This window comes from Streptomyces sp. NBC_00122 (genome assembly GCF_045160845.1).
Taxonomy (GTDB): Bacteria; Actinomycetota; Actinomycetes; order Streptomycetales; family Streptomycetaceae; genus Streptomyces.
On the sequence record NZ_CP108191.1, the window covers coordinates 3,734,070 to 3,790,071 of the forward strand.

60 protein-coding genes and 1 tRNA gene (2 of these 61 only partly in view) are annotated in these 56,002 nt (G+C 68.6%); 50 read left to right on the forward strand and 11 right to left on the reverse strand.

Annotated elements, in window-relative coordinates:
* From OG737_RS17775 to OG737_RS17795, 5 genes are all read left to right on the forward strand, one after another.
* Positions 1-181, forward strand: partial view of a helix-turn-helix domain-containing protein gene (locus tag OG737_RS17775; protein ID WP_328927132.1) — the 3' portion only. It extends 389 nt beyond the left edge of the window; the window shows 181 of its 570 coding nt (coding positions 390-570); the start codon falls outside the window, past its left edge; it ends in the stop codon at positions 179-181.
* A gap of 78 nt (positions 182-259) precedes the next feature.
* Entirely contained in the window at positions 260-1,726 is a 1,467-nt protein-coding gene (locus OG737_RS17780) for a DHA2 family efflux MFS transporter permease subunit (protein ID WP_405921752.1), read from the forward strand.
* 77 nt (positions 1,727-1,803) lie between these two features.
* A complete protein-coding gene (locus tag OG737_RS17785) occupies positions 1,804-2,202 on the forward strand; it encodes a DUF3291 domain-containing protein (protein WP_405678969.1) in 399 nt (132 codons plus the stop codon).
* The gene (locus tag OG737_RS17790; RefSeq protein WP_405681377.1) at positions 2,199-3,314 is read left to right on the forward strand and encodes a UDP-N-acetylmuramate dehydrogenase; all 1,116 of its coding nucleotides are present in this window, start codon (positions 2,199-2,201) and stop codon (positions 3,312-3,314) included. Before OG737_RS17785 ends, OG737_RS17790 begins: the two co-directional genes overlap by 4 nt.
* 16 nt (positions 3,315-3,330) lie before the next feature.
* Complete coding sequence (locus OG737_RS17795; protein ID WP_328927134.1) at positions 3,331-3,747, forward strand: hypothetical protein; 417 nt, start codon at positions 3,331-3,333, stop codon at positions 3,745-3,747.
* Between the two features lie 3 nt (positions 3,748-3,750).
* Here the strand turns inward: OG737_RS17795 and OG737_RS17800 are convergent, their stop codons facing one another.
* Positions 3,751-4,770 (reverse strand): adenosine deaminase, encoded by a 1,020-nt coding sequence (locus tag OG737_RS17800; RefSeq protein ID WP_328927135.1) that lies wholly within the window; start codon positions 4,768-4,770, stop codon positions 3,751-3,753.
* A 166-nt stretch (positions 4,771-4,936) separates the two neighbouring features.
* Entirely contained in the window at positions 4,937-6,163 is a 1,227-nt protein-coding gene (locus tag OG737_RS17805; RefSeq protein ID WP_328927136.1) for a pyridoxal phosphate-dependent aminotransferase, read from the reverse strand.
* Positions 6,164-6,355: 192 nt separating this feature from the next.
* Here OG737_RS17805 and OG737_RS17810 point away from each other — a divergent pair.
* The 11 genes from OG737_RS17810 (at position 6,356) to OG737_RS17860 (ending at position 20,576) form a co-directional block, all read left to right on the forward strand.
* Positions 6,356-6,428: transfer RNA gene (locus OG737_RS17810), tRNA-Trp, on the forward strand.
* A 106-nt stretch (positions 6,429-6,534) separates the two neighbouring features.
* Positions 6,535-6,816, forward strand: coding sequence for a preprotein translocase subunit SecE (secE, locus tag OG737_RS17815; RefSeq protein ID WP_030388883.1), 282 nt, complete (start codon positions 6,535-6,537; stop codon positions 6,814-6,816).
* 84 nt (positions 6,817-6,900) lie between these two features.
* Positions 6,901-7,830 (forward strand): transcription termination/antitermination protein NusG, encoded by a 930-nt coding sequence (gene nusG, locus OG737_RS17820; RefSeq protein ID WP_328927137.1) that lies wholly within the window; start codon positions 6,901-6,903, stop codon positions 7,828-7,830.
* Between the two features lie 171 nt (positions 7,831-8,001).
* Positions 8,002-8,436, forward strand: coding sequence for a 50S ribosomal protein L11 (gene rplK, locus OG737_RS17825; RefSeq protein WP_008739735.1), 435 nt, complete (start codon positions 8,002-8,004; stop codon positions 8,434-8,436).
* A gap of 88 nt (positions 8,437-8,524) precedes the next feature.
* Positions 8,525-9,253, forward strand: a complete 729-nt coding sequence (rplA, locus tag OG737_RS17830) for a 50S ribosomal protein L1 (protein WP_030710300.1) — start codon at positions 8,525-8,527, stop codon at positions 9,251-9,253.
* A 179-nt stretch (positions 9,254-9,432) separates the two neighbouring features.
* A complete protein-coding gene (locus tag OG737_RS17835) occupies positions 9,433-10,377 on the forward strand; it encodes a hypothetical protein (RefSeq protein WP_405921753.1) in 945 nt (314 codons plus the stop codon).
* A gap of 50 nt (positions 10,378-10,427) precedes the next feature.
* Entirely contained in the window at positions 10,428-11,255 is an 828-nt protein-coding gene (locus OG737_RS17840; protein WP_405921754.1) for a hypothetical protein, read from the forward strand.
* Positions 11,256-11,505: 250 nt separating this feature from the next.
* Positions 11,506-12,036, forward strand: a complete 531-nt coding sequence (rplJ, locus tag OG737_RS17845) for a 50S ribosomal protein L10 (protein WP_008739730.1) — start codon at positions 11,506-11,508, stop codon at positions 12,034-12,036.
* A 110-nt stretch (positions 12,037-12,146) separates the two neighbouring features.
* Positions 12,147-12,530: a 50S ribosomal protein L7/L12 gene (rplL, locus tag OG737_RS17850; protein WP_328927140.1), complete on the forward strand. Its 384-nt coding sequence runs from the start codon at positions 12,147-12,149 to the stop codon at positions 12,528-12,530.
* Between the two features lie 566 nt (positions 12,531-13,096).
* A complete protein-coding gene (gene rpoB, locus OG737_RS17855; RefSeq protein ID WP_328927141.1) occupies positions 13,097-16,579 on the forward strand; it encodes a DNA-directed RNA polymerase subunit beta in 3,483 nt (1,160 codons plus the stop codon).
* A gap of 97 nt (positions 16,580-16,676) precedes the next feature.
* On the forward strand, positions 16,677-20,576 hold the full coding sequence (locus OG737_RS17860) for a DNA-directed RNA polymerase subunit beta' (RefSeq protein ID WP_405678961.1): 3,900 nt from the start codon (positions 16,677-16,679) through the stop codon (positions 20,574-20,576).
* Positions 20,577-20,644: 68 nt separating this feature from the next.
* Here OG737_RS17860 and OG737_RS17865 read toward each other — a convergent pair whose 3' ends face one another.
* From OG737_RS17865 to OG737_RS17895, 7 genes are all read right to left on the reverse strand, one after another.
* Complete coding sequence (locus tag OG737_RS17865) at positions 20,645-21,937, reverse strand: M48 family metalloprotease (RefSeq protein WP_328927143.1); 1,293 nt, start codon at positions 21,935-21,937, stop codon at positions 20,645-20,647.
* Between the two features lie 27 nt (positions 21,938-21,964).
* Positions 21,965-22,357 carry a Pycsar system effector family protein gene (locus OG737_RS17870; protein ID WP_405922430.1) on the reverse strand — a complete coding sequence of 131 codons (393 nt, stop codon included), beginning with the start codon at positions 22,355-22,357 and terminating at the stop codon, positions 21,965-21,967.
* A gap of 113 nt (positions 22,358-22,470) precedes the next feature.
* Positions 22,471-23,871, reverse strand: a complete 1,401-nt coding sequence (locus tag OG737_RS17875; protein WP_405921755.1) for a hypothetical protein — start codon at positions 23,869-23,871, stop codon at positions 22,471-22,473.
* 19 nt (positions 23,872-23,890) lie between these two features.
* The gene (locus OG737_RS17880) at positions 23,891-26,008 is read right to left on the reverse strand and encodes a hypothetical protein (protein ID WP_405678959.1); all 2,118 of its coding nucleotides are present in this window, start codon (positions 26,006-26,008) and stop codon (positions 23,891-23,893) included.
* Entirely contained in the window at positions 26,005-26,829 is an 825-nt protein-coding gene (locus tag OG737_RS17885; RefSeq protein ID WP_405921756.1) for a hypothetical protein, read from the reverse strand. The genes OG737_RS17880 and OG737_RS17885 overlap by 4 nt, the downstream gene beginning before the upstream one ends.
* Positions 26,830-26,967: 138 nt before the next feature.
* Positions 26,968-27,681 (reverse strand): Crp/Fnr family transcriptional regulator, encoded by a 714-nt coding sequence (locus OG737_RS17890; RefSeq protein ID WP_405678955.1) that lies wholly within the window; start codon positions 27,679-27,681, stop codon positions 26,968-26,970.
* A gap of 109 nt (positions 27,682-27,790) precedes the next feature.
* Positions 27,791-30,310, reverse strand: coding sequence for a YfhO family protein (locus OG737_RS17895; protein WP_405678953.1), 2,520 nt, complete (start codon positions 30,308-30,310; stop codon positions 27,791-27,793).
* A 491-nt stretch (positions 30,311-30,801) separates the two neighbouring features.
* Here OG737_RS17895 and rpsL point away from each other — a divergent pair, with 491 nt between their 5' ends.
* The 4 genes from rpsL (at position 30,802) to tuf (ending at position 35,161) form a co-directional block, all read left to right on the forward strand.
* Positions 30,802-31,173: a 30S ribosomal protein S12 gene (gene rpsL / locus OG737_RS17900; RefSeq protein WP_007265893.1), complete on the forward strand. Its 372-nt coding sequence runs from the start codon at positions 30,802-30,804 to the stop codon at positions 31,171-31,173.
* A gap of 2 nt (positions 31,174-31,175) precedes the next feature.
* Positions 31,176-31,646, forward strand: coding sequence for a 30S ribosomal protein S7 (gene rpsG / locus OG737_RS17905; protein WP_007265894.1), 471 nt, complete (start codon positions 31,176-31,178; stop codon positions 31,644-31,646).
* Positions 31,647-31,685: 39 nt separating this feature from the next.
* Positions 31,686-33,818, forward strand: a complete 2,133-nt coding sequence (gene fusA, locus OG737_RS17910; RefSeq protein WP_328927150.1) for an elongation factor G — start codon at positions 31,686-31,688, stop codon at positions 33,816-33,818.
* 149 nt (positions 33,819-33,967) lie between these two features.
* Positions 33,968-35,161 carry an elongation factor Tu gene (gene tuf, locus OG737_RS17915; RefSeq protein ID WP_328927151.1) on the forward strand — a complete coding sequence of 398 codons (1,194 nt, stop codon included), beginning with the start codon at positions 33,968-33,970 and terminating at the stop codon, positions 35,159-35,161.
* A gap of 172 nt (positions 35,162-35,333) precedes the next feature.
* Here tuf and rfbC read toward each other — a convergent pair whose 3' ends face one another.
* Positions 35,334-35,933 carry a dTDP-4-dehydrorhamnose 3,5-epimerase gene (gene rfbC / locus OG737_RS17920; RefSeq protein WP_328927152.1) on the reverse strand — a complete coding sequence of 200 codons (600 nt, stop codon included), beginning with the start codon at positions 35,931-35,933 and terminating at the stop codon, positions 35,334-35,336.
* A complete protein-coding gene (gene rfbA, locus OG737_RS17925) occupies positions 35,930-36,805 on the reverse strand; it encodes a glucose-1-phosphate thymidylyltransferase RfbA (RefSeq protein WP_328927153.1) in 876 nt (291 codons plus the stop codon). The genes rfbC and rfbA overlap by 4 nt, the downstream gene beginning before the upstream one ends.
* 81 nt (positions 36,806-36,886) lie before the next feature.
* On the opposite strand from rfbA, the gene rfbB reads away from it, so the two are divergent.
* The 30 genes from rfbB to secY form a co-directional block, all read left to right on the forward strand.
* Complete coding sequence (gene rfbB, locus OG737_RS17930) at positions 36,887-37,864, forward strand: dTDP-glucose 4,6-dehydratase (RefSeq protein ID WP_328927154.1); 978 nt, start codon at positions 36,887-36,889, stop codon at positions 37,862-37,864.
* Between the two features lie 47 nt (positions 37,865-37,911).
* On the forward strand, positions 37,912-38,784 hold the full coding sequence (rfbD, locus tag OG737_RS17935; protein ID WP_328930379.1) for a dTDP-4-dehydrorhamnose reductase: 873 nt from the start codon (positions 37,912-37,914) through the stop codon (positions 38,782-38,784).
* On the forward strand, positions 38,781-40,115 hold the full coding sequence (locus OG737_RS17940) for a hypothetical protein (RefSeq protein WP_328927155.1): 1,335 nt from the start codon (positions 38,781-38,783) through the stop codon (positions 40,113-40,115). The genes rfbD and OG737_RS17940 overlap by 4 nt, the downstream gene beginning before the upstream one ends.
* Before the next feature lie 68 nt (positions 40,116-40,183).
* Positions 40,184-40,873: a glycosyltransferase family 2 protein gene (locus tag OG737_RS17945; protein ID WP_328927156.1), complete on the forward strand. Its 690-nt coding sequence runs from the start codon at positions 40,184-40,186 to the stop codon at positions 40,871-40,873.
* Positions 40,870-41,283: a DUF2304 domain-containing protein gene (locus OG737_RS17950; RefSeq protein ID WP_328927157.1), complete on the forward strand. Its 414-nt coding sequence runs from the start codon at positions 40,870-40,872 to the stop codon at positions 41,281-41,283. Before OG737_RS17945 ends, OG737_RS17950 begins: the two co-directional genes overlap by 4 nt.
* 6 nt (positions 41,284-41,289) lie before the next feature.
* Positions 41,290-42,192, forward strand: coding sequence for a glycosyltransferase family 2 protein (locus OG737_RS17955; RefSeq protein WP_328927158.1), 903 nt, complete (start codon positions 41,290-41,292; stop codon positions 42,190-42,192).
* 30 nt (positions 42,193-42,222) lie between these two features.
* Positions 42,223-44,067 carry a hypothetical protein gene (locus tag OG737_RS17960; RefSeq protein ID WP_328927159.1) on the forward strand — a complete coding sequence of 615 codons (1,845 nt, stop codon included), beginning with the start codon at positions 42,223-42,225 and terminating at the stop codon, positions 44,065-44,067.
* Positions 44,068-44,150: 83 nt separating this feature from the next.
* Positions 44,151-45,251, forward strand: coding sequence for a hypothetical protein (locus tag OG737_RS17965; protein WP_328927160.1), 1,101 nt, complete (start codon positions 44,151-44,153; stop codon positions 45,249-45,251).
* A 470-nt stretch (positions 45,252-45,721) separates the two neighbouring features.
* Positions 45,722-46,030 carry a 30S ribosomal protein S10 gene (gene rpsJ, locus OG737_RS17970; RefSeq protein ID WP_003948644.1) on the forward strand — a complete coding sequence of 103 codons (309 nt, stop codon included), beginning with the start codon at positions 45,722-45,724 and terminating at the stop codon, positions 46,028-46,030.
* Positions 46,031-46,044: 14 nt separating this feature from the next.
* Positions 46,045-46,689, forward strand: a complete 645-nt coding sequence (gene rplC, locus OG737_RS17975; RefSeq protein WP_007265899.1) for a 50S ribosomal protein L3 — start codon at positions 46,045-46,047, stop codon at positions 46,687-46,689.
* Positions 46,690-46,693: 4 nt separating this feature from the next.
* Entirely contained in the window at positions 46,694-47,344 is a 651-nt protein-coding gene (rplD, locus tag OG737_RS17980; RefSeq protein WP_030008466.1) for a 50S ribosomal protein L4, read from the forward strand.
* Positions 47,344-47,667, forward strand: a complete 324-nt coding sequence (gene rplW / locus OG737_RS17985) for a 50S ribosomal protein L23 (protein ID WP_030154694.1) — start codon at positions 47,344-47,346, stop codon at positions 47,665-47,667. Before rplD ends, rplW begins: the two co-directional genes overlap by 1 nt.
* A gap of 39 nt (positions 47,668-47,706) precedes the next feature.
* The gene (gene rplB / locus OG737_RS17990; RefSeq protein WP_008739715.1) at positions 47,707-48,543 is read left to right on the forward strand and encodes a 50S ribosomal protein L2; all 837 of its coding nucleotides are present in this window, start codon (positions 47,707-47,709) and stop codon (positions 48,541-48,543) included.
* A gap of 12 nt (positions 48,544-48,555) precedes the next feature.
* Complete coding sequence (gene rpsS, locus OG737_RS17995) at positions 48,556-48,837, forward strand: 30S ribosomal protein S19 (protein ID WP_008739713.1); 282 nt, start codon at positions 48,556-48,558, stop codon at positions 48,835-48,837.
* 43 nt (positions 48,838-48,880) lie between these two features.
* Complete coding sequence (gene rplV / locus OG737_RS18000; protein WP_328930380.1) at positions 48,881-49,228, forward strand: 50S ribosomal protein L22; 348 nt, start codon at positions 48,881-48,883, stop codon at positions 49,226-49,228.
* Entirely contained in the window at positions 49,228-50,070 is an 843-nt protein-coding gene (rpsC, locus tag OG737_RS18005; RefSeq protein ID WP_266626437.1) for a 30S ribosomal protein S3, read from the forward strand. The genes rplV and rpsC overlap by 1 nt, the downstream gene beginning before the upstream one ends.
* Before the next feature lie 5 nt (positions 50,071-50,075).
* A complete protein-coding gene (gene rplP, locus OG737_RS18010) occupies positions 50,076-50,495 on the forward strand; it encodes a 50S ribosomal protein L16 (protein ID WP_008739704.1) in 420 nt (139 codons plus the stop codon).
* Positions 50,495-50,719: a 50S ribosomal protein L29 gene (rpmC, locus tag OG737_RS18015; RefSeq protein WP_008739703.1), complete on the forward strand. Its 225-nt coding sequence runs from the start codon at positions 50,495-50,497 to the stop codon at positions 50,717-50,719. Before rplP ends, rpmC begins: the two co-directional genes overlap by 1 nt.
* Entirely contained in the window at positions 50,719-51,000 is a 282-nt protein-coding gene (rpsQ, locus tag OG737_RS18020; RefSeq protein ID WP_030008467.1) for a 30S ribosomal protein S17, read from the forward strand. Before rpmC ends, rpsQ begins: the two co-directional genes overlap by 1 nt.
* A 106-nt stretch (positions 51,001-51,106) precedes the next feature.
* Complete coding sequence (gene rplN / locus OG737_RS18025) at positions 51,107-51,475, forward strand: 50S ribosomal protein L14 (protein WP_008739701.1); 369 nt, start codon at positions 51,107-51,109, stop codon at positions 51,473-51,475.
* Positions 51,476-51,477: 2 nt separating this feature from the next.
* Positions 51,478-51,801 carry a 50S ribosomal protein L24 gene (gene rplX, locus OG737_RS18030; RefSeq protein ID WP_073912889.1) on the forward strand — a complete coding sequence of 108 codons (324 nt, stop codon included), beginning with the start codon at positions 51,478-51,480 and terminating at the stop codon, positions 51,799-51,801.
* A complete protein-coding gene (gene rplE / locus OG737_RS18035) occupies positions 51,801-52,352 on the forward strand; it encodes a 50S ribosomal protein L5 (protein WP_030154702.1) in 552 nt (183 codons plus the stop codon). Before rplX ends, rplE begins: the two co-directional genes overlap by 1 nt.
* 5 nt (positions 52,353-52,357) lie before the next feature.
* Positions 52,358-52,543: a type Z 30S ribosomal protein S14 gene (locus tag OG737_RS18040; RefSeq protein ID WP_003956452.1), complete on the forward strand. Its 186-nt coding sequence runs from the start codon at positions 52,358-52,360 to the stop codon at positions 52,541-52,543.
* Positions 52,544-52,765: 222 nt separating this feature from the next.
* Entirely contained in the window at positions 52,766-53,164 is a 399-nt protein-coding gene (gene rpsH / locus OG737_RS18045; RefSeq protein ID WP_007265911.1) for a 30S ribosomal protein S8, read from the forward strand.
* Positions 53,165-53,184: 20 nt separating this feature from the next.
* The gene (rplF, locus tag OG737_RS18050) at positions 53,185-53,724 is read left to right on the forward strand and encodes a 50S ribosomal protein L6 (RefSeq protein ID WP_328927161.1); all 540 of its coding nucleotides are present in this window, start codon (positions 53,185-53,187) and stop codon (positions 53,722-53,724) included.
* Positions 53,725-53,726: 2 nt separating this feature from the next.
* Positions 53,727-54,110 (forward strand): 50S ribosomal protein L18, encoded by a 384-nt coding sequence (rplR, locus tag OG737_RS18055; protein WP_008739696.1) that lies wholly within the window; start codon positions 53,727-53,729, stop codon positions 54,108-54,110.
* A gap of 45 nt (positions 54,111-54,155) precedes the next feature.
* A complete protein-coding gene (gene rpsE / locus OG737_RS18060; protein WP_030388857.1) occupies positions 54,156-54,758 on the forward strand; it encodes a 30S ribosomal protein S5 in 603 nt (200 codons plus the stop codon).
* Positions 54,758-54,940: a 50S ribosomal protein L30 gene (gene rpmD, locus OG737_RS18065; protein ID WP_005313525.1), complete on the forward strand. Its 183-nt coding sequence runs from the start codon at positions 54,758-54,760 to the stop codon at positions 54,938-54,940. Before rpsE ends, rpmD begins: the two co-directional genes overlap by 1 nt.
* Before the next feature lies 1 nt (position 54,941).
* Complete coding sequence (rplO, locus tag OG737_RS18070; protein ID WP_008739693.1) at positions 54,942-55,397, forward strand: 50S ribosomal protein L15; 456 nt, start codon at positions 54,942-54,944, stop codon at positions 55,395-55,397.
* A 187-nt stretch (positions 55,398-55,584) separates the two neighbouring features.
* Positions 55,585-56,002 carry the start of a preprotein translocase subunit SecY gene (secY, locus tag OG737_RS18075; RefSeq protein ID WP_328927162.1) on the forward strand. 896 nt of this gene lie beyond the right edge of the window, so 418 of the gene's 1,314 nt are visible here — the first part of the coding sequence; its start codon is at positions 55,585-55,587; its stop codon lies beyond the right edge, outside the window.

Sequence of the window (56,002 nt, forward strand, 5' to 3'; positions counted from 1 at the left end):
CTGGATGGAGCTGTGGGACACGGTCCACGTGCCGTTCGGCGGCGACGTGAAGGAGACCACGACCTTCATGGCGTACGGGATGCTGATCAACACCCTCGCCGCCATGGGCTTCCCGCCCGGGCATCGGGTCTGGGAGGGGTTGTACCCCGACGCCCACAGCAAGGGCCGCCTGGAGAAGTGAGGACGCGCCGCCTGTCCGGCGGGCCACTCATGCGCACGAAAGTTAGTCAGCAATAACTAACAATCCTCAGGGGGAATCGTGAACACGCAAGACCCGCAAGACCTGCAAGGCCCGGACACCAAGCTCCGCGCCCCCGCCGTCTGGGCCCTGGTCCTCACCGGCGTCGCCAGCTTCATGGCCGCCCTGGACAACCTCGTCGTCACCACCGCCCTCCCCGCCATCCGCGAGGACCTCGGCGGCAAGCTGGAGGACCTGGAGTGGACGGTGAACGCGTACACGCTCACCTTCGCCGTCCTCCTCATGTTCGGCTCCGCACTCGGTGACCGTTTCGGCCGCCGCCGGCTCTTCACCGTGGGCCTCGCGATCTTCACCGGCGCCTCCGCCGCGGCCGCGCTCTCGCCCGGCATCGACGCGCTCATCGCCGCCCGCGCCGTCCAGGGCGTCGGAGCCGCGATCATGATGCCGCTCACCCTGACCCTGCTCACCGCCGCCGTACCGGCGGCCCGCCGCGGCATGGCCCTCGGCATCTACGGCGCCGTCACAGGCCTCGCCGTCGCCAGCGGCCCCCTCATCGGCGGCAGCCTCACCGAGCACATCTCCTGGCAGTGGATCTTCTGGCTCAACGTTCCGATAGGCCTCGCACTGATACCCCTCGCCCGTCTGCGGCTCGCCGAGTCCACCGCGCCCGGTGCCCGTCTCGACGTCCCGGGCACCCTGCTCATCAGCGGCGGCCTCTTCGGCATCGTCTACGCCCTGGTCAACGCCAACTCCGAGGGCTGGACCAGTGCCCCCGTGCTCACCGGCCTGATCGTCGGAGCCGCGCTCGTCGGCGGGTTCGTCTACCACGGCTTCAACCACGCGAACCCCATGCTCCCCATGCGGCTCTTCCAGAACCGCGGCTTCCTCGGGATCAACCTGGCCAGCCTGCTGATGTTCCTGGGCATGTTCGGCTCGATCTTCCTGCTCAGCCAGTTCCTCCAGGGCGTCGCCGGCTACTCGCCCACCCAGGCGGGCCTGCGCATGCTCCCCTGGACCGGCATGCCGATGATCGTCGCCCCCTTCGCGGGCATCCTCTCCGACCGCATCGGCGGCCGCCCCGTCGTCGCCGCCGGGCTGGCGTTCCAGGCCCTCGGCCTCGGCTGGTTCGCGGCGATCCTGACCGCGGACGTCTCGTACGCCGCCCAGCTGCCGGCGCTGATCCTCAGCGGGATCGGCATGGCCCTCTACTTCGCCCCCGCTGCCAACGTCCTGATGTCCACCGTCGCCCCGGCAGACCAGGGCAAGGCCTCCGGCACCAACAACGCCCTGCGCGAGGTCGGCGGCGCCCTGGGGGTCGCGGTCCTGGCCTCGGTCTTCTCCGCCCAGGGCGGCTACGAGTCCCCGCAGGCCTTCACCGACGGCACGATCCCCGCCCTGTGGATCGGCGCCGGCGCGGTCGCCCTGGCCGCCGCGCTCGCCCTGCTCCTGCCGGGCAGGCCGAAGCCGAGCCCGGCCGCCCCGGGCCATGTCGCGGCGGTTCCGGACAAGGTCCCCGCGGCCGGCTGATCCAGTCCGGCAGACGTGCGACCTGAAGTGCCACTTCAGGTCGCACCGATCATGCGACCCCGCAAAGGAGTGACGTCATGCCCGACATCCCGTGGTCCACCCCCACCCAGGCCGCCCCCGACGCCGACGTCTACGTCATGGCCTCCCGCTTCGAGACCTCCACGCTCACCGGCGCCCTCAGGTTCTTCCTCAAGGCGCCCGGAATCATCGGCCAGATCCGCAAGGCCCCCGGCGCCCACGGCGTCGCCCTGCGGGCGCGCGTCCTCGGCCGCACCTTCCTGACCCTCTCCGCCTGGGAGGACCGGGACGCGCTCTACCGGTTCGCCGGCAGCGAGCCGCACCGCTCCAGCTCCAGGGCGGCCGCCGCCTTCATGAAGGAGTCGGCCTTCACCTTCTGGACCGTGAAGGCGGCCGAGCTCCCCATCAGCTGGACCGAGGCGGAGCGCCGCCTGGCCGAGCAGAAGACGGCCTACTGAGTCACGGTCCGTGGCCCCGCAGGGATGCGGCGGGTACGGACCGTACTCTTGTCCACGTGCAGGAACTCCACGACGCCCCCCTCGCCCCGCTGACCACCTTCCGCCTCGGTGGCCCCGCCACACGTCTGGTCACCGCGACCACCGACGCCGAGGTGGTCGCCGCCGTCCGGGCCGCGGACCAGAACGGCACCCCGCTCCTCGTCATCGGCGGCGGCAGCAACCTGGTCATCGGTGACCACGGCTTCGAGGGCACCGCCCTGCGCATCGCGACCACCGGCTTCCACCTCGACGGCACGCGGCTGGAGCTCGCCGCGGGCGAGAACTGGAGCGACGCCGTCGCCCGCACCGTCGAAGCCGGACTCGCCGGTATCGAATGCCTCGCCGGAATCCCCGGCTCCGCCGGCGCGACGCCCATCCAGAACGTGGGGGCGTACGGCCAGGAGGTCTGCGACACCATCACCGAGGTCGTCGCCTACGACCGCACCCGAGGCGAAACGGTCACGCTGAGCGCCGCCGAATGCGCGTTCACGTACCGCAACAGCCTCTTCAAGCACGAGCCCGAGCGGTACGTCGTCCTGCGCGTGCGCTTCGCCCTGGAGGACGCCGGCGGGCTGTCCGCGCCGATCAAGTACCCCGAGACCGCCCGCGCCCTCGGCGTCGAGGCCGGCGACCGGGTCCCGGCCGCCGAAGCCCGCGCGACCGTGCTGCGCCTGCGCGCGGGCAAGGGCATGGTCCTCGACCCCGCCGACCACGACACCTGGTCGGCCGGCTCCTTCTTCCACAACCCGATCCTGACCGACGAGGCCTACGCCGCCTTCCTCGCCCGCGTCCAGGACCGCCTCGGCCCCGACACCGCCCCGCCCGCCTACCCCGCGGGCGACGGCCGTACGAAGACCAGCGCAGCCTGGCTGATCGACAAGGCCGGATTCACCAAGGGCTACGGCACGGGCCCCGCGCGCATCTCCACCAAGCACACGCTCGCCCTCACCAACCGGGGCGAGGCCACCACCGAGGACCTCCTCACCCTGGCCCGCGAGGTCGTCGCGGGCGTCCATGCGGCCTTCGGCGTCACCCTGGTCAACGAACCGGTGACGGTCGGCGTCAGCATCTGAGGAGCCCCGGCCGCCCATGCTCTGTCCCCGGCACGGGGCCGGTACGGACCCCACCCGCCTCGTGGGGCGCACGCTCAGCCGAGTCGTCGCGTCCTGGCACATCAGCGAAGGCGAGCGCTCCGAGGCTCCCCTCGACGTCTGGCTCATCGACAGCGTCGGCGACTGCATCCGCATCACCACCGGGTCCGACCAGTGCCTCATCGTCGAATCCGCCGCCCCGCACGAGCCGTACGACATGGGGGAGTGGGGCCGCATCGAGGTCGGCGAGGACCTGGGTGACCACCCCTTCCTGCGCCACCTCGGCGAGACGGTCTCCTCGGTCGCCGAATTCGCCCTGCCCGAGCAGGGGCGCACGCACCTGGAGATCGGTTTCCCGGACGGCCACCGGGTGCGCGCCGACTGCTACCAGGGCGACCTGCGGCTCACGCGCTGACGCTCACCCGGTGAGCCAGTGGTCGATCCCGGCCAGCAGCTTGGCCTGTACGTCCTCGGGCGCGGCCGAACCGCGCACCGACTGGCGGGCCAGCTCGGCGAGTTCCGCGTCGGTGAAGCCGTGGTGGCGGCGGGCGATCTCGTACTGCGCCGCGAGCCGGGACCCGAACAGCAGGGGGTCGTCCGCGCCGAGCGCCATCGGCACCCCGGCCTCGAACAGCGTGCGCAGCGGGACGTCCTCGGGCCGCTCGTAGACCCCGAGGGCCACGTTCGACGCGGGGCAGACCTCGCAGGTGATCTGCCGGTCGGCGAGTCGCTTGAGCAGCCGGGAGTCCTCGGCGGCCCGGACGCCGTGCCCGATGCGGGAGGCGTGCAGATCGTCGAGGCAGTCGCGGACGGAGGCCGGGCCGGTGAGTTCGCCGCCGTGCGGGGCGGCGAGCAGGCCGCCCTCGCGGGCGATGGCGAAGGCCCGGTCGAAGTCGCGGGCCATGCCGCGGCGCTCGTCGTTGGAGAGGCCGAAGCCGACGACGCCGCGGTCGGCGTAGCGGACGGCGAGGCGGGCGAGGGTGCGGGCGTCGAGGGGATGCTTCATGCGGTTGGCGGCGATGAGGACCCGCATCCCGAGGCCGGTCTCGCGGGACGCGCTGTCCACGGCGTCGAGGATGATCTCGACGGCCGGGATCATGCCGCCGAGGAGGGGGGCGTAGGAGGTGGGATCCACCTGGATCTCCAGCCAGCCGCTGCCGTCCCGTACGTCCTCCTCCGCGGCCTCGCGGACCAGGCGCCGGATGTCGTCGGGCTCGCGGAGGCAGGAGCGGGCGGCGTCGTAGAGCCGCTGGAAGCGGAACCAGCCGCGCTCGTCGGTGGCGCGGAGCCGTGGGGGTTCGCCGGCTGTCAGGGCGTCCGGGAGGCGGACGCCGTACTTGTCGGCGAGCTCCAGGAGGGTCGATGGTCGCATCGAGCCGGTGAAGTGCAGGTGGAGGTGGGCCTTCGGCAGAAGCGTGAGATCGCGTGCGTGCTCCATCTGGTGATCCTGCCGTACCGCTGCGCCGGGCGGGAGGGGGTTTTACCTATTGGGGGCTTGCTCGAACGTGCGAGCGGGAGTGGTGGGGGGGGTGCGGGGAACGCCGGAGCGGCGCCTCCCCGACGGGGGACGCCGCTCCGGATCCGGCTGTGGAACCGCCCGAGGCCTAGGCCTTGGCCTCCGCCAGGAGCTTCTGGATACGGGAGACGCCCTCCACCAGGTCCTCGTCGCCCAGGGCGTAGGACAGGCGCACGTAGCCCGGGGTGCCGAAGGCCTCGCCCGGAACGACCGCGACCTCGACCTCGTCCAGGATCAGGGCGGCGAGCTCGACCGAGGTCTGCGGGCGCTTGCCGCGGATCTCCTTGCCGAGGAGCCCCTTGACCGAGGGGTACGCGTAGAACGCGCCCTCGGGGACCGGGCAGAGGACGCCCTCGATGTCGTTCAGCATCTTGACCATCGTCTGGCGGCGGCGGTCGAAGGCCTTGCGCATCTCCGCGACGGCGTCCAGGTTGCCCGAGACGGCGGCCAGCGCGGCGATCTGGGCCACGTTGGAGACGTTGGAGGTGGCGTGCGACTGCAGGTTCGTCGCCGCCTTGATGACGTCCAGCGGGGCGATGACCCAGCCCACGCGCCAGCCCGTCATCGCGTACGTCTTGGCGACACCGTTGACGATGATGCACTTGTCGCGCAGGGCCGGGACCAGGACCGGCAGCGAGGTGAACTTCGCGTCGCCGTAGACCAGGTGCTCGTAGATCTCGTCCGTGAGGACCCACAGGCCGTGCTCGGCGGCCCACTCGCCGATCGCCTTCGCGTCGGCCTCGCTGTAGACCGCGCCCGTCGGGTTGGACGGGGAGACGAAGAGGACGACCTTGGTGCGCTCGGTGCGCGCGGCCTCCAACTGCTCGACGGAGACCCGGTAGCCGGTGGTCTCGTCGGCGACGACCTCGACGGGGACACCGCCGGCGAGACGGATGGACTCCGGGTAGGTGGTCCAGTACGGAGCCGGGACGATGACCTCGTCACCCGGGTCCAGGATCGCGGCGAAGGCGTTGTAGATCGCCTGCTTGCCGCCGTTGGTCACCAGGACCTGCGCCGGGTCGATCTCGTAGCCGGAGTCGCGCAGGGTCTTCGCGGCGATCGCGGCCTTGAGCTCGGGCAGGCCGCCGGCCGGCGTGTAGCGGTGGTACTTGGGGTTGCGGCAGGCCTCGACCGCGGCCTCGACGATGTAGTCCGGGGTCGGGAAGTCGGGCTCGCCCGCGCCGAAGCCGATCACCGGGCGCCCGGCGGCCTTGAGGGCCTTGGCCTTGGCGTCGACGGCGAGGGTGGCGGACTCGGAGATGGCGCCGATGCGGGCGGACACCCGGCGCTCGGAGGAAGGCGTTGCAGAGGTCATGTCGGCAATCGTCCCAGACGGCAAAGAGGCGCCGCACAACGTTTCAGTTACCGGACCGGTTGATGCCGCGTCGGGTTCTGTTCGACGTCAGGGCCCGGTTCACGTACACTCACCTGTCGTTGGACCTCGCCAGCCGCCCAGAGCGTGAGCACTCCGTGCACTCGCTCGGATGCGGTAGGTTGGGGGACGCAAAGGGTCGTAGCTCAATTGGTAGAGCACTGGTCTCCAAAACCAGCGGTTGGGGGTTCGAGTCCCTCCGGCCCTGCTCCACACTCCTTCTCGGATGTGTGTGCGCAGGTACGTACTTCGATGCAACGCCGTGCGGCGCAACCGGGCGCGGTACGGCCACGACCCGGATTCAGGTGAGAGACGTGACGGACGCCCTGGGCTCCATCGACATGCCTGATGCCGAGGACGAGACTCGCGAGAAGAAGGCCCGCAAAGGCGGCAAGCGCGGCAAGAAGGGTCCTCTGGGCCGGCTCGCGCTGTTCTACCGCCAGATCGTCGCGGAACTCCGCAAGGTTGTCTGGCCCACTCGCAACCAGCTCACGACGTACACCACCGTGGTGATTGTCTTCGTCGTCATCATGATCGGTCTGGTGACCGTGATTGACTTTGGGTTTGAGAAAGCCATCAAGTTCGTCTTCGGCTGATCCCCGCGGGGGGCGGCGCCTTGATGGGTGTCGCCCGTTTTCGCATGTTCCACCACCTTTTGTATCCAGGAAGAAGCAGCCACCGTGTCTGACCCGAACCTGAACGCGAGCCACGACTCCGTCGAGTCCGTCGAGGACGAGCTCGACATCGTCGAGGCGGCAGACGCTGTGGACCCCGACGAGGCCGAGCACGCCGACGCCAAGGCGGGTGTCGCCGCCGAAGAGGCCGCGCTGCACGTCGAGGACGAGGTCGAGGCTGAAGCCGAGATCGAGGACGACGCCGAGGTCGAGCCGGTTGCCGACGACGCCGAGGAAGAGGGCGACGTCGAGGCCGAGGTCGAGGCCGCCGCCGACGAGGAGGCCGAGGAGGCCGCCGAGGTCGAGCCCGCCGAGCCCGTCGACCCCATCCAGGCCCTGCGCGACGAACTGCGCCTCCTGCCCGGCGAGTGGTACGTGATCCACACCTACGCCGGCTACGAGAAGCGCGTGAAGGCCAACCTGGAGCAGCGCGCCGTCTCGCTGAACGTCGAGGAGTTCATCTACCAGGCCGAGGTGCCCGAGGAAGAGATCGTCCAGATCAAGAACGGCGAGCGCAAGAACGTCCGGCAGAACAAGCTGCCCGGTTACGTTCTCGTCCGCATGGATCTGACGAACGAGTCCTGGGGCGTCGTCCGCAACACGCCTGGCGTCACCGGCTTCGTCGGCAACGCGTACGACCCGTACCCGCTGACCCTGGACGAGATCGTCAAGATGCTCGCCCCGGAGGCGCAGGAGAAGGCCGCCAAGGCCGCCGCGGAAGAGGCCGGTCTGCCCGCGCCCGCCGTCAAGCGCACCATCGAGGTCCTGGACTTCGAGGTCGGCGACTCGGTCACCGTCACCGACGGCCCGTTCGCGACGCTCCAGGCGACCATCAACGAGATCAACCCGGACTCGAAGAAGGTCAAGGGTCTCGTCGAGATCTTCGGCCGCGAGACCCCGGTCGAGCTCAGCTTCGACCAGATCCAGAAGAACTGATCCAGCTCTTCTGAGACACAGCTTCCGGACAGGTCAGATCGCCCCCTGAAGGGCGGTCTGACCTGCTCGGTTTTTAGCCCCGCAGCGATACCCGTTATCGTGGTGCGGTATGCCTCCATCCGGATGACCGGATTGGCGGCGAAAAACTCTCACTAGGACCCGGAGAGAGCAATGCCTCCCAAGAAGAAGAAGGTCACGGGGCTTATCAAGCTCCAGATCAAGGCCGGTGCGGCCAACCCGGCTCCGCCGGTCGGCCCCGCGCTCGGTCAGCACGGCGTCAACATCATGGAGTTCTGCAAGGCCTACAACGCCGCGACCGAGTCGCAGCGTGGCATGGTCGTGCCGGTGGAGATCACGGTCTACGACGACCGCTCCTTCACCTTCATCACGAAGACCCCGCCGGCCGCGCGCCTCATCCTGAAGGCCGCGGGCATCGAGAAGGGCTCCGGCGAGCCGCACAAGACCAAGGTCGCCAAGCTCACCGGCGCCCAGGTCCGCGAGATCGCCGAGCTGAAGATGCCCGACCTCAACGCCAACGACGTCGACGCCGCGATGAAGATCATCGCCGGCACCGCGCGTTCGATGGGCGTCACGGTCGAAGGCTGATTCAGCCACCCCCAGCACCACCAGTGGTAGGACCAAGCGCTGGTCCGCACCACGACTCCATGCCTGAAGCCAAAACACAGGAGCAGAAGTGAAGCGCAGCAAGACTCTCCGCGCTGCGGACGCCAAGGTCGACCGGGAGAAGCTGTACGCCCCGCTCGAGGCCGTCCGTCTCGCCAAGGAGACCTCCGCGACCAAGTTCGACAGCACCGTCGAGGTCGCCTTCCGCCTGGGTGTCGACCCGCGCAAGGCCGACCAGATGGTCCGTGGCACCGTGAACCTCCCGCACGGCACCGGCAAGACCGCCCGGGTCCTGGTCTTCGCGACCGGTGACCGTGCTGCGGCCGCGGAAGCCGCCGGCGCCGACATTGTCGGCGACGACGAGCTGATCAACGAGATCGCCAAGGGCAACCGCCTGAACGAGTTCGACGCCGTTGTGGCCACCCCGGACCTCATGGGCAAGGTCGGCCGCCTCGGCCGCGTGCTCGGTCCCCGTGGCCTCATGCCGAACCCGAAGACCGGCACCGTCACCATGGACGTCGCGAAGGCTGTCACCGAGATCAAGGGTGGCAAGATCGAGTTCCGCGTCGACAAGCACTCGAACCTGCACTTCATCATCGGCAAGGTCTCCTTCTCCGATGAGCAGCTGGTCGAGAACTACGGCGCGGCCCTGGACGAGATCCTCCGTCTGAAGCCGTCCGCCGCGAAGGGCCGCTACATCAAGAAGGCCGCCCTGAGCACCACGATGGGTCCCGGCATCCAGCTGGACTCCAACCGCACCCGGAACCTCCTCGTCGAGGAAGACCCGGCTGCTGTCTGAGCCTCACGGCTCTGATCGTCTGAACGGGCCTCTCGCCCCCCTTCACGGGGTGGCGGGGGGCCCGTTTGCGTGTTGAGCGCCACATATCCCGCCATCGGGGGCTAATGGCCGCGCGTCCCGTCGGCGGGGGAACGTAATGTCAGCCTGAAGAAACGATCATTCAAGGGGTGGGGACCTCCGTGTCTGTTTACCGGAAGAAGACCGTCGGCGCCGCTCTGGCCGCCGTACTGCTCGTGGGCGGCGCCACGGCGTGCGAGAACGGCAAGAAGGACGACTCGGGCAAGGCCGCCTCCGGCGCGTCCGCGCAGCCGAGCACGCCGGTGGCGGGCGGCTCCGCCACCGAGGCGCTCTCCGCGGCCTACAAGAAGACCTCGGCCGCCAAGTCGGCCAAGGTCCGCATGACGATGTCGATGCCCGCGGCGCTGGGCGGCCAGGGCGGCACCGTGGAGATGACGGGCGTCCAGGGCTGGGACCCGAACGTCATGGACATCACCGTGAAGGGGGCGCTCGCCCCGGGCACCGGCGCCGAGTCCATGCGCATGATCATGTCGAACGACGTCATGTTCATGGAGATGCCGGCCGACTCCCCGATGTCCGCGGGGCTGGACGGCAAGCGCTGGATGAAGCTGGACATCAAGGCGGCCGCGGAGGCCTCCGGGGACGCGGACGTGCTGAAGAAGCTGGGCGGCGTCGGCGGCATGGACCAGAGCCAGGACCCGGCCAAGCAGCTCGCCCTGCTGCTGAGCTCGCCGAACGTGAAGCACCTCGGTGCCGAGAAGGTCGAGGGCACGGACACCGAGCACTACAAGGGCACTCTGACCCTCGACGAGATGCTCGCGGCCAACGAGTCCGCCAAGACGCTGTCCGAGGCCGATCGGACGAAGCTCGTCGACGCGATGAAGAAGTCCGGCATCGTCGACTACGACATGGACGTCTGGGTCAACAAGGACGGCTACCCGGTCCACATGAAGGTCGCCATCCGCATGCCCCAGGGGAGCATGAACATGGACGCCTTCTACTCGGACTACGGCTCCGCGGCCACCGTCCAGGCCCCGCCGGAGAACGAGACCCTCGACCTCTTCGCCATGCTCAAGCAGCTGGGCGAGACCGGCGCCGGCGCCTGACCAGCCCGCGCACCCGGTCGCAGAAAGATCCATTCATGGGGGAGAACCAGATGAACAAGACTGCCCGGGCCCGGGCCGGTATCGCGATGGCGGGTACCGCACTGCTCGTGGGCGGCCTCACGGCCTGCGGCGGCGACAAGGCCGCCGCGGGCAGCGGCGCGGCGGACGGGGGCAAGTCCGCGCAGGCCAAGGCTCAGACCCCGGTGGACGCGGTGAAGGCGTCGTACGTGAAGACGGCGGCGGCCAGGTACGCCAAGGCCGAAATCTCCACCGTCGGGAAGGACGGCACGACCAGCGGCCAGTCCGGCACGAAGGGCTGGTACCCGTCCGGCCATGACCTGTCGCTGAAGGACGAGAAGCACCCCGGCGCGCGGTCGGTCATGATCGGCGACACCGTCTACACCAAGATGGACAAGCCCATCGACGGCAAGTCCTGGATGCGGCTGGAGCTGTCCAAGGACGGGAAGCCGGGCGTCCGGCTGAACGAGGACCCGGCCGAGTACCTCGCGATGCTGCTGGGCCAGGAGAAGCTCACGCTGGTCGGGGCCGAGCAGACCGACGGCGTCGACGCCCAGCACTACAAGGGCAGCTTCACCAACGCCGACCTGCTCAAGGCGGACGAGTCCACCAAGGTCATGGAGGAGAAGAACCGCCAGTACCTCCACGAGTCCGTGAAGCACCTCACCGCCTTCGAGGTGGACCTGTGGATCGGCAAGGACGGCTACCCCGTCCGCGTCGACTCGGTGAGCACGGACGGTGACGGAACGTCCAGGACCACGGCGAAGTTCTCCGACTACGGCGCGGCCGCGCCGGTCGCGGCACCCCCCGCCGACCAGGTCATCTCCTTCGACGACGTGCTGAAGGGCAGCGGTTCCTGAGGCGATTTGCCTCGACTGGACCCCTTCACGTACGCTTCCCCAGAAGCCAAAGACCGCTGGTCGTTGCCGTGCCCGCAAGGGTGTGGCGGCCGAAGGATCCGCTGAGCGCGGACGTCCTGCGCAGGTGTTCGTGGAAAAGCTCCCGGAGTATTCCGGTCGAGCTTACGCCCCGTGCGCATGCGCCGGGGCGTTTCGTTTTGTTCAGCCCCTTCTGAGCGGTCCTCATCACCCGGAAGGAGGCCGACGCACTATGCCGACGCCCAACAAGGCTGCCGCGGTAGCCGAGCTCAAGGACGCGTTCCAGAGCTCGAACGCCGCCGTGCTGACCGAGTACCGGGGTCTCACCGTCGCGCAGCTCAAGACGCTGCGTCGCTCTCTCGGTGAGAACGCCCAGTACGCCGTGGTGAAGAACACGCTGACCAAGATTGCGGCCAACCAGGCCGGGATCACCGCGCTGGACGAGCACTTCGCTGGTCCGACCGCGGTCGCCTTCATCACCGGTGACCCGGTGGAGTCGGCGAAGAGCCTGCGTGACTTCGCCAAGGACAACCCGAACCTCATCATCAAGGCGGGTGTCCTTGATGGTAAGGCGCTCACCGCCGATGAGATCAAGAAGCTTGCGGACCTCGAGTCCCGCGAGGTTCTGCTCAGCAAGCTGGCCGGCGCGTTCAAGGGCAAGCAGTCTCAGGCTGCCTCGCTCTTCCAGGCGCTGCCGTCGAAGTTCGTCCGCACCGCGGAAGCGCTTCGCGTCAAGCTCGCCGAGCAGGGCGGTGCCGAGTAATTCGGCTCGCGCACTGATCCACGCCGCCTAGTGCGTGGGTCGTAGCGGGCCGTTACGCCCGCCTCTATATACATCCGGCACCTGCCGAATTAGTGGAAGGATCGCCCATCATGGCGAAGCTCTCTCAGGACGACCTCCTCGCCCAGTTCGAGGAGATGACCCTCATCGAGCTCTCCGAGTTCGTGAAGGCCTTCGAGGAGAAGTTCGACGTCACCGCCGCCGCGGCCGTCGCCGTTGCCGGCCCCGCCGCCGGTGGCCCCGCCGCCGAGGCCGAGGAGGAGAAGGACGAGTTCGACGTCATCCTCACCGGTGCCGGCGACAAGAAGATCCAGGTCATCAAGGTCGTGCGTGAGCTGACCTCCCTGGGCCTCAAGGAGGCCAAGGACCTCGTGGACGGCGCCCCGAAGCCGGTCCTCGAGAAGGTTGCCAAGGACGCCGCTGAGAAGGCCGCCGAGGCCCTCAAGGGCGCCGGTGCGGCCGTCGAGGTCAAGTAACACCTCTGGGGCCCCTCAGGGGCCCCAGCCGAGGGCGATCACCCGTAAGGGTGGTCGCCCTTTGGCGTACCCGTGGGGCCTGACTTGCCCTGCTCACGTTGGGGAGTAGGGTGATCTTCGTTGCCTCGAAGCAGGGTCCGGAGATGATCCGCTCGGAGCAGGGGGCCTTGACGAACGGGACGTGGCGCGCAATTCTCAGTCCCGTCGCAAGCTCGACCACCTCGATCCGAGATCCGAGGCATGGATCGACTACGAAGAGGGCAGTACTGATACGCGCTCTGTGTACGAGGGCCGCAGCGTTGGATGTTGGTTTCGACAACATGGGGAAGGCCTGTTGCCGGTTTCCGGAAACCTGGTCTGGACATCAGTGAGCCAAGTGGCTACACTGACCCTTTGCGCTGCCTGTTAGCTGTCCTCTGCCCGTCGCCAGGGACATGCCCACGCTTGAGCACACTTGATTGATACGCCCTGACCTGGACTTTCGACCAGATCGGGGGCGCCTGTCTTCTGTGTCGGCTGGGACCGGTACGCGCGTAGTGAGTCCGAGCCCTCGGAAGGACCCCCTCTTGGCCGCCTCGCGCAACGCCTCGACCAATACGAACACCGGTGCCAGCACTGCCCCGCTGCGCATCTCCTTTGCAAAGATCAAGGAGCCCCTCGAGGTTCCGAACCTCCTGGCGCTGCAGACCGAGAGCTTTGACTGGCTTCTCGGCAATGCTGCCTGGAAGTCTCGCGTCGAGTCGGCGCTTGAGAGTGGACAGGACGTCCCCACCAAGTCCGGTCTGGAAGAGATCTTCGAGGAGATCTCGCCGATCGAGGACTTCTCCGGGTCGATGTCGCTGACCTTCCGCGACCACCGTTTCGAGCCGGCGAAGAACTCTGTCGACGAGTGCAAGGACCGCGACTTCACGTTCGCGGCGCCGCTGTTTGTCACGGCCGAGTTCACGAACAACGAGACCGGAGAGATCAAGTCTCAGACGGTCTTCATGGGCGACTTCCCGCTCATGACCAACAAGGGCACCTTCGTCATCAACGGCACCGAGCGTGTCGTCGTGTCGCAGCTTGTCCGCTCCCCTGGTGTCTACTTCGACTCCTCCATCGACAAGACGTCCGACAAGGACATCTTCGCCGCCAAGATCATCCCGTCCCGGGGTGCCTGGCTGGAGATGGAGATCGACAAGCGCGACATGGTCGGTGTCCGCATCGACCGCAAGCGCAAGCAGTCCGTCACCGTCCTCCTGAAGGCTCTCGGCTGGACCACCGAGCAGATCCTCGAGGAGTTCGGCGAGTACGAGTCCATGCGCGCCACCCTGGAGAAGGACCACACCCAGGGCCAGGACGACGCGCTGCTCGACATCTACCGCAAGCTGCGCCCGGGCGAGCCGCCGACCCGCGAGGCCGCTCAGACGCTGCTCGAGAACCTCTACTTCAACCCGAAGCGCTACGACCTCGCGAAGGTCGGCCGCTACAAGGTGAACAAGAAGCTCGGCGCCGACGAGCCACTCGACGCCGGTGTGCTCACCACCGACGACGTCATCGCGACGATCAAGTACCTGGTCAAGCTGCACGCCGGCGAGACCGAGACGATCGGCGAGTCCGGCCGTTCGATCGTGGTCGAGACCGACGACATCGACCACTTCGGCAACCGTCGTCTGCGCAACGTCGGCGAGCTCATCCAGAACCAGGTCCGCACGGGTCTGGCTCGTATGGAGCGCGTCGTGCGCGAGCGCATGACCACCCAGGACGTCGAGGCGATCACGCCGCAGACCCTGATCAACATCCGGCCGGTCGTCGCCTCCATCAAGGAGTTCTTCGGCACCAGCCAGCTGTCGCAGTTCATGGACCAGAACAACCCGCTGTCGGGTCTGACGCACAAGCGTCGTCTCTCGGCTCTGGGTCCCGGTGGTCTGTCCCGTGAGCGGGCCGGCTTCGAGGTCCGTGACGTTCACCCGTCGCACTACGGCCGCATGTGCCCGATCGAGACCCCTGAAGGCCCGAACATCGGTCTGATCGGCTCGCTCGCCTCCTACGGCCGCGTCAACGCGTTCGGTTTCGTTGAGACCCCGTACCGCAAGGTCGTCGACGGTGTCGTCACCGACGAGGTCGACTACCTGACCGCCGACGAGGAAGACCGCTTCGTCATCGCCCAGGCGAACGCCGCCCTGAACGATGAGATGCGCTTCACCGAGAACCGCGTCCTGGTCCGCCGTCGTGGCGGCGAGATCGACTACATCGCCGGCGACGACGTCGACTACATGGACGTCTCCCCGCGCCAGATGGTGTCCGTCGCGACCGCGATGATCCCCTTCCTGGAGCACGACGACGCCAACCGTGCCCTCATGGGCGCGAACATGATGCGCCAGGCCGTTCCGCTCATCAAGGCGGAGGCCCCGCTCGTCGGCACCGGCATGGAGTACCGCTGTGCGGTCGACGCCGGTGACTCGATCCGTGCGGAGAAGGACGGTGTCGTCCAGGAGGTCTCGGCCGACTACATCACCGTCGCCAACGACGACGGCACGTACACCACGTACCGCGTCGCCAAGTTCTCCCGCTCGAACCAGGGCACCTCGGTCAACCAGAAGGTCATCGTCAACGAGGGTGACCGGATCGTCGAGTCCCAGGTCCTCGCCGACGGACCGGCGACCGAAGAGGGCGAGATGGCCCTCGGCAAGAACCTGCTCGTCGCGTTCATGCCGTGGGAGGGTCACAACTACGAGGACGCGATCATCCTGTCGCAGCGCCTCGTGCAGGACGACGTCCTCTCCTCGATCCACATCGAGGAGCACGAGGTCGACGCCCGTGACACCAAGCTCGGCCCCGAGGAGATCACCCGGGACATCCCGAACGTCTCCGAGGAGGTCCTCGCGGACCTCGACGAGCGCGGCATCATCCGCATCGGTGCGGACGTCGTCGCCGGCGACATCCTGGTCGGCAAGGTCACGCCCAAGGGTGAGACCGAGCTGACCCCGGAGGAGCGCCTGCTCCGCGCGATCTTCGGTGAGAAGGCCCGCGAGGTGCGTGACACCTCGCTCAAGGTCCCTCACGGTGAGATCGGCAAGGTCATCGGTGTCCGCGTCTTCGACCGCGAGGAGGGCGACGAGCTTCCTCCGGGCGTGAACCAGCTGGTCCGCGTCTACGTCGCCCAGAAGCGCAAGATCACCGACGGTGACAAGCTCGCCGGCCGCCACGGCAACAAGGGTGTCATCTCCAAGATCCTTCCGATCGAGGACATGCCCTTCCTTGAGGACGGCACGCCGGTCGACATCATCCTGAACCCGCTGGGTGTCCCGTCCCGAATGAACCCGGGACAGGTCCTGGAGATCCACCTCGGCTGGCTCGCCAGCCGCGGCTGGGACGTCTCCGGTCTGGCGGACGAGTGGGCGCAGCGCCTCCAGGCGATCGGCGCCGACCAGGTCGCTCCCGGTACCAACGTCGCCACCCCGGTGTTCGACGGTGCCCGCGAGGACGAGCTGGCCGGCCTGCTGCAGCACACCATCCCGAACCGCGACGGCGAGCGCATGGTGCTCCCGACCGGTAAGGCGCGCCTGTTCGACGGCCGCTCCGGCGAGCCGTTCCCGGACCCGATCTCGGTCGGGTACATGTACATCCTGAAGCTGCACCACCTGGTCGACGACAAGCTCCACGCCCGTTCGACCGGTCCGTACTCGATGATCACGCAGCAGCCGCTGGGTGGTAAGGCGCAGTTCGGTGGTCAGCGCTTCGGTGAGATGGAGGTGTGGGCGCTTGAGGCTTATGGCGCTGCGTACGCGCTCCAGGAACTCCTGACGATCAAGTCCGACGACGTGACCGGCCGCGTGAAGGTCTACGAGGCGATCGTCAAGGGCGAGAACATTCCCGAGCCGGGCATTCCCGAGTCCTTCAAGGTGCTCATCAAGGAAATGCAGTCGCTCTGCCTCAATGTGGAGGTGCTGTCCTCGGACGGCATGTCCATCGAGATGCGCGACACCGACGAGGACGTCTTCCGCGCGGCGGAGGAGCTCGGTATCGACCTGTCCCGGCGTGAGCCGAGCAGCGTCGAAGAGGTCTGACGGGCCTGACGGGGGGCTCGCTCAAGAGCCCCCCGTCATCCCCGGGACCGTTCAGACCATGATTGAGACTCGACCCCGAAAGAGGGATTGACGCACAGTGCTCGACGTCAACTTCTTCGACGAGCTGCGGATCGGCCTTGCCACCGCGGACGACATCCGAACCTGGTCCCACGGCGAGGTCAAGAAGCCGGAGACCATCAACTACCGCACCCTCAAGCCCGAGAAGGACGGACTCTTCTGCGAGAAGATCTTCGGTCCTACCCGGGACTGGGAGTGCTACTGCGGCAAGTACAAGCGTGTCCGCTTCAAGGGCATCATCTGTGAGCGTTGTGGCGTCGAGGTCACGCGCGCCAAGGTGCGCCGTGAGCGGATGGGCCACATCGAGCTTGCCGCTCCCGTCACCCACATCTGGTACTTCAAGGGCGTCCCGTCGCGCCTGGGCTACCTGCTGGACCTCGCGCCGAAGGACCTCGAGAAGGTCATCTACTTCGCCGCGTACATGATCACGTTCGTCGACGACGAGCGTCGCACCCGCGACCTCCCGTCGCTGGAGGCCCACGTCTCCGTCGAGCGTCAGCAGATCGAGAACCGCCGTGACGCGGACCTCGAAGGCCGTGCCAAGAAGCTCGAGACCGACCTGGCCGAGCTTGAGGCCGAGGGCGCGAAGGCCGACGTGCGCCGCAAGGTGCGCGAAGGTGCCGAGCGCGAGATGAAGCAGCTCCGTGACCGCGCCCAGCGCGAGATCGACCGCCTCGACGAGGTGTGGGCCCGCTTCAAGAACCTCAAGGTCCAGGACCTGGAGGGCGACGAGCTCCTGTACCGCGAGCTGCGTGACCGCTTCGGCACGTACTTCGACGGCTGCATGGGCGCCGCCGCGCTGCAGAAGCGCCTGGAGTCCTTCGACCTGGATGAGGAGGCCGAGCGCCTCCGCGAGATCATCCGTACCGGCAAGGGCCAGAAGAAGACCCGTGCGCTCAAGCGCCTCAAGGTCGTCTCCGCGTTCCTGCAGACCAGCAACAAGCCCAAGGGCATGGTTCTGGACTGCGTGCCGGTGATCCCGCCGGACCTGCGTCCGATGGTGCAGCTGGACGGCGGCCGCTTCGCGACCTCCGACCTGAACGACCTGTACCGCCGCGTGATCAACCGCAACAACCGTCTGAAGCGTCTCCTCGACCTCGGTGCCCCCGAGATCATCGTGAACAACGAGAAGCGCATGCTTCAGGAGGCCGTGGACGCCCTCTTCGACAACGGTCGTCGTGGTCGTCCGGTCACCGGTCCCGGTAACCGTCCCCTGAAGTCCCTCAGCGACATGCTGAAGGGCAAGCAGGGTCGATTCCGTCAGAACCTTCTCGGTAAGCGTGTGGACTACTCCGCGCGTTCCGTGATCGTCGTCGGTCCGCAGCTGAAGCTGCACCAGTGCGGTCTGCCCAAGGCCATGGCGCTGGAGCTCTTCAAGCCGTTCGTGATGAAGCGCCTGGTCGACCTGAACCACGCGCAGAACATCAAGAGCGCCAAGCGGATGGTCGAGCGCGGCCGCACGGTCGTCTACGACGTCCTCGAAGAGGTCATCGCCGAGCACCCGGTTCTGCTGAACCGTGCGCCCACGCTGCACCGCCTCGGCATCCAGGCCTTCGAGCCCCAGCTGGTCGAGGGCAAGGCCATCCAGATCCACCCGCTCGTCTGCACCGCGTTCAACGCGGACTTCGACGGTGACCAGATGGCCGTGCACCTGCCGCTCTCCGCGGAGGCGCAGGCCGAGGCCCGCATCCTGATGCTGTCCTCGAACAACATCCTGAAGCCCGCCGACGGCCGTCCGGTCACGATGCCGACCCAGGACATGGTCCTCGGTCTGTTCTTCCTGACCACCGACGGTGAGCTCCGTGACACCAAGGGCGAGGGCCGCGCGTTCGGCTCCACGGCCGAGGCGACCATGGCGTTCGACAACGGCGAGCTCGCGCTCCAGTCGGCCGTCGACATCCGCTTCCCGGTGGGCACCATCCCGCCGCGTGGCTGGGTGCCGCCGGTCGCCGAAGAGGGCGAGCAGGAGTTCCAGCAGGGCGACAGCTTCCGTCTGAAGACGACCCTGGGTCGCGCGCTCTTCAACGAGCTGCTTCCCGAGGACTACCCGTTCGTCGACTACTCGGTGGGCAAGAAGCAGCTCTCCGAGATCGTCAACGACCTGGCGGAGCGCTACCCCAAGGTCATCGTGGCGGCGACGCTCGACAACCTGAAGGCGGCCGGCTTCCACTGGGCGACCCGTTCGGGCGTCACCGTGGCCATCTCCGACGTCGTCGTGCCCGAGGCCAAGAAGGCCATCGTCGCGGGCTACGAGGCGATGGACGAGAAGGTCCAGAAGCAGTACGAGCGCGGTCTGATCACCAAGGACGAGCGCACGCAGGAGCTCATCGCGATCTGGACCAAGGCGACCAACGAGGTTGCCGAGGCGATGAACGCGAACTTCCCCAAGACGAACCCCATCTTCATGATGGTTGACTCGGGTGCCCGAGGAAACATGATGCAGATGCGACAGATCGCCGGTATGCGTGGTCTGGTGTCGAACGCGAAGAACGAGACCATCCCGCGTCCGATCAAGGCGTCCTTCCGTGAGGGCCTCACCGTTCTGGAGTACTTCATCTCCACGCACGGTGCCCGTAAGGGTCTGGCTGACACCGCCCTGCGTACCGCCGACTCGGGTTACCTGACCCGTCGTCTGGTGGACGTCTCGCAGGACGTGATCATCCGCGAGGAGGACTGTGGCACCGAGCGCGGTCTGAAGCTGAAGATCGCCGTTCGCGGCGAGGACGGCGTGCTGCGCAAGGCCGACGACGTCGAGACCTCGATCTACGCCCGCATGCTGGCCGAGGACGTCGTCATCGACGGCAAGGTCATCGCGCCGGCCAACGTCGACCTCGGTGACGTGCTCATCGACGCCCTGGTCGCCAACGGCGTCGAGGAGGTCAAGACCCGTTCGGTCCTGACCTGTGAGTCCGCGGTCGGCACCTGTGCCTTCTGCTACGGACGCTCGCTCGCCACCGGCAAGCTGGTCGACATCGGTGAGGCGGTCGGCATCATCGCCGCCCAGTCCATCGGTGAGCCCGGTACCCAGCTGACGATGCGTACCTTCCACACCGGTGGTGTGGCCGGTGACGACATCACGCAGGGTCTGCCGCGTGTCGTCGAGCTCTTCGAGGCCCGTACCCCGAAGGGTGTCGCCCCGATCTCCGAGGCCGCCGGCCGCGTGCGGATCGAGGAGACCGAGAAGACGAAGAAGATCGTCATCACGCCCGACGACGGCAGCGACGAGACGGCGTTCCCGATCTCGAAGCGCGCCAAGGTCATCGTGTCCGAGGGCGACCACGTCGAGGTGGGCCAGAAGCTCACCATGGGTGCCACCAACCCGCACGACGTGCTGCGCATCCTCGGCCAGCGTGCCGTCCAGGTCCACCTGGTCGGCGAAGTCCAGAAGGTCTACAACTCGCAGGGCGTGTCGATCCACGACAAGCACATCGAGATCATCATCCGGCAGATGCTGCGCCGCGTGACGATCATCGAGTCCGGCGACGCGGAGCTCCTGCCGGGCGAGCTGGTCGAGCGGTCGAAGTTCGAGACCGAGAACCGTCGTGTGGTCACCGAGGGCGGTCACCCCGCCTCCGGCCGTCCGCAGCTGATGGGTATCACCAAGGCCTCGCTCGCCACCGAGTCGTGGCTGTCGGCGGCGTCCTTCCAGGAGACGACCAGGGTTCTGACGGACGCGGCGATCAACGCCAAGTCCGACTCCCTGATCGGCCTCAAGGAGAACGTCATCATCGGTAAGCTCATCCCGGCCGGTACGGGCCTCGCCCGCTACCGCAACATCCGGGTGGAGCCCACCGAGGAGGCCAAGGCCGCGATGTACTCGGCCGTCGGCTACGACGACATCGACTACTCGCCCTTCGGCACCGGCTCCGGCCAGGCTGTCCCGCTGGAGGACTACGACTACGGCCCGTACAACGGCTGAGTCGAGCGCACGTAGTAACCGCAGGGCGGTCACCCGAGAGGGTGGCCGCCCTGCGGCGTGTTGTCGTCTCAGCGTGCGGGCTGCAGGTACGGCTGGAGGTGGTGCAGCCGGGTCCGGTGGTCGGGATGCGTGGAGAGCAGCCGGTCCAGGGTGCCGGGCTCGGTGAACGGCTTCCCGGTCTGGGCGAGGACGGCCTGCTTCGCCTGCTCCTCCTGGGCCATCACCCCGTGCAGCATCTGCGCGAGCATCGGCGCGAAGCCGAGCGCGGCGGCGTGCTCGTCGGCGCGCAGCTCGGCCCGCCGGCCCACCGCCGCCATCAGGTAGGGCATCACGAGCAGCAGCAGCGGGAGCCCGTAGGTGGCGGTGATCGTCAGGATGGTGAACAGGCCGACGAAGATGATCATGAATCCGGCGGCCAGGTAGGAGAAGAAGCTGGTGAACCGGATGACGAAGACGGTCACGGCCCGGATGACCTGCCAGGCGATCCGCCCGGGCAGGCCGTACCACCAGCCCAGCAGCCCGGACCAGGCGTGGCCGCCGGTGTGGTGGCCGAGCTCGTGGGCGAGTACGGCGGCGAGCTGGGACTTGGGCAGGTTCTCCAGGGCGAACCGGGTGACACCGACGATGTGGCCGGCGGCCGCGTACGCGTTCAGGTGGTCGGTGTCCTCGATCCACAGCTCGTAGCGGTCGCCGTCGACGCCGGCGCGGGCCGTGACCTCGCGCCACACCGGGGAGAGCGCGGCGAGCTCGTGGGCGAGCGGGCGCTGCAGGCGCAGCAGGTGGCGGGCGAAGAAGTCCTCGCTGGGGCGGTGGAAGACGAGGGCCCCGGAGGCGATCCAGAGCAGGGTGGGCAGCCAGTAGGGCAGGCCGGACACGGCCTCCAGGATGGTGGCGAGGAGCAGGACCACCATCAGGCTCATCAGGAACCCGGGGACGTGCAGGGCGAGCTGGCCGAAGGCGGTGGCGTCCGCGCTGCGCTGGTGGGCCTTGCGGTGGACTCGGGTGCCGGGGGCGTTCTGGTACTCCAGGTCGTCCAGCGGGGCCGCAGGGGCCGGCACCGGGGCCGGCTGGGCTGCGGGGGCGGGCTGGTACTGGGGGTAGGCGGGCTGCTGGGGCTGCTGGTACTGGGGGTACGCGGGCTGCTGGGGCTGTGGGTAGGCGGGAGCCTGGGGCGGAGCCGACTGGGGCTGCGGGTACGCGGGTGCCGGGGGCTGCTGCTGCGGGTACGACGGCGCCTGGGGCTGGGGCTGGGGCTGGGGGTACGCGGGTGCCTGCGGTTGCGGCTGCGGGTACGCGGGGGGCGGCGGGCTCTGCGGGTACTGGGGACCCTGCGGGTACTGGGGTTCGGGTGGCTGGTTCACGGTGAATCCTTCGTCGTATCGGGGACGTCAGCCGATGAGCAGGGCGGCGGGGAGCAGCACCGTGGCAGTGCAGAAGGCGAACAGGCCGGTCCTGATCCACTGGTGCTTGAGGGCGGTGATCCGGCTGTTCTCCGCGAGCGCCGCCATGAGCGAAGCGGCGGGGTCGCGGTCGGTGTCGGCGAGGGCCTCCGCGAGGCGGCCCTGGCGCACCGCCGAGCGGATGTCGCCGAAGTACGAGAGCGGGGAGCCCGGCCGCCACTCGGCCGAGCGGTACCGGGGCAGCACCGCCAGCAGCAGGGCGAGCAGGGCCACGGCGAGGGCGGCGGCGCCCGCCCACCACACGGCCGCGCCGGGTGCCGAGAGCGATTCCGGCCGCCAGCCGTTTCCGGCGAGCAGGGCGCTGATCACCCCGGCGGTCATCCCGAGGGCGCCGACCAGCACCGAGGCCTTGCTGTCGGCCCGGGCTATCTCACCGCGCAGGTCGGACAGGAGCCGGGTGGCGGCCTCGGCGCCGGGCGGAGGCGGGGCCGCGGTCACGGCTGCGGCCGCCCGTCGTCGGGCTGGGGCTGAGCCGGGGCCTCGGCCTGGGGCTGGAGTCCGGGTTCGGCCGTGGGGCCGGGCGGGGCCGGCGGCTGTACGGGAGCGGTCCCGTACCCGGGCGGCGGCTCCCACTGGGCGAAGGTCGGGGCCGGTCCGTACGGCGCGGGCGGCTGCGGCGCGGGCGGCTGCGGTGCGGCCGGTCCGTAGCCCTGTACCGGGACACCCTGGACGGGGACGCCCTGTACCGGCGCTCCGGGCGGGCCCGCGGGCGGCTGCGGGGGCGGGGGCGGGGCCGGGAGCCGGCCCGGATACGGCGGGGCCGGGTCGTGGGGGACACCGGGCAGGCGCTGGTTGAGGATGTCGTTCATGGCCCGCAGCGCCAGCTGCTTGGGTCCCTGCAACTCGTGCCGCTCGGCCCCGCCGTCCCCGAGCACCTGGCTGACCAGGCTCATCTGGTCCCGGATCATCTGGAGCTGGTCCTCGCGCATGGTCCGCATGACGAGGGCCGAGTCCTCGGGGTGCTGGGCCAGGTGGAGGGCCCACGCGTGCACCCCGCCCTGCTCCAGGTGGTACTGGTAGAAGGTGATCTTCTCGGCCTCGACCCGCTGCAGCTCCGCCTGCTGGCGGCTCAGCTCCAGGCGCTGCTGGTGCTCCCACTGCTGCTGCCGCAGGGCCAGCTCGTGCTGCTGCCCACCGTAGGCCAGCGCCCGCTCGGTGGTCAGCTCGTCCTGCTGGCGGGCCCGCTGGTCGAGCTGGACGTCGTAACGCATGCCGAGCTGCTCGGTGAGGATCTGCTCGTCGGTGCCGTGGTGGATGGCCTGCATGCGCAGCTGGTGGTCGATGTTCTCCTGGTCGCGCCGCAGCCGGACGGTCCAGGAGGTCTGGAGCCCGCACGTCCGGCCGAGCGGGCCGGCCGCGGGCAGCGCCCGCAGCAGTTCCCCTTCGGCCTCGGCGCTCCGGGCGATGGAGAAGCGCCGCGCGACCGGCCGGGCGGCCTGCTCCAGCTCGCCGAGCAGCAGCCGGGGCACGTCGCGGTGACGGCTCTCCACGAACCGGGCCGGGTCCGTCACCTGCCAGCTGATCTCCACGACCACGACGAACTGGAACGCGTCGTTGTCGCTGGGGAGCTCGATCTCCGCCCGGAAGTGGTGGACTCCCGTGTCCACCTCGTAGACCGCCGTGAAGCCGCGGGTGGAGCCGGGCCGCTGCGGCGGCAGGAAGGCGACGTACCCGCCCTTGGCGGTGGAGAAGACCAGGGCGTGGTCGATGCGGGTCTGCAGCTTGCGGAACACCTCGAACCGCCCGAGCTGCTGGACGGTGATCACCGGGTCGATCAGCTGGGTGTGCCGGTCGGCCGGCTGCTCCCAGTCGGGGTGGCGGCGGGGATCGGACATCGTGCGGCTTCTCCTCGGTTCAGTGGTTCGGCAGTACGGTCAGCAGGCGCTCGGCAGCGGGTAGCACCACCCCGTGGTTCCCCTCGCGCAGGAGGTGGAGCAGCCGCTCCCGCTCGGTGGCGCGGGTGACCAGGGCGGGCAGCAGGGCGGCGAGCGCCCATTCGGTGGCGTGGTCGCGGTCCGCGGCCACCACCCAGTCGTGCAGCAGGTCGAGGGCGTCCTGGTTGCGGATGCGGTCGAGGGCGGCCCGCCACAGCTCGGCGATCCCGCGGGCGGAGTGCGGCCGCCCGGTGACGGACCGGGCGTACCAGTCGAGGACCAGCGGGCGGCCGAAGGGCTCGTCGTCCTCGGTGTGCCGGCACGCGCGCAGGAAGCCGTCGAGGGCGAGGTCGACGGCGGCCCGGTCGTCGTCGCGCGTGCGCAGCACCTCGGCGAGGACCTCGTCGCGCGCGTCGGAGAGGAGCAGCAGCTCGAGGGACTGGGCGAGTTCGAGCAGCATCGCCGCGTCGTTCCCGTCGCGCCGGACGGCCACGCGCAGGGCCTCGACGGTCTCCACGGGCCGCTCGTCGCCGATCAGTCCGTGGACGCGGATGGCGGCCCAGCGCAGGCGCGCGTGGGCGTCCTCGTCGGCGCACCAGCGGTCGATGATCCGCGGGATGTTCGGGGTGCCGATGATGTGCGCGAGCGCGAGGGCGTTGACGGCGCCGATCCGCAGCCACGGGCGGTCGGACAGCGCCCATTCCTCGATGACCAGGGCCATCGCGGAGGGCAGGTCGTGCAGGGCGAGTACGGCGACGGTGGACGCGGCCCGGGTGCGTACGAAGGACCGCCCGTCGGCGGCGAGCAGCCGCAGCCAGCCGACCAGCGCGGGGCGGGCGGACGGATGGCCGGTCCACACCTCGCGGAGCAGGACCGCCGCGAGCCGGTCGTCCTGGAAGGCGGCCATCGACTGGGTGACCGGGCCCCACTCGGTCCGCTCCTCCTTCGGGTAGCGGATGGCGCGGGCCAGCTGGAGGCGCTTGGCGGGGTTGGTGCCGAAGACGGGGACGGCCGCGGGCACATCCGGGTGCTCGGTGCGCTGGAGGAGGCCGAACAGGAGGTCGCTGAGTTCGGCGGTGAGGGCGTACGGCCCCTTGTGGAAGGCGGCGAGGGCGACGAGGAAGGCCTTCTCCCGCAGGTGCAGCGTGCCGTCCGCGTCCTCGAACCACTCCTGGATCTGCTGCTCCAGAGCGGCCTGGGAGAAGGTCTCGATCTCCGACGCGTCGGATCCGTGGAGGGAGTGCCGGCCCAGTACCTCGGCGAACCGCGCGGCCTCGCGGAGCTGGTGGTGACCGCTGAGGAAGTCGGTGACGGCGGGCAGTGCGAGCAGCCGCCGTAACTCGCCCTCGTCGTCCACGTGGGCGCGCAGCGAGGAGTGCAGGACGGCCGTGGTGCCGGGAGGCTGCCAGGGGTGGCCCGAGACGCCCTCCAGATGGGTGTGCGGACCGGCGGTGATCACCAGGACGCCGTTCTCGCCGAGCTTGTCCCGGGCGGCCAGCAGATGCGTGTCGCGCAGGGGCTGGTCCCGCGTGGTGATCGGGTCGCACAGGACGTACCCGCGAGCCTCTCCGGCGGCGAGCCGGTCGGCCAGGTTCTCGGGGGACGTGCTCCGGTCCAGGGAGTGGACCGAAGCGGTGCCCAGGCGCCGCAGCAGCAGGAGCGCGGCGGTGCGCCGGCCCGTGAAGCGGGGGCCGGTGAGTACCAGGACGCGCTCCTTGCGGAGCTGCTCCAGCAGGTCCTGGAAGTTGCTGCCGTCCTCGGCGAACACCCTGTCGAGGCGTGTCAGCGTCCCTGTCGGGACCTCACCGGAGGTGTGCGTGGCGCCGCCGACCATCAGGTGGTTCACCGTGACGCCGCCGTGGAAGGTGCCGCCGCTGATGCCGTGGTTGACGCCGCCGAACTGCCCGCCGCCGACGCCGCCGCGCATCGCGTCGGGGATGCCGCGGAAGAGGTCGCGCCGGGCGTCGTAGGCGCTCTGGGGTGCTTCCTCCGCCGGAGCCGGCGCCGGCGCCGCGGCCTGGACCGCCGGCTCGGCCGGGGACTCCGCCTGGTCCGGGCCCTCGGCCGGTACCGGGGCGTCCGCCACCGGGGTGCTCATCGGCGGTCACCGCCGCCCAGCCGGATGTCGCCGTGGAAGGTGCCGCCGCTGATGCCGTGGTTGACGCCGCCGAACTGCCCGCCGCTGATCTGACTCGCCGGAGCCGGAGCCGGAGCCGGAGCCGGAGCCGGAGCCGGGGCCGCCGGGTCCGCCGGGGCCGGGGCGGCCGTGGCGACCCCGGCTGTCCCGGCCCCGGCTCCGGCTGTCCCGGCGCCGGAGTCCCCCTCAGGCTCCGGCGCCGGGCCCCCCGTCGGCAGTGGTCCGTACAGCCACGCGCCCAGCGGGCCGTTCTTGCTGGGCATGGTGACCGCTGTGAATTCGTCGGCCGGGATTCCGGTGTGGTGGTGCCGCACGATGCCGGCGTACACCGACTCCGAGACGCAGAGCGCGTAGTCGTCCGTACGCTCGCGCAGGGCTTCCTTCAGGGGTTCGCCGTCCAGCAGCCGGCAGGCGTGGTTGAGGTCCGTGCCCACCCAGCCGTCGAACTCGTCGACGGCGACGTACCCGGTCGCGAGCACGGCCCGCAGCCGGATCTGCGCCGAGCTGGCCGCCAGCCGGTTCACGGCGCGCAGCTGGGCGGGGACCTCGGTCAGCAGGGCGCGCAGCAGCGTCGTCAGCGGCGCGCTCGGGTCGATCATCTCCATGATCGCGTCACCACGGTCGGCGCGCAGTCGTAGCGTCTGGTCGATTCCGGCGGCCAGCAGGGTCCGGTCGACGACGTCGTAGAGCATCCGGCGCAGGAAGGCCTGCTGGACGTCGTCGCGGTCGCTGTAGCGCTCGGTGTCTACCAGGAGGATGGTGCGGGGGAGTGGGTCGCTCATGATCGCCTCTCGTGGTGGATCCCGGTGGATCCCTGCTGTGACAAGAGAGTGGGGCAGACGGGCGCTCCGCCGTGAGGGCGGATGACGCACCCGGAGTGTGACGCCCTGCACTGAAGGCGCGGTCGGTCCCGGGGCTGCCTAGGCCGGCGGCTGCGACTGGGCGATCCGGCGCAGTACGTCCGGCCGTACGATCACCAGCGCGCGGCGGCCGGTGATCACGACGCCGCGCTCGCGGAGCTCCTTGAGCTCCCGCTGGACCATCTCGCGGGAGGCTCCGACCGCCCCGGCGAGCTCCTCCTTGGTGAGCGGAACGGACAGCTCGACGCCGGCGGGGGCAGCGCGGCCGTGGGTCCTGGAGAGGTCCAGGAGCAGGACGGCGAGGCGCTCGCGCACGCTCAGCGAGGCGAACTCCAGGCGGCGCCGGTCGGCGGCGCGGGTGCGGTCGGAGGTGAGGGCGAGCAGCTGGAGGGCGACCGCGGGGAAGCCGGCGAGGAACGCGCGGAAGGCCTCGTGGTCGACGGCCACGGCCCGGACCGGCTCCAGTGCGGTCACGGTGGCGGAGCGGACGCGGCCGGTGAGGGCGGCGGACTCGCCGAGGATGTCGCCGGGCCCGCGCAGGGCGAGCAGCGCCTGGTAGCCGTTGGGTGCGGCGACGGTCACCTTGGTCCAGCCGTGCAGGACCAGCAGGATGTGCGTCGAGGGTTCGTTCTGGTGGATCAGGCGGTCGCGCGGTGCGAACGCCAGCTCACGGCCGAGCGCGCGTAACGCCGTACCGTCCTCGCTCTCCAGCCGGGCCAGGAAGGGGACCCGGTCGTCCAGCCCTCCGTCGCCCGGGAGGTTGTCCAAAGCCATGCGGCAGCCCCCGCCCCGATGCGTCAGAGCGGTCAATCTACTGACCGCGGGCCCCTCGCAGATCCGGAACCACTCGATTGAGTACGGACGGTCACGGACAGTGCCCGGGTCAGGCGTCGGCGCCCGCGCGGCGTCGGCGTGCGCCCGCCACCGTGACCGAGGCCAGGGCCAGGAGGGCGAGGGCGGCGCCGGCCAGGCCCGGGGTGAGGCCCTTGGGGGTGAAGGTGCAGGAGACCTTCTTCGTGCCGGGGGCCAGGGGCAGCGACACCAGGCCGTGGAAGTCGCGCACCGGGGCGGAGCACCGCCAGCCCGGGATGTCGGTCATCGCGAAGACCGCGGTGCCGGTGGCGCCGTCGGGAAGGGTGGCCTCGATGGTGTGGCCGCCCGCCTTCACGGCGGTGGCGCCGCCGGCGGTCAGCCGGGCGACCGCCGTGCCGAGGGCCGCGCGGTCCAGGCAACCCAGCGGGTGCTCCCCGGCGGTCGCGCCCTGCGTGCGGGTGTCCACGGTGACGTCGACCCGGCCCGAGGCGGGGACCTCGCCCAGCGGGATCACACCGGTCACCTGGTCCTCCACCTGCCGCTCGGCTCCCGCGGTGCGCAGGGTGCCGTACACCTCGGGGGAGTACCAGAAGGCCTCGGAGCCGGGGGTGCACTGCGCCGCGTACGTCTGCTCGGTGGCGCTGCCCCCGCGGGTGACCTGCGGGACCTGGTAGACGGTGGCGCCCAGGACGTTCTCCTGGCGGGCGTAGACGCTGCCCCCGGGGTTCGGCGAGGTGTAGGCGGCGGAGCGGACCGTGACCAGCGGGGGCGCGGGGAACTTCGAGCCCGTCCAGCTGCCCGGCGCGGCCCCGGGGCGGACCCGCGCGCCGATCGAGAAGATCGCGTCGAGCACCGGGTTGTCGGCGCCGAAGAAGGTCCGGCCGTCGTTCTTGAAGCCGTATCCCAGGGGCTCCAGTGCCCCGTACGTGGCCTCCGGGAGGTAGCTGCTGTAGTACTGCGGCCCCTCCGCGCGCAGGGCGAGAGCGTCGTTGTACGAGGTCTGCGGCGAGCCCGAGTCGGTCCGGTACGCGGGCCAGCCGTCCACCTGCCGGACGGCCTCGTAGTGGTCGCCGATCGACCGGTTCGAGGTGGCGGTCGGCTTCGCCCACCGCTCGCGGGACCGGCGGGCGTCCGCGCTCGCCGCGGCCACCGTGGACTCGGCGAAGACCACGCCGACCATGAGGACGGCCGCGACGGGGATCAGGTACCGGCGCTTGTCACCCAGCGCGAGCAGGACCAGGGCCAGCAGCGACACGGCCCCGCCCCCCAGCACCGCGGGCCAGGTCCAGCCGCCGAAGTCGTCGGTGTGCCGGAGCGCGAAGGTGGCCGCGACCAGCAGGCCGGCGGTGAGCGCGAGGTGCAGCGGGCGCGGCCGGGCGGCCAGCGCCAGCCAGGCCACGACGACCACCATGCCGCTGAAGACGAAGGCCTCGCGGTACGGATTGCCGTTGGGCACCGCCAGCCCGTGCCACACGTACTGCGTGGGCGGGAACTGGAACGAGGCGGCCACGAGCAGGATCGCGGCGGCCCACACCAGGCGGGTCCGCCTCGCGACGGCGGCGTTGAAGACGAAGGAGCCCGCCAGGATCAGGCCGAGCGAGGCGACGTAGAGCCGCGGGCGGCCGCCCCACAGGTGGGTGGCCGGGAGCATGCCGGCGAGGAAGAGCTCGATCCGGACCGGGTCGAAGGCGGCGGCCTGGGTGGGCTGCGCCGAGCCGCTGGACAAGAACGACGGCAGGAGGAGCGGCAGGGTGAGCGCCACCCCGGTCGCGGCGGCCGTCGACGCCCGCCACAGGGCGCGCAGCCTCCCCCGGACTCCGTCCGGGGGGACCCCCAGCCGGCCCGTCATGTCGCGGGTGATCAGGCGGACGGCCAGCAGGACGCATGCGGCCATCGTGGCCATCATCGCGGTGTAGAAGTTCCCGTACCAGGCGAGCGCGACCAGCAGGGCCGCGCCCGGCCAGCGGCGCTCCTCCAGGCACCACTCGACGGCGATGCCGAGCAGGGGGAGGGCGACCAGGCCCCACAGCCACATGGGGATGTACGAGGCGTCGCTGAGCGCCCAGCCGCACAGGCCGTAGCAGGCGCCGAGGACGCCGCGCTGCCACCACGGACCGGGGCGCAGCTTGCCGAGGTACACCGCCATCACGGCGGCCGCGGTGCCCATGGTGACCGGGGTGAGCGCGAAGACGGCCAGGTCGACGTGGGCGCGCGGGACCAGGACGGTCAGCCACGAGAAGGGGTTGCCGAGGTACGTGTAGTAGTCGGACAGGAACTGCTGTCCGAAGCCGCCGCGCCAGGTGAAGAGCACGTCACCGGCGGCCTGCCCGTGGACCAGGTCCCAGAGCGCGCGGTGGAAGGGCACGTACTGGTTGGCCTGGTCGTTGACGGCGCGGCCGGTGTTGCCGAAGGGGAAGGTGCCGCGCGCCACCCAGGCCGCGCAGAACGCCCCCGAGGTGATCAGGAAGGCGAGCAGGGGACCGTACAGCCGGGCACGGCGAGGACGGCGGCGCCGCGGGGCGGGCAGGTCCCGGCCGCCGTCGGGGCGCGGGCTGTGCGCCGTGGCCGGTTCCGAGGTGACCGTCCCCAATGTCCCGCTCCCCTGATGATCGTGCCGTTTGGGCTGAAGCGCTCGGCAGTTTAGTTCGCCGGGCCGCCACCGGGCCGCGTGCGGGCCTCGCGCCGGGCCTCGGGCATGTGCTCGTCCGGGACGATCGCTGCCCTCTTGAGGGGGGACTGACCTGGCCGTCCTTACCACGGCTCTACCACTTGTGCGAGTCGGCGGGGCCGCACGGGGGTGTCGCCCAGGCGGCGCACGGGTCGTGGCGGTCCCCCGGCTCCGGCGGCCGGGCTTTTGTTTTGACCGAAGTGGTTGAGGTGGGTACGCTCAGACCTTGTGCCTGGGGTGTGCCTGGGCTCCCGTGCGTGTCCATCAACCGCAGGAGAGCCCGTATCGGCCACCGCGATCCATGCGTTTCCGTGCTTGCGCGGAAGTCCGCCGGATCCGACACACCCGACCGCGTGGGTCGGCAAATGTTCCAGGTTAGCTTCACTACACGGCACACAGAAACCGGAGAAGTAGTGCCTACGATCCAGCAGCTGGTCCGTAAGGGCCGGCAGGACAAGGTCGAGAAGACAAAGACCCCCGCGCTTGAGGCCTCGCCCCAGCGTCGCGGCGTCTGCACGCGTGTGTTCACGACCACCCCGAAGAAGCCGAACTCGGCGCTGCGTAAGGTCGCGCGTGTGCGTCTGACCTCTGGCATCGAGGTCACCGCTTACATTCCGGGTGAGGGACACAACCTGCAGGAGCACTCGATCGTGCTCGTGCGTGGTGGCCGTGTGAAGGACCTGCCGGGTGTTCGTTACAAGATCATCCGCGGTGCGCTTGACACCCAGGCTGTCAAGAACCGCAAGCAGGCCCGCAGCCGCTACGGCGCCAAGAAGGAGAAGTAAGAATGCCTCGTAAGGGCCCCGCCCCGAAGCGCCCGGTCATCATCGACCCGGTCTACGCATCTCCTCTGGTGACCTCGCTCATCAACAAGATCCTCCTGAACGGCAAGCGCTCCACCGCCGAGCGCATCGTCTACGGCGCCATGGAAGGCCTCCGCGAGAAGACCGGCAACGACCCGGTCATCACGCTGAAGCGCGCGCTGGAGAACGTCAAGCCGTCCCTCGAGGTCAAGTCCCGCCGTGTCGGTGGCGCGACCTACCAGGTTCCGGTTGAGGTCAAGCCGGGCCGCCAGTCGACCCTCGCGCTGCGCTGGCTCGTGGGTTACTCCCGCGCCCGCCGCGAGAAGACCATGACCGAGCGCCTCATGAACGAGCTGCTCGACGCCTCGAACGGTCTTGGCGCTGCCGTCAAGAAGCGTGAGGACACGCACAAGATGGCCGAGTCCAACAAGGCCTTCGCGCACTACCGCTGGTAGTTCTAACCCACATCGAGACCGAGAGAAGACTGAGCCGATATGGCTACCACTTCGCTTGACCTGGCCAAGGTCCGCAACATCGGGATCATGGCCCACATCGACGCGGGCAAGACGACCACCACCGAGCGCATCCTGTTCTACACCGGTGTGTCTTACAAGATCGGTGAAGTCCACGACGGCGCTGCCACGATGGACTGGATGGAGCAGGAGCAGGAGCGCGGCATCACGATCACGTCCGCCGCGACGACCTGCCACTGGCCGCTCGAGGACGTCGACCACACCATCAACATCATCGACACCCCGGGTCACGTTGACTTCACGGTCGAGGTGGAGCGTTCGCTCCGCGTCCTTGACGGTGCCGTCACCGTGTTCGACGGTGTCGCCGGTGTGGAGCCGCAGTCCGAGACGGTCTGGCGTCAGGCCGACCGTTACGGCGTTCCGCGTATCTGCTTCGTCAACAAGCTGGACCGCACCGGCGCCGAGTTCCACCGCTGCGTCGACATGATCAAGGACCGCCTTGGCGCGGTTCCGATCGTCATGCAGCTCCCCATCGGTGCCGAGATGGACTTCCAGGGCGTTGTCGACCTGGTCACCATGAAGGCGTTCGTCTGGTCCGCCGAGGCGACCAAGGGCGAGATGTACGACATCGTCGACATCCCGGCCACGCACACCGAGGCTGCTGAAGAGTGGCGCGGCAAGCTGGTCGAGACCGTCGCCGAGAACGACGACGAGATCATGGAGCTGTTCCTGGAGGGCAACGAGCCCTCCGTCGAGCAGCTGCACGCCGCCGTCCGTCGCATCATCCTCGGCTCCGGCAAGGGCAAGGGCGAGCCCACGATCACCGCGGTGTTCTGTGGCACGGCGTTCAAGAACAAGGGTGTTCAGCCCCTGCTCGACGCCGTCGTCCGCTACCTGCCGTCGCCGCTGGACATCGAGGCCATCGAGGGCCACGACGTCCGCGACGCCGAGGTCGTCGTGAAGCGCAAGCCTTCCGACGAGGAGCCGCTCGCGGCGCTGGCGTTCAAGATCATGAGCGACCCGCACCTCGGCAAGCTCACCTTCGTCCGGGTTTACTCGGGCCGCCTGGAGGCCGGCACTGCGGTGCTGAACTCCGTCAAGGGCAAGAAGGAGCGCATCGGCAAGATCTACCGCATGCACGCCAACAAGCGTGAAGAGATCGCCGCGGTGGGCGCCGGTGACATCGTCGCCGTCATGGGCCTGAAGCAGACCACCACTGGTGAGACGCTGTGTGACGACAAGGCACCCGTGATCCTGGAGTCCATGGACTTCCCGGCTCCGGTCATCCAGGTCGCCATCGAGCCCAAGTCCAAGGGTGACCAGGAGAAGCTGGGTGTCGCCATCCAGCGTCTCGCGGAGGAGGACCCCTCCTTCCACGTTCACTCGGACGAGGAGACGGGCCAGACCATCCTCGGCGGTATGGGCGAGCTGCACCTCGAGGTGCTGGTCGACCGTATGAAGCGCGAGTTCAAGGTCGAGGCCAACGTCGGCAAGCCGCAGGTCGCGTACCGCGAGACGATCCGCAAGGCCGTCGAGCGTCACGACTACACCCACAAGAAGCAGACCGGTGGTACCGGTCAGTTCGCCAAGGTGCAGATCGCGATCGAGCCCATCACCGAGACCGACGGTCCGGCGTACGAGTTCGTGAACAAGGTCACCGGTGGCCGCGTGCCGAAGGAGTACATCCCTTCGGTCGACGCCGGTGCGCAGGAAGCCATGCAGTTCGGCATCCTGGCCGGCTACGAGATGACGGGCGTTCGCGTCACGCTTCTCGACGGTGGCTACCACGAGGTCGACTCCTCCGAGCTCGCGTTCAAGATCGCCGGTTCGCAGGCCTTCAAGGAGGCCGCGCGCAAGGCTTCTCCCGTGCTCCTTGAGCCGATGATGGCCGTCGAGGTCACCACGCCCGAGGACTACATGGGTGACGTCATCGGCGACATCAACTCCCGCCGTGGCCAGATCCAGGCCATGGAGGAGCGTCACGGCGCTCGCGTCGTGAAGGGCCTCGTGCCCCTTTCGGAGATGTTCGGCTACGTCGGAGACCTCCGCAGCAAGACCTCGGGTCGCGCCAGCTACTCGATGCAGTTCGACTCCTACGCCGAGGTTCCCCGGAACGTCGCCGAGGAGATCATCGCGAAGGCCAAGGGCGAGTAACTCTTCCGAGTTCACGCTTTAGGCTTGCCACCGGAGCCTCTGGGGCAACAGGAGTAAACCTCCCGTTGCCCCGGGGGAGCCGGCTATCCAGCAAAGATCACCTGGCGCCGATCTGTAAGGCGTACAGAACCACTCTCAGGAGGACCCCCGTGGCGAAGGCGAAGTTCGAGCGGACTAAGCCGCACGTCAACATCGGCACCATCGGTCACATTGACCACGGTAAGACGACCCTCACGGCCGCCATTACCAAGGTGCTGCACGACAAGTACCCGGACCTGAACGCGGCCTCGGCCTTCGATCAGATCGACAAGGCTCCTGAGGAGCGCCAGCGCGGTATCACCATCTCCATCGCGCACGTCGAGTACCAGACCGAGGCGCGTCACTACGCCCACGTCGACTGCCCGGGTCACGCGGACTACATCAAGAACATGATCACCGGTGCCGCGCAGATGGACGGCGCGATCCTCGTGGTCGCCGCCACCGACGGCCCGATGCCGCAGACCAAGGAGCACGTGCTCCTGGCCCGCCAGGTCGGCGTTCCGTACATCGTTGTCGCCCTGAACAAGGCCGACATGGTGGACGACGAGGAGATCCTGGAGCTCGTCGAGCTCGAGGTCCGCGAGCTGCTCTCCGAGTACGACTTCCCGGGCGACGACCTGCCGGTCGTCCGCGTCTCCGCGCTGAAGGCGCTCGAGGGCGACGCCGAGTGGGGCGAGAAGCTCATCGGCCTCATGGACGCTGTCGACGAGGCCATCCCGACCCCGCCGCGTGACACCGAGATGCCGTTCCTCATGCCCGTCGAGGACGTCTTCACGATCACCGGTCGCGGTACGGTCGTCACCGGCCGTATCGAGCGTGGTGTCCTGAAGGTCAACGAGACCGTCGACATCATCGGTATCAAGGAAGAGAAGACCACCACCACGGTCACCGGTATCGAGATGTTCCGCAAGCTGCTCGACGAGGGCCAGGCCGGCGAGAACGTCGGTCTGCTCCTCCGTGGCATCAAGCGCGAGGACGTCGAGCGCGGCCAGGTCATCATCAAGCCCGGTTCGGTCACCCCGCACACCGAGTTCGAGGCCCAGGCCTACATCCTGTCGAAGGACGAGGGTGGCCGTCACACCCCGTTCTTCAACAACTACCGTCCGCAGTTCTACTTCCGTACCACGGACGTCACGGGTGTCGTCACCCTGCCGGCCGGCACGGAGATGGTCATGCCGGGCGACAACACCGAGATGACGGTCGCGCTGATCCAGCCGGTCGCCATGGAGGAGGGCCTGAAGTTCGCCATCCGTGAGGGTGGTCGTACCGTGGGCGCCGGCCAGGTCACCAAGATCACGAAGTAATTCGTGTTCTGACCTGGTAGCTCGTTGAATCGGGCACCAAGTTGCACTGAAGGGCCCCGGCCCACCGCTTCGGCGGTGGGGCGGGGCCCTTCGGCGTAGCCGGGAGGCGACGGTGAACGACAGGAGGGCCGCACCCTTCCGGGTGCGGCCCTCCTGTCGTGACTGCGGCGGGTCAGCTCACGCGGAGCGACTCGGTGAATTCCTTGCAGGCCGCGTAGTCGGGCAGCAGCCCGGTCGCGATGGCGTCGGCCAGCGACGGGGCGGCCTCGTCGCGGGCGGACAGCAGCGGGACGTCGGCCGGCCACTCGATGGCCAGGTCGGCGTCGAGCGGGTGGACCGAGTGCTCGCCGGTCGGGTTGTAGGTCTCCGAGCACAGGTACGACAGCGTCGCGTCGTCGCTCAGCGCGCAGAACCCGTGGCCGAGGCCCTCGGGGATGTAGACCGCGCGGCGGTCCACGTCGTCCAGGCGGACGCCCTCCCACTTGCCGAACGTGGGGGAGCCGACCCGCAGGTCCACGATGACGTCGAGCACGGCGCCGCGTACGCAGGTCACGTACTTGGCCTGGCCGCGCGGCACGTCGGCGAAGTGGATGCCGCGGACCACGCCCGCGGAGGACACCGAGAGGTTCGCCTGTGCCAGGTTCAGCGGGTGGCCGACCACCTCGGCGAGCCGGTCGAAGCGGTACCACTCGGTGAACAGGCCGCGCGGGTCCCCGTGCAGCTGCGGGGTGACCTCGAAGGCGCCCTCGATGGAGAGTTCACGGAACTTCATCGGGCGTCCTCCTCGGCGAGCAGGGCCAGCAGGTAGTCGCCGTAACCGCTCTTGGTGAGCGGCTGGGCGAGCTCGCGCAGCTGCGCGGAATCGATCAGGCCGGCCCGCCAGGCCGCCTCCTCGATGCAGCCGATCTTGAAGCCCTGGCGCTCCTCGATCACGCGGACGAACTCGGAGGCCTGCACCATCGAGACGAACGTGCCGGTGTCCAGCCACGCGGTACCGCGGTCCAGGATCGTGACGTTGAGCTCGCCGGCCTGGAGGTACGCGTCGTTGACCGCGGTGATCTCCAGTTCGCCGCGGGCGCTGGGCTTCAGCCCGCGGGCTATCTCGACGACCTGGTTGTCGTAGAAGTACAGACCCGGCACCGCGTAGCGGGACTTGGGCGCGACCGGCTTCTCCTCGATGGAGATGGCCTGGCCGTTCTCGTCGAACTCCACCACGCCGTACGCCGTCGGGTCCGCCACCGGGTACGCGAAGACCCGGCCGCCCTTGGAGTCGGTGTGCTCGGCGAGCCGGGTGCCCAGGCCGCTGCCGTGGAAGATGTTGTCGCCGAGGATCAGCGCGACGGACTGGTCACCGATGAAGTCGGCGCCGAGGACGAATGCCTGGGCGATGCCCTCCGGGCGCTCCTGGACGGCGTACTCCAGCCGCAGGCCGAACTGCGAGCCGTCGCCGAGCAGTCGCTCGAACTGGTCGCGGTCCTCGGGGGTGGTGATGATCAGGATTTCACTGATACCCGCCATCACCAGGGTGGAGAGGGGGTAATAGATCATCGGCTTGTCGAAGACGGGCAGCAGCTGCTTCGAAACGGCCCGGGTCAACGGCCAGAGTCGCGATCCGGTGCCACCGGCCAAAAGGATTCCACGCATGGGTGAACCCTATGCGAGAGCGTGCGGGGGAGCCGAGCCAAGGGAATGTGACGTTCGGCGGGCCGCTAGACTCTTCGTATTATGCGCATCCTCGTGACCGGCGGCGCCGGCTTCATCGGTTCAGAATTCGTCCGCCAGCAGCTCGGCGCAGATGCCACCGCTCGGATCACGGTCTTCGACAAGCTGACCTACTCCGGTGTCGAGGCGAATCTGGCGCCGGTCGCGGACCACCCTGGATACACCTTCGTCAAGGGCGACATCTGCGACGCCGAGGCCGTCGACCAGGTGATGCCCGGTCATGACGTCGTCGTGCACTTCGCCGCCGAGTCCCACGTGGACCGCTCGATCGCCGGCGCCGGCCCCTTCGTGATGACCAACGTGGTCGGCACGCAGGTCCTGCTGGACTCCGCCCGCAAGCACGGCGTCGGCCGCTTCGTCCACATCTCCACCGACGAGGTCTACGGCTCGATCAGCGAGGGCTCCTGGACGGAGGAGTGGCCGCTGGTGCCGAACTCCCCGTACTCCGCCTCCAAGGCGTCGTCCGACCTGCTGGCGCTGGCCTACCACCGCACCCACGGCATGGACGTGGTGGTCACCCGCTGCTCCAACAACTACGGGCACTACCAGTTCCCGGAGAAGGTCATCCCGCTGTTCGTCTCCAACCTGATGGACGGCAAGAAGGTCCCGCTGTACGGCAACGGCGGCAACGTGCGCGACTGGCTGCACGTCTCCGACCACTGCCGCGGCATCGACCTGGCCATGCGCAAGGGCCGCGCGGGCGAGGTCTACAACATCGGCGGCGGTACCGAGCTCACCAACAAGGAGCTCACCGGCGTGCTGCTGGAGGCCGCGGGCCTCGGCTGGGAGATGGTCGAGCAGGTCGAGGACCGCAAGGGCCACGACCTCCGCTACTCCATCGACATCAGCAAGATCGGCGCCGAGCTGGGCTACGCCCCGCAGGTCACCTTCGAGGACGGCATCAAGGCCACCATCGACTGGTACCGCGAGAACCGTGCCTGGTGGGAGCCGCTGAAGGCGAAGGCGGCCCTGCAGAAGTGAGCACCAACTCGCCGGCCGAGCGCTGGCTCGTCACCGGCGCCGGCGGGATGCTCGGCCAGGACGTCCTGACCGTCCTCAAGCGCGCCAAGATCGAGGCCGTGGGCCTGAGCCGCGCCGACCTCGACATCACCGACCCGGCCGCCGTCCGGGCCGCGGTCGAGGGCGTCACCGTGGTCGTGAACTGCGCCGCCTGGACGGACGTGGACGGCGCCGAGACCGCCGAGGAGGCCGCCACCGCCGTCAACGGCACGGCCGTGCGCGTCCTCGCCGAGGCCTGCGCCGCCGCCCACGTGCGACTGATCCACGTCTCCACCGACTACGTGCTGCCGGGCGACGCCTCGGAGCCGTACCGCGAGGACGCCGAGACCGGTCCGGTCAACGCCTACGGCCGCTCCAAGCTGGTCGGCGAGCAGGCCGTGACCGAACTGCTGCCGCAGGACGGCTACGTGGTCCGCACCGCCTGGCTGTACGGCGAGCACGGGCCGAACTTCGTCGCCACCATGCTGAAGCTCGCCGCCCAGCGGGACACCCTCGACGTGGTCGACGACCAGCACGGCCAGCCCACTTGGTCCTACGCGCTGGCCCGCCACCTGGTCGAGCTCGGTCTGGCCGCGCTCAAGGGCTGGGCCATGGGCGGGATCTACCACGGCACCGCGAGCGGCCGGACCACCTGGATGGGACTGGCCCGCGAGACCTACCGGCTGAGCGGCCTGGACCCCGAGCGGATCCGGCCGACCACCTCCGAGGCGTTCGTGCGTCCCGCCGTCCGCCCCGCCTTCAGCGTGCTCGCGCACGACGCCTGGGACAAGGAGGCCGGAATGGCCCCGCTCCCCGACTGGCGGGACCAGCTGGCCGAGGCGCTCGCCACCCCCGGCTTCACCGCGCTCGCCAAAGCGGCCCGGGACGGCCGCACGGGATGAAAGCCCTGCTGAACAAGCTGACCGCGGCGCTGCCGCCGGGCACCGTCGCGGTGGCCGGCGGCACCGTCGTGCTCGGCGCGGCCTCCTACGTCCACCTGGGCGTGGCCGGCCACAGCCTGTCCAAGCCGGACATGGCCAACGTCTCGGTGCTGTGGACGATCGTGATGTCCATCGGCATCGGCGTCTTCTTCCCCATCGAGCAGGAGCTCACCCGGATCGTCTCGGCCCGCGTGGTGCTGGGCCAGGGCACCGCCCCGGTGCTCCGCCGGGCCACCGTGCTCACCGCGGGGATCCTCGGCGCGACCCTGCTCGTACTGGGCCTCGGCGCGGGCCCGATCGCGGACCTGCTGTTCCAGGGCGAGCGCGGCCTGGTGGCCGCGCTCGGCGGAGCCTTCACGGGCATGGCCGTCTGCTACCTCACCCGCGGTGTGCTGGCGGGCCTCGGCCACTTCGGCGCGTACGGCACCCAGCTCGCCGTCGACGGCGGTCTGCGGATCGTGCTCGCCTTCGGCTGCGCGCTGCTCGGGCTGCACTCGGCCCTCGCCTTCAGCCTGGTCCTGGCCATCGCGCCGGTCGCGGCGATGCTCGTCACCCTGCCGGCGCTGCTGCGCGCCGTCGGCCCCGGCGAACCGATCGCCTGGCGGGAGCTGTACCGCGGACTGGGCCTGCTCGTCTGCGCGACCCTGCTGTCCCAGCTGGTCGTCAACGCCGCGGTGATGAGCACCAAGCTGCTGGCGCCCACCGACAGCGCCCTGATCGCGGCCCTGCTGAGCGCGCTGGTCCTGGCGCGGGTGCCGCTCTTCGTCTTCGGCTCGCTCCAGGCGTCCCTGCTGAGCGGCCTCACCGCGGCCTTCACGGCCGGCGACCGGGCCGCGTTCTGGGCGATGCTGCGCCGGATCGGCGTGGTCGTCGGAGCTCTCGGGCTGCTGGGCGGCGTACCCGCCACGGTGCTCGGCCCCTGGCTGATCGAGGTGCTCTTCAACGCCAACGAGCCGGTGCTCGACCGCTTCGACTTCTTCCTGATGTCCGCGGGCACCGTGGCGTACATGTTCGCGATGGTGCTCGGACAGGCGCTCATGGTATTCAAGCGGCACAACCTGCAACTGCTCTGCTGGGCACTCGGCACCGGGGTCCTGCTGGGCATCACCTTGATTCCGGGCGATGTGGCCCTGCGCGTGATCGTCGCCTACGCTCTCGGCTCCGTCGCCACCGTGCTGGCTATGCTGGCAGCGCTGAGGCTGAGCTTCCCCGGAGCGGCTGCGGCAGTCACCGAAGGGCCCGGGCAGACGGCCGACACACGCGGCCCGGGCGTGAGCGCGGTCGGGAAATGACCATGCCGGCCCACGACGTCACACCGATCACCGAGCACTCGTTTGTGCCCCATTCCGCTGGAGCTACCGTGTCCCAATACGACGATGTCTGGCTGGTCATACCGGCCTATAACGAGGGCCAGGTGATCGCCGAGGTGGTCGAGGGGGCCCGCAAGACGTTCCCCAACATCGTCGTCGTCGACGACGGCAGCACGGACGACTCGGCCAAGCACATAGCCACGACCGGCGCCCACTTGGTGCGCCACCCCGTCAACCTCGGCCAGGGCGCGGCGCTGCAGACCGGTCTCACCTACGCGCTCGCCCAGTCCGGCGCCCAGTACTTCGCCACCTTCGACGCCGACGGCCAGCACCAGACCAAGGACGTCGAGACGATGGTCGCGGTGCTGCGCGGCGACGAGGCCGACGTCGTGCTCGGCTCCCGCTTCATCGAGCAGAACGGCCAGGTGCCGTGGATCAAGCAGGTGGTGCTGCGTACGGCCGCCGCGGTCAGCCCCACCGCCCGCAAGCTCAAGCTCACCGACTCGCACAACGGTCTGCGCGTGCTGAGCCGCAAGGCCGCGGAGCAGCTGAACATCACCATGAACGGCATGGCCCACGCGTCCGAGCTCGTCGGCTTCCTCGCCGGCTCCGGACTGCGGGTCACCGAGGTCCCGGTGGACATCCTCTACACCGATTACTCACGCGCCAAGGGCCAGTCCCTGATCAACGGCGTCAACATCCTTTTTGACATTTCGCTGCGGGAGCGTGGGCGTCGATGAAGTACTTCTGGATCCAGCTGCTGCTGATCCTCGGTTCGGTGTCCATGGCACTGATGTTCATCCGGACCTGGGGCCAGGCGAAGAACCGCGCCTGGAAGCGCATAGCGTTCTCGGTGTTCGTCGTCGTCAACGTGTACGCGGTGCTCCGCCCGACCGACGTCACCTGGGTCGCCCAGCAGCTCGGCGTCGGCCGAGGCACCGACCTGGTGCTCTACGTGATGGTGCTCGCGATGGGCTTCCTCACGCTCAACACCTTCCTGCGCTTCCGTTCGCTGGAGAAGAAGATCACCGACCTGGCCCGGACGGTGGCCATCAACGAAGGCGTCCGGCACAACGACGAGCGCCTGGGCGCGGAGGTCCCCGCCGCCAAGGCCGACGCCGATGCCGACTCCGACTCCGTGAAGGCCTGACGCGCCATGGCGACGTTCGACTTCATGCTCCCCTACTACGGGGACGTGCAGCTGATGCAGGACGCCGTGCGCAGCGTCCTCGCGCAGACCGACCGGGACTTCCGGCTCGTCGTGATCGACGACGGCAAGGAGCCGGACGTTCCCGGCTGGTTCGAGCAGCTCGGCGACGAGCGGGTCCACTACACCCGCAACGAGCGGAACCTCGGCATCACCAAGAACTTCCAGAAGTGCGTGGAGCTGTCCGAGGCCGACTACGTGGTCATCATGGGCTGCGACGACCTCCTGCACCCGCACTACCTGGAGACCGTCCGCTCGGTCATCGGCGCCCACCCCGGCATCGGCATGGTCCAGCCCGGCGTCGAGGTCATCGATGGCGAAGGCCGCGTGATGCAGGGCGGCCTCGCGGACAACACCAAGAAGCGGCTGTACGCGCCGCAGGTGAAGGGCCGCCGGCTGATGGCCGGTGAGGATCTGGCCGCCAGCGTGCTGCGCGGCAACTGGCTGTACTTCCCCTCCATCGCCTGGCGCGGCGAGGCGCTGCGCAAGGTGAACTTCCGCGACGACTACTCGGTGATCCAGGACCTGGCGCTCGTGGTCGACCTGCTGGAGGGCGGCGAGGAGATGGTGATCGACCACTCGACCACGGTCTTCCAGTACCGCCGGCACGCCGTCAGCGAGTCGTCGGTGCAGGCCTTCTCGGGCACCCGCTTCACCGAGGCCGCGCGGTACTTCGCCGCGGTCGCCGCACGCATGGACGCCCGCGGCTGGCCCAAGGCGGCCCGCGCGGCCCGTTTCCACAGCGCATCCCGCCTGCACGCGCTCACCATGCTCCCCGGCGCCCTGCGCCGCGGACACCGGGAAGGCGCACGCACCCTGGCGAAGCACGCCTTCACCTCCGGCCAGAACTGAGCCGATCCGCACACCACGAAACGGACTGAGATGACACACCTGGCCCCCGAGGCGGTCGGACAGGCCGGCTCGGAGCACCGCCACGCCGAGACAGCGGAAGGCGGGCGTCCCTCGTCCGTTTCCCCACGCCGTGCGTGGCTCTCCCGGCGCTGGGTGCTGCCGCTGGCCGAGGTCGTGGTCAGCCTCGCGGCAGCCCTCGGGTTCACCCTGCTGAGTACGCACATCAGCGTGAACCCGCTGGTCCGCGTCGGGCAGGTCAGCGGTCTCGCCAAGCTCCAGCAGTACGCGGCCGTCATAGGCCTGCCGCTGCTCGCGCTCCTGCTCTACACCGCCTACCGCGGCAAGCTGCCCCGCCACCAGATGGTCAAGCGCCTGGTCTGCGCGGCCCTGGCGGGTCTCGCCACCGGCGTGGTGGCGGGCGGCGTGGTCGTCGCCCTGCGCGGTACCCCCTGGCCGCTCGGCGGTCAGGAGGGCGACCCGAGCGCCCTGGTCGCCATGGCCAACTCGTTCCTGCACGGCGAGGGCGTGTCGGGCATCTACCCGCCGCTCTTCCCCGGCCTGATGGCCGTCTGGGCGAAGATCCGTTACGACGGCCCGGGCGGGACCGGATTCGCCCTCAAGGACTTCCAGATCTTCTTCACCGCCGTCGCGGGCCCGATGACGTACCTGGCCTGGCGGCTGCTGCTCCGCCCGTTCTGGGCACTGCTGATCGCCGTCCCGTCGGCCATCCTCTTCATGGACCCGATCCGCCCGTACAGCCACGCCACCATGCTCGTGCTGCTGCCGCTGCTCGGTTACTGGCTGCGCGAGATGCGGGGCGCCGGCGAGCGGCCGCTGCGCCGTACGCTGCTGCGCGGGGCGGTCCTCGGCCTCGTCTTCGGCCTGCTCTTCCTCTGGTACTCCGGCTGGTACGTCTGGGCCGCGCCCGGGGTCGGCCTGCTGGCGCTGTTCCTCTTCCCCTGGCGTGCCGGGACCGCGGTGGTCAAGCGGGCCGGCGCGTTCGTCGGCATCACCGTGCTGACGGCCGGTGTCGTCGGCGCCCCGCTGATCTACCAGATGGCCCGGCTCGGCTCGCAGACCCCGGACCGCTACGCCTTCCTGGCCGTGTACGTCGACCCGGCGTACGTGCTGGGCTGGGTGTCCGACCGGTCCGGCAAGCTGGAGTACCAGACCTGGCCGGCGGCGGGGGAGATGGCCGGGCAGAGCGGCTTCGCCCTGCTGCTGCTGTTCGCCGTGGGTCTGGGCGTCGGTCTGGGACTGCGCAACATCATGGTCCGCACCGCCGCCGCCACCCTGGCCGGCGCCTGGCTGGCCCGCTTCTGGTTCGCCTCGCACATGGCGCACGACAAGGCGGTCCAGCTCTACCCGCGCACCACCTGGATCATCATGTACTGCCTGATGATCCTGGCCGTCCTCGGCATGATGGCCGTGGTCCACCGGGGCTCCGGCTGGGCCGAGCGCACCCTGCGGCCGCAGGGCGCCGAACCGACGGCCCGGGTCCTGCCCCGCCGGGTGGTCCAGCAGCTCGCGGCCGGCATGGTGTGCGTGGTCGCGCTGTTCGCCACGATGGGGGCGTCCTGGTCGGTCAACCGGTACATGCCGCAGTCCGACAACATGCAGATGGGCATCGACGCCTACCGGGCCCACACGATCAAGAAGGCCGACGGGCGCTGCCCGCGCTTCGCGCCGAGCAAGACCTGCGCGGACATCGTCACGAACGACTGGCGGCAGAACGACGACGACGGGGCGCTCTGGTGCGGTGGCATCGGCCCCTTGAACTGGCAGGCCGTCTGCGGTCGCAAGGCGCCGGCGTCGGAGCTGCTGAAGGAACAGCAGCAGAAGGAACAACAGAAGGAACAGCAGAAGGACAAGTAGTTCTGCTGGATCGGACATATTCGCAGGTGAGAGGCTCCGCGCCGGGTGGTGCGGGGCCTCTCACCCGTCACCGGGGGTGGGACATGGGGAACAACGGAAACGCCGGCGACAGGCCGGGACCCTCCGACGAGGAGTGGGCCCGGTTCATGGAGCAGGCCGCCGCGGGGGCGGGGGACGCGCCGAGGGAGCCGTCCGCGCGGGCCCGGATGGTCACCGAGCGGCTGCGTAACCAGTCGGAACCGGCGGGCTGGCGCACCGCCCCGGCACCGCGGGAGAGGACCGGCAGACGCCGGCTCAAGGCCGTCGTGGCCGTCGTCTTCATCGCCGGGCTCGCGCTGGTCGCCGTACGCCCCGAGCTGCTGATCGACCGCATCACGGGCAAGACCCAGGCCCGCGAGGACGCCCGGAAAGCCGCCCCGCTGCCCGCGGAGTCGGGCACGCCGACGGGACCGCCGCCGTCGCTGGCTCCCGACCAGCCGACTCTGCAGGAACCTTTCCGCGGTTCCCCGGCCCTCCAGTGGGCCGACGGGGCCGCAGGCATCGAGGTCCCCGAGGCCGCGGCCGTCGGCGAGACGTCCAAGCAGCAGGTAGCGGACGCGCTGGAGAAGGCCAGGCAGTTCCTGATCGCGACCAATCTCGACCCGGCGACCCTGCGCGGGGAGCGTCCGGCCGCGGCGCTGGCCCTGCTGGACCCCCTGCAGCCGGAGGTTCCGCAGCGGCTGGAGCAGTCCCTGACGAACCCCACCGCGCAGAACACCCCGGTGATGCTCTTCACCCGCTTCGACCAGGCGAAGGTCAAGCCGGTCGGCGATGTCGTCAAGGTGCGCGGCAGCATGCGCGCGGAGCAGGGGGAGCCCGGGGAACTGCGCGTGGTGACGGACTACACCTTCGTCCACCCCGTGACGAACGGGGGCACGAACGTGCAGCGCACCATCGTGCGCCGGCAGGTCACCCTGAGCCTGCTCGACCCGGCGCGCTGGAAGGCCACCCGGGGCCGGCTCCAGCTGCACACGTACGTCTCGGAGTGGTCGAACGTCGAATGCGAGGCGGCCGACGGCTTCCTGCACCCGGACTTCCCGAGGGAGGCGGCGGCCGGGTCGGCGCCCACCGGGCGCGCCGTGGATCCGTACGACCGCAGCAGGGACATCAAGGGCGAAGGGTGCGGGACGGTCACCCGGTCCTGACCGGGGGAGGAGCCCCGCCGGGCGATGCGCGTGGTTCTGTTTGACCACTCAGCGTGGCGGGGTATTCTCTTCGGCCCGATTGGCCAGGTACGTGCCTCGTATGGCAGACTACTCAAGTTGCTCGGCTGAGTGCCGATGCTGCGCGCCTCCCGCCGGGAGGACCGGAAGCGAGTCCCACAGTACTCGTCGTCCTTAATCTGCCTCTCGGGGCAGCAATGGGGACGGACGTACGGGAATCTTCTGGGAAGTGTCAGCACGGTGCACACCAGGCACTCGGTGGGTGTTTCTCCCCCGAATCGCGGTCACAGGGACCGCACCCCCTTGGACGAGGGAATTTCCGTATGGGAATTTTCTGTAGAGGGAGTGCGACACGCCCGACCGCGTGGGTCGGAGGAGAGGCCGCGGGATCCGTCCCGCAGCCGGCCGGGAGCCAGAGCGTTTCCACATACAGACAGGACTACGGAGTAGCCATGGCGGGACAGAAGATCCGCATCCGGCTCAAGGCCTACGACCACGAGGTCATCGATTCCTCGGCGAAGAAGATCGTCGAGACGGTGACGCGCACTGGTGCGTCGGTCGCGGGCCCGGTGCCGCTGCCCACTGAGAAGAACGTGTACTGCGTCATCAAGTCGCCGCACAAGTACAAGGACTCGCGCGAGCACTTCGAGATGCGCACGCACAAGCGCCTGATCGACATCCTCGACCCGACCCCCAAGACCGTTGACTCGCTGATGCGCCTGGACCTTCCGGCCGGCGTTGACATCGAGATCAAGCTCTGAGAGGCGTCGAGAAGATGGCAAAGCAGATCAAGGGCGTCCTGGGCGAGAAGCTCGGCATGACCCAGGTCTGGGACGAGAACAACCGTGTCGTCCCGGTGACCGTGGTCAAGGCCGGACCCTGCGTCGTTACCCAGGTCCGTACGAACGACATCGACGGCTACGAGTCGGTCCAGATCGCCTTCGGCGAGATCGACCCGCGCAAGGTGAACAAGCCCCTCAAGGGCCACTTCGCCAAGGCCGACGTGACCCCCCGCCGCCACCTGGTGGAGCTCCGCACCTCCGACGCCAGCGAGTACACGCTCGGCCAGGAGATCACTGCTGAGGTGTTCGAGTCCGGCGTCAAGGTTGACGTCACGGGCAACAGCAAGGGCAAGGGCTTCGCCGGTGTCATGAAGCGGCACAACTTCCGGGGCCTCGGCGCCGGTCACGGTGTGCAGCGCAAGCACCGCTCCCCCGGTTCGATCGGTGGCTGCGCCACCCCTGGGCGTGTCTTCAAGGGCATGCGCATGGCCGGTCGCATGGGTAACGAGCGTGTCACCACCCAGAACCTGACCATCCACGCGGTTGACGCGGAGAAGGGTCTGCTCCTTATCAAGGGTGCGGTCCCCGGTCCGAACGGCGGCCTCGTCCTGGTCCGTACCGCGGCCAAGGGGGCTTGAGGTAATGAGCACCATTGACATCCTTTCGCCGGCAGGCGACAAGGCCGGTACCGTCGAGCTCCCCGCGGAGATCTTCGACGCGAAGACCAGCGTTCCGCTGATCCACCAGGTCGTTGTCGCTCAGCTGGCTGCTGCCCGTCAGGGCACGCACAAGACCAAGCGTCGTGGCGAAGTCCGTGGTGGTGGCCGCAAGCCGTACCGCCAGAAGGGCACCGGCCGCGCGCGCCAGGGTTCGACCCGTGCGCCGCAGTTCGTCGGCGGTGGCGTCGTCCACGGCCCGCAGCCGCGTGACTACTCCCAGCGGACCCCGAAGAAGATGAAGGCCGCCGCCCTCCGCGGTGCCCTCTCGGACCGTGCGCGTCACTCCCGCATCCACGTCGTCACCGGCGTGGTCGAGGGTGCCGCCTCCACGAAGGCCGCCAAGACGCTGTTCGGCAAGATCTCGGAGCGCAAGAACCTGCTCCTGGTCGTCGAGCGCGCCGACGAGGCCGCGTGGCTGTCCGCCCGCAACCTGCCCCAGGTTCACATCCTGGAGCCGGGCCAGCTGAACACGTACGACGTGATCGTCTCTGACGACGTGGTCTTCACTCAGGCCGCTTTCGAGTCCTTCGTGTCTGGCCCCAAGGCCGATGAGACCGAAGGGAGCGACGCCTGATGTCTGAGGCGACCGTTACCAGCAAGACCTTCACTGACCCGCGCGACCTGCTGATCAAGCCGGTTGTCTCGGAGAAGAGCTACGCGCTGCTGGACGAGAACAAGTACACGTTCATCGTCGCGCCCGGCTCCAACAAGACCCAGATCAAGCAGGCCGTCGAGGCGGTCTTCGGGGTCAAGGTCACCGGGGTCAACACGATCAACCGTCAGGGTAAGCGCAAGCGCACCAAGACCGGTTTCGGCAAGCGCGCTGACACCAAGCGCGCCATCGTGACCCTCGCTGAGGGCGACCGAATCGACATCTTCGGCGGCCAGGCCTCCTAACGGAGGTCTAGTCGTCCGGAATCGGACGAGGACTGAGAAATGGGTATCCGCAAGTACAAGCCGACGACCCCGGGCCGTCGTGGCTCCAGCGTCGCCGACTTTGTCGAGATCACGCGGTCCACGCCGGAGAAGTCGCTGGTTCGCCCTCTGCACAGCAAGGGCGGCCGTAACAACACCGGCCGGATCACCGTTCGCCACCAGGGTGGTGGACACAAGCGCGCCTACCGCGTGATCGACTTCCGTCGTCACGACAAGGACGGCGTGCCGGCCAAGGTCGCGCACATCGAGTACGACCCCAACCGCACTGCGCGCATCGCGCTCCTGCACTACGCGGACGGCGAGAAGCGCTACATCATCGCGCCGAAGGCTCTGAAGCAGGGCGACCGGATTGAGAACGGCCCCACGGCCGACATCAAGCCCGGCAACAACCTGGCCCTCCGCAACATCCCGGTCGGTACCACGATCCACGCGATCGAGCTCCGTCCCGGTGGTGGCGCCAAGTTCGCCCGTTCCGCGGGTGCCTCCGTGCAGCTGCTGGCGAAGGAGGGCACGATGGCCCACCTTCGTATGCCTTCCGGTGAGATCCGCCTGGTCGACGCGCGCTGCCGCGCCACCGTCGGTGAGGTCGGCAACGCCGAGCAGTCGAACATCAACTGGGGCAAGGCCGGCCGCATGCGCTGGAAGGGCGTTCGCCCGTCCGTCCGCGGTGTCGCGATGAACCCGGTTGACCACCCGCACGGTGGTGGTGAGGGCAAGACCAGTGGTGGTCGCCACCCGGTCTCCCCGTGGGGTCAGAAGGAGGGTCGTACTCGCTCGCCGAAGAAGGCTTCGAGCAAGTACATCGTCCGCCGCCGCAAGACGAACAAGAAGCGCTAGGAGCGGGTTTAGATGCCGCGCAGTCTCAAGAAGGGGCCCTTCGTCGACGACCACCTCGTAAAGAAGGTGGACGTCCAGAACGAAGCCGGCACCAAGAACGTCATCAAGACCTGGTCCCGTCGCTCGATGATCATCCCCAGCATGCTGGGTCACACCATCGCGGTGCACAACGGCAAGACCCACGTCCCGGTGTTCGTCACCGAGTCGATGGTCGGCCACAAGCTCGGCGAGTTCTCGCCGACTCGCACCTTCCGCGGCCACGTCAAGGACGACCGGAAGTCGAAGCGCCGCTAAAGGCGGGGTGGTTACGACTATGACTTACACCGAAGGGACAACCATGGAAGCCAGGGCCCAGGCGCGGTACATCCGCGTCACGCCCATGAAGGCCCGCCGAGTGGTGGACCTTATCCGTGGCATGGATGCCACGGATGCTCAGGCGGTCCTGCGTTTCGCCCCGCAGGCCGCGAGCGTGCCGGTCGGCAAGGTGCTTGACAGCGCCATTGCCAACGCCGCACACAACTACAACCACCCGGACGCTTCTTCGCTGTTCATCAGCGAGGCGTTCGTGGACGAGGGCCCGACCCTGAAGCGGTTCCGTCCGCGTGCGCAGGGCCGTGCCTACCGGATCCGCAAGCGGACCAGCCACATCACCGTGGTCGTCAGCAGCAAGGAAGGTTCCCGGTAATGGGCCAGAAGGTAAACCCGCACGGGTTCCGGCTCGGCATCACCACCGACTTCAAGTCGCGTTGGTACGCCGACAAGCTGTACAAGGACTACGTCAAGGAAGACGTCGCCATCCGTCGGATGATGACGTCCGGCATGGAGCGCGCCGGCATCTCGAAGGTTGAGATCGAGCGCACCCGTGACCGCGTGCGTGTGGACATCCACACCGCTCGTCCGGGCATCGTCATCGGCCGCCGTGGCGCCGAGGCCGACCGCATCCGCGGTGACCTCGAGAAGCTCACGGGCAAGCAGGTCCAGCTGAACATCCTCGAGGTCAAGAACCCCGAGCTCGACGCTCAGCTGGTTGCCCAGGCCGTTGCCGAGCAGCTCTCCTCCCGCGTCTCCTTCCGTCGCGCCATGCGTAAGAGCATGCAGGGCACGATGAAGGCCGGCGCCAAGGGCATCAAGATCCAGTGTGGCGGTCGTCTCGGCGGCGCCGAGATGTCCCGCTCCGAGTTCTACCGCGAGGGTCGTGTGCCGCTGCACACGCTGCGCGCGAACGTGGACTACGGCTTCTTCGAGGCCAAGACCACCTTCGGCCGTATCGGTGTGAAGGTCTGGATCTACAAGGGCGACGTCAAGAACATCGCCGAGGTTCGCGCCGAGAACGCTGCGGCCCGTGCGGGTAACCGCCCGGCCCGTGGTGCCGCAGGCGCAGGCGACCGTCCCGCCGGCCGTGGTGGCCGTGGTGGCGAGCGCGGCGGCCGTGGTGGCCGCAAGCCGCAGCAGGCTGCTGGTGCCGAGGCCCCCAAGGCCGACGCTCCCGCCGCCGCTCCGGCCGAGAGCACCGGAACGGAGGCCTGACCGACATGCTGATCCCTCGTAGGGTCAAGCACCGCAAGCAGCACCACCCCAAGCGCAGTGGTATGGCGAAGGGCGGTACTGAGGTCACGTTCGGTGAGTACGGCATCCAGGCGCTGACCCCGGCGTACGTGACGAACCGCCAGATCGAGGCGGCTCGTATTGCGATGACCCGCCACATCAAGCGTGGCGGCAAGGTCTGGATCAACATCTACCCGGACCGTCCGCTGACGAAGAAGCCTGCCGAGACCCGCATGGGTTCCGGTAAGGGTTCTCCCGAGTGGTGGATCGCCAACGTGCACCCGGGCCGGGTCATGTTCGAGCTGTCCTACCCGAACGAGAAGATTGCTCGTGAGGCGCTCACCCGCGCTGCTCACAAGCTTCCGATGAAGTGCCGGATTGTTCGGCGCGAGGCAGGTGAGTCGTGATGGCGACGGGAACCAAGGCGTCCGAGCTGCGTGAGCTCGGCAACGAGGAGCTCGTTGGCAAGCTGCGCGAGGCCAAGGAGGAGCTGTTCAAGCTCCGCTTCCAGGCGGCCACGGGTCAGCTGGAGAACAACGGCCGGCTCAAGTCCGTCCGTAAGGACATCGCTCGCATCTACACCCTGATGCACGAGCGTGAGCTCGGTATCGAGACGGTGGAGAGCGCCTGATGAGCGAGAACAACGTGACTGAGAAGACCGAGCGCGGTTTCCGCAAGACCCGTGAGGGTCTGGTCGTCAGCGACAAGATGGACAAGACCGTCGTCGTCGCCGTCGAGGACCGCGTGAAGCACGCCCTGTACGGCAAGGTCATCCGCCGTACGAACAAGCTCAAGGCTCACGACGAGCAGAACGCTGCCGGCGTCGGCGACCGCGTCCTCATCATGGAGACGCGTCCGCTGTCGGCGAGCAAGCGCTGGCGCATCGTCGAGATCCTCGAGAAGGCCAAGTAATTCGTCCGGGGGGTTTCCCCCGGATTCGTTCCGCCAGGCTCGGTGGGGGCCCAGCTCCTCGGAGTGAAGCCCCCGCCGGGAACCGGCAGACAAACAGGAGATACACGTGATCCAGCAGGAGTCGCGACTGCGTATCGCCGACAACACTGGTGCCAAGGAAATCCTTTGCATCCGTGTTCTCGGTGGTTCCGGTCGCCGCTACGCGGGCATCGGTGACGTCATCGTCGCCACCGTCAAGGACGCGATCCCCGGTGGCAACGTGAAGAAGGGTGACGTCGTCAAGGCGGTCATCGTTCGCACCGTCAAGGAGCGTCGCCGCCAGGACGGCTCGTACATCCGCTTTGACGAGAACGCCGCCGTCATTCTGAAGAACGACGGCGACCCTCGCGGCACCCGTATCTTCGGCCCGGTGGGCCGTGAGCTGCGCGAGAAGAAGTTCATGAAGATCATCTCGCTCGCGCCGGAGGTGCTGTAAGCATGAAGATCAAGAAGGGCGACCTGGTTCAGGTCATCACCGGTAAGGACAAGGGCAAGCAGGGCAAGGTCATCGTTGCCTTCCCCGCTGAGAACCGCGTCCTCGTCGAGGGTGTCAACCGGGTCAAGAAGCACACCAAGGCCGGTCAGACCGCTGGTGGCTCGCAGACCGGTGGCATCGTGATCACCGAGGCGCCGATCCACGTCAGCAACGTTCAGCTGGTTGTGGAGAAGGACGGCCAGAAGGTCGTCACCCGCGTCGGTTTCCGCTTCGACGACGAGGGCAACAAGATCCGCGTTGCCAAGCGGACGGGTGAGGACATCTGATGGCTACCACTCCGCGTCTCAAGACGAAGTACCGCGAGGACATCGCGGGCAAGCTGCGTGAAGAGTTCTCCTACGAGAACGTCATGCAGATCCCCGGCCTCGTGAAGATCGTGGTCAACATGGGTGTGGGCGACGCCGCCCGCGACTCCAAGCTGATCGACGGCGCCATCCGCGACCTGACGACGATCACCGGTCAGAAGCCGGCCGTCACGAAGGCCCGCAAGTCCATCGCGCAGTTCAAGCTGCGCGAGGGTCAGCCGATCGGCTGCCACGTCACCCTCCGTGGTGACCGCATGTGGGAGTTCCTGGACCGTACGCTGTCGCTCGCGCTTCCGCGTATCCGTGACTTCCGTGGTCTGTCGCCGAAGCAGTTCGACGGCCGTGGCAACTACACCTTCGGTCTCACGGAGCAGGTCATGTTCCACGAGATCGACCAGGACAAGATCGACCGTACCCGGGGTATGGACATCACCGTGGTCACCACGGCGACCAACGACGCTGAGGGCCGCGCGCTCCTTCGTCACCTCGGCTTCCCCTTCAAGGAGGCGTAAGCGAGATGGCGAAGAAGGCTCTCATCGCGAAGGCTGCCCGCAAGCCCAAGTTCGGTGTGCGTGCGTACACCCGCTGCCAGCGCTGCGGTCGTCCCCACTCCGTGTACCGCAAGTTCGGCCTGTGCCGCGTCTGCCTTCGTGAGATGGCTCACCGTGGCGAGCTGCCGGGCGTGACCAAGAGCTCCTGGTAATTCCCCCTCGTCCGCAAGGACTTGGGCGGTACCAGGCACTCTCGGTAAGCATCTGGTCGGTGGGTGCCCAGCTCCGCATGCCGTAGGCTTGTGGGGTTGGGCGTCCGCCGCCCTATCGACTTACTACGCCGTAGGTCCCCGCACCGCACCCGTCCCGCCACTGAGTGGGGAGAGGGATGGCGCATACAGGAAACCCCGGCGAGAGAGGCCGAAGGCCACTTCATGACCATGACTGACCCGATCGCAGACATGCTGACCCGTCTGCGTAACGCTAACTCGGCGTACCACGACACCGTCGTGATGCCGCACAGCAAGATCAAGTCGCACATCGCAGAGATCCTCAAGCAGGAGGGTTTCATCACCGGCTGGAAGGTCGAGGACGCCGAGGTCGGCAAGAACCTCGTCCTCGAGCTGAAGTTCGGGCCGAACCGTGAGCGCTCCATCGCGGGCATCAAGCGGATCTCGAAGCCCGGTCTGCGCGTGTACGCGAAGTCCACCAACCTGCCGAAGGTCCTCGGCGGCCTGGGCGTGGCGATCATCTCCACGTCCCACGGTCTCCTGACCGGCCAGCAGGCAGGCAAGAAGGGCGTAGGTGGGGAAGTCCTCGCCTACGTCTGGTAGTCGGGAACGGAGGAAAAGCAATGTCGCGAATCGGCAAGCTCCCCATCCAGGTTCCCGCCGGTGTGGACGTCACCATCGATGGCAGCACGGTTGCCGTGAAGGGCCCCAAGGGTTCCCTCACGCACACCGTTAAGGCGCCCATCGCAGTCGTCAAGGGTGAGGACGGCGTTCTGAACGTCACCCGCCCGAACGACGAGCGTCAGAACAAGGCCCTGCACGGCCTGTCCCGCACGCTGGTGGCGAACATGATCACCGGTGTGACCACGGGGTACGTCAAGGCTCTCGAGATCAGCGGTGTCGGTTACCGCGTGGCCGCGAAGGGCTCCAACCTGGAGTTCCAGCTCGGCTACAGCCACCCGATCCTGGTGGAGGCGCCCGAGGGCATCTCCTTCAAGGTCGAGTCGCCGACCAAGTTCTCGGTCGAGGGCATCGACAAGCAGAAGGTCGGCGAGGTCGCCGCCAACATCCGCAAGCTGCGGAAGCCCGACCCGTACAAGGCCAAGGGTGTCAAGTACGCCGGCGAGGTCATCCGCCGCAAGGTCGGAAAGGCTGGTAAGTAGCCATGGCATACGGTGTGAAGATCGCCAAGGGCGACGCGTACAAGCGCGCTGCCAAGGCTCGCCGCCACATCCGCATCCGCAAGAACGTCTCGGGTACGGCGGAGCGTCCGCGCCTCGTCGTGACGCGTTCCAACCGCAACATCGTTGCTCAGGTCATCGACGACCTCCAGGGTCACACCCTGGCGTCCGCGTCGACCCTGGACACCTCGATCCGCGGTGGCGAAGGCGACAAGAGCGCCCAGGCCCAGGCCGTCGGCGCGCTCGTCGCCGAGCGTGCCAAGGCTGCGGGTGTCGAGACCGTCGTGTTCGACCGCGGTGGCAACCGATACGCCGGGCGCATTGCCGCTCTGGCTGACGCCGCCCGCGAAGCCGGGCTGAAGTTCTAAGCCCCGGTTCCGGGACTCACGGACGTAACAGAGAGAGGTAATCCAATGGCTGGACCCCAGCGCCGCGGAAGCGGTGCCGGTGGCGGCGAGCGGCGGGACCGGAAGGGTCGCGACGGTGGCCCTGCCGCCGAGAAGACCGCTTACGTTGAGCGCGTTGTCGCGATCAACCGCGTCGCCAAGGTTGTCAAGGGTGGTCGCCGCTTCAGCTTCACCGCGCTGGTCGTGGTGGGCGACGGTGACGGCACTGTAGGTGTCGGTTACGGCAAGGCCAAGGAAGTTCCCGCGGCCATTGCCAAGGGTGTCGAGGAAGCCAAGAAGAACTTCTTCAAGGTTCCGCGCATCCAGGGCACCATCCCGCACCCGATCCAGGGTGAGAAGGCTGCGGGCGTCGTCCTGCTGAAGCCTGCTTCCCCCGGTACCGGTGTTATCGCCGGTGGCCCGGTGCGCGCCGTTCTGGAGTGCGCCGGCGTTCACGACATCCTGTCGAAGTCCCTGGGCTCCGACAACGCGATCAACATCGTGCACGCGACCGTGGCGGCCCTCCAGGGCCTGCAGCGTCCCGAGGAGATCGCGGCTCGCCGTGGTCTGCCCCTCGAGGACGTCGCCCCCGCGGCTCTGCTTCGTGCGCGTGCTGGGGCGGGTGCGTAATGGCTCGCCTCAAGATCACGCAGACGAAGTCGTACATCGGCAGCAAGCAGAACCACCGCGACACTCTGCGTTCGCTCGGGCTGAAGCGCCTGAACGACGTGGTCGTCAAGGAGGACCGCCCCGAGTTCCGCGGAATGGTGCACACCGTCCGCCACCTCGTGACGGTTGAGGAGGTTGACTAACATGGCTGAGAACAGCCCGCTGAAGGCCCACAACCTCCGTCCCGCCCCCGGCGCCAAGACCGCGAAGACCCGTGTCGGTCGTGGTGAGGCGTCGAAGGGTAAGACGGCCGGTCGTGGTACGAAGGGCCAGAAGGCCCGCTACCAGATCCCGCAGCGCTTCGAGGGTGGGCAGATGCCCCTCCACATGCGCCTGCCGAAGCTCAAGGGCTTCAAGAACCCGTTCCGCACCGAGTTCCAGGTTGTCAACCTGGACAAGCTCGGCGCTCTCTACCCCGAGGGTGGAGAAGTCACGGTGGCCGACCTGGTCGCCAAGGGCGCGGTTCGCAAGAACAGCCTCGTCAAGGTCCTGGGCCAGGGCGAGCTCTCCGTGGCGCTGCAGGTTTCGGTTGACGCCGTCTCCGCCTCCGCCAAGGAGAAGATTGCCGCTGCCGGCGGCACTGTCACCGAGCTCGTCTAAGACGAAATCAGTGGCTGAATAGCTCGAAACCCGACCGGGGATGCCTCACATATGGGGCATCCCCGGTTGGTCGTTCCACGGAAGGCACACTCGCCGGTAAGGTGGCGTGCACCTTTGCTTTGTCGTATTCGTCGATCCCTCAGACCGTCACCTCTGACGCAGTAGCGCGGGGGTCGCAGGAGGCACCGTGCTCACCGCGTTCGCCCGGGCGTTCAAGACGCCCGACCTGCGCAAGAAGCTGCTCTTCACGCTCGGCATCATCGTGCTGTTCCGGCTCGGGTCCCACATCCCGGTACCCGGCGTGAGCTACAAGAACGTACAGATCTGTGTTGACCAGGCAGGCAGCAGCAACGGGCTGTTCGGTCTCGTCAACATGTTCAGCGGCGGTGCGCTGCTGCAGATCACGATCTTCGCGCTCGGCATCATGCCGTACATCACGGCGAGCATCATCCTGCAGCTGCTGACCGTGGTCATCCCGAAGCTGGAGAACCTCAAAAAAGAGGGACAGTCCGGCACGGCGAAGATCACTCAGTACACGCGCTATTTGACGGTCGCCCTCGCGATCCTGCAGGGCACCGGCCTGGTCGCCACCGCCCGCACGGGCG

Coding starts and splice junctions, on each gene's coding strand:
- fusA (WP_328927150.1), top strand. CDS start 31,686: ATGGCTACCACTTCGCTTGACCTGGCCAAGGTCCGCAACATCGGGATC.
- OG737_RS17875 (WP_405921755.1), bottom strand. CDS start 23,871: ATGTCCGATCCCCGCCGCCACCCCGACTGGGAGCAGCCGGCCGACCGG.
- rplC (WP_007265899.1), top strand. CDS start 46,045: ATGGCAAAGCAGATCAAGGGCGTCCTGGGCGAGAAGCTCGGCATGACC.
- OG737_RS17955 (WP_328927158.1), top strand. CDS start 41,290: ATGGCGACGTTCGACTTCATGCTCCCCTACTACGGGGACGTGCAGCTG.
- rpsQ (WP_030008467.1), top strand. CDS start 50,719: ATGAGCGAGAACAACGTGACTGAGAAGACCGAGCGCGGTTTCCGCAAG.
- OG737_RS17950 (WP_328927157.1), top strand. CDS start 40,870: ATGAAGTACTTCTGGATCCAGCTGCTGCTGATCCTCGGTTCGGTGTCC.
- rpsH (WP_007265911.1), top strand. CDS start 52,766: ATGACCATGACTGACCCGATCGCAGACATGCTGACCCGTCTGCGTAAC.
- OG737_RS17805 (WP_328927136.1), bottom strand. CDS start 6,163: ATGACCTCTGCAACGCCTTCCTCCGAGCGCCGGGTGTCCGCCCGCATC.
- OG737_RS17880 (WP_405678959.1), bottom strand. CDS start 26,008: ATGAGCACCCCGGTGGCGGACGCCCCGGTACCGGCCGAGGGCCCGGAC.
- rpsE (WP_030388857.1), top strand. CDS start 54,156: ATGGCTGGACCCCAGCGCCGCGGAAGCGGTGCCGGTGGCGGCGAGCGG.
- rpsG (WP_007265894.1), top strand. CDS start 31,176: ATGCCTCGTAAGGGCCCCGCCCCGAAGCGCCCGGTCATCATCGACCCG.
- rfbC (WP_328927152.1), bottom strand. CDS start 35,933: ATGAAGTTCCGTGAACTCTCCATCGAGGGCGCCTTCGAGGTCACCCCG.
- rfbB (WP_328927154.1), top strand. CDS start 36,887: ATGCGCATCCTCGTGACCGGCGGCGCCGGCTTCATCGGTTCAGAATTC.
- OG737_RS17960 (WP_328927159.1), top strand. CDS start 42,223: ATGACACACCTGGCCCCCGAGGCGGTCGGACAGGCCGGCTCGGAGCAC.
- rpmD (WP_005313525.1), top strand. CDS start 54,758: ATGGCTCGCCTCAAGATCACGCAGACGAAGTCGTACATCGGCAGCAAG.
- rplD (WP_030008466.1), top strand. CDS start 46,694: ATGAGCACCATTGACATCCTTTCGCCGGCAGGCGACAAGGCCGGTACC.
- rpsC (WP_266626437.1), top strand. CDS start 49,228: ATGGGCCAGAAGGTAAACCCGCACGGGTTCCGGCTCGGCATCACCACC.
- rplO (WP_008739693.1), top strand. CDS start 54,942: ATGGCTGAGAACAGCCCGCTGAAGGCCCACAACCTCCGTCCCGCCCCC.
- rplW (WP_030154694.1), top strand. CDS start 47,344: ATGTCTGAGGCGACCGTTACCAGCAAGACCTTCACTGACCCGCGCGAC.
- rplE (WP_030154702.1), top strand. CDS start 51,801: ATGGCTACCACTCCGCGTCTCAAGACGAAGTACCGCGAGGACATCGCG.
- rplB (WP_008739715.1), top strand. CDS start 47,707: ATGGGTATCCGCAAGTACAAGCCGACGACCCCGGGCCGTCGTGGCTCC.
- OG737_RS17785 (WP_405678969.1), top strand. CDS start 1,804: ATGCCCGACATCCCGTGGTCCACCCCCACCCAGGCCGCCCCCGACGCC.
- rplV (WP_328930380.1), top strand. CDS start 48,881: ATGGAAGCCAGGGCCCAGGCGCGGTACATCCGCGTCACGCCCATGAAG.
- OG737_RS18040 (WP_003956452.1), top strand. CDS start 52,358: ATGGCGAAGAAGGCTCTCATCGCGAAGGCTGCCCGCAAGCCCAAGTTC.
- rplF (WP_328927161.1), top strand. CDS start 53,185: ATGTCGCGAATCGGCAAGCTCCCCATCCAGGTTCCCGCCGGTGTGGAC.
- OG737_RS17800 (WP_328927135.1), bottom strand. CDS start 4,770: ATGGAGCACGCACGCGATCTCACGCTTCTGCCGAAGGCCCACCTCCAC.
- OG737_RS17795 (WP_328927134.1), top strand. CDS start 3,331: ATGCTCTGTCCCCGGCACGGGGCCGGTACGGACCCCACCCGCCTCGTG.
- OG737_RS17840 (WP_405921754.1), top strand. CDS start 10,428: ATGAACAAGACTGCCCGGGCCCGGGCCGGTATCGCGATGGCGGGTACC.
- OG737_RS17940 (WP_328927155.1), top strand. CDS start 38,781: ATGAAAGCCCTGCTGAACAAGCTGACCGCGGCGCTGCCGCCGGGCACC.
- rpsS (WP_008739713.1), top strand. CDS start 48,556: ATGCCGCGCAGTCTCAAGAAGGGGCCCTTCGTCGACGACCACCTCGTA.
- rfbA (WP_328927153.1), bottom strand. CDS start 36,805: ATGCGTGGAATCCTTTTGGCCGGTGGCACCGGATCGCGACTCTGGCCG.
- rplJ (WP_008739730.1), top strand. CDS start 11,506: ATGCCGACGCCCAACAAGGCTGCCGCGGTAGCCGAGCTCAAGGACGCG.
- rplR (WP_008739696.1), top strand. CDS start 53,727: ATGGCATACGGTGTGAAGATCGCCAAGGGCGACGCGTACAAGCGCGCT.
- rpmC (WP_008739703.1), top strand. CDS start 50,495: ATGGCGACGGGAACCAAGGCGTCCGAGCTGCGTGAGCTCGGCAACGAG.
- OG737_RS17890 (WP_405678955.1), bottom strand. CDS start 27,681: ATGGCTTTGGACAACCTCCCGGGCGACGGAGGGCTGGACGACCGGGTC.
- OG737_RS17965 (WP_328927160.1), top strand. CDS start 44,151: ATGGGGAACAACGGAAACGCCGGCGACAGGCCGGGACCCTCCGACGAG.
- OG737_RS17885 (WP_405921756.1), bottom strand. CDS start 26,829: ATGAGCGACCCACTCCCCCGCACCATCCTCCTGGTAGACACCGAGCGC.
- rplL (WP_328927140.1), top strand. CDS start 12,147: ATGGCGAAGCTCTCTCAGGACGACCTCCTCGCCCAGTTCGAGGAGATG.
- rfbD (WP_328930379.1), top strand. CDS start 37,912: ATGCTCGGCCAGGACGTCCTGACCGTCCTCAAGCGCGCCAAGATCGAG.
- rplK (WP_008739735.1), top strand. CDS start 8,002: ATGCCTCCCAAGAAGAAGAAGGTCACGGGGCTTATCAAGCTCCAGATC.
- OG737_RS17870 (WP_405922430.1), bottom strand. CDS start 22,357: ATGACCGCCGGGGTGATCAGCGCCCTGCTCGCCGGAAACGGCTGGCGG.
- rpsJ (WP_003948644.1), top strand. CDS start 45,722: ATGGCGGGACAGAAGATCCGCATCCGGCTCAAGGCCTACGACCACGAG.
- rplP (WP_008739704.1), top strand. CDS start 50,076: ATGCTGATCCCTCGTAGGGTCAAGCACCGCAAGCAGCACCACCCCAAG.
- rplX (WP_073912889.1), top strand. CDS start 51,478: ATGAAGATCAAGAAGGGCGACCTGGTTCAGGTCATCACCGGTAAGGAC.